This window comes from Vreelandella neptunia (assembly GCF_022489065.1).
GTDB classification, from domain to species: domain Bacteria; phylum Pseudomonadota; class Gammaproteobacteria; order Pseudomonadales; family Halomonadaceae; genus Vreelandella; species Vreelandella neptunia_A.
On record NZ_JAKVTW010000021.1, the window covers coordinates 1 to 57,671 of the forward strand.

The following is a 57,671-nucleotide window of genomic DNA, read 5'->3' on the forward strand; positions in this document are numbered from 1 at the left end:
CACAAACCTTATCAAACTTTGCATGCTGGCAGCGTAAACATCCTCATTTATTTCTGTCGCTTAATCTGTCTGCCCAAGACATTCAGGAACCCATCTTTTTAGACCATTTAGAATCATTATTGGCATATCACTGCTTAAACCCAAACAATATTGTGCTAGAAATAACAGAATCCGAACTGCTTTTTGACTGGCAGCAGGCCCGTAACTTACTTCGCCAACTAAAAGACTTAGGTGTTCGTCTAGCAATAGATGACTTTGGCACCGGCTATAGCTCACTAAGTTATTTACAGCGCATTGATGCCGACAAGTTAAAAATAGACCGGAGCTTCATACATCATTGGTCCCAGACCGGCGACGCTCGCTTACTTCAAACCATGGTGCAGTTAGGAAAGACGATGAACATGAGAGTCATCGCAGAAGGTGTAGAGAAAACAGAAGAGCTAGAATTTTTACAGCAACTGGACTGTGATCAGTACCAAGGCTTTTTAGCCGCCAAGCCCATGCTGGCAGAAGAAATAGAACGCACACAGTGCATTTAATATCTTCTTATTAAAATAATCATGGCCAAATCACATATATACTCATGCTGATAAACGGCCTAGTACGTATTTTAAGCGAAAGGCCGTTTCATTATGGCTAACCAATGAAGCTGATGATAGCTCACCTCAATAATCGAGATGAGCGAATACGTGAACTGATAACCTCTACTAACCTATCCGTCGATAGCCGAGACTTAAGTAAAACAGCTTCTACCTGACCGTGCTGTTGGTTAGTCATATCGGCTCCGGATAGAATGACTACTTTTGCTTCAGGTTGACACGCGCGGATATCAGGAACAAGCTCCCACCCAGACCCATCCGGAAGCTCTATATCGAGCAATACGACGTCAAACGCTTGCTGTTTCAGACATATGCGAGCATTTCCCAGTGTATGAGCCACCTCAAACTCAAAGCGCTCACCTGCCATGGCAGAGACTACTTCGTGCAAGTCCAGGTCGTCTTCAACATGGAGTATCCGAGGATGGTCTTGGCGGCTAGCTGACAACTGCCGATTAACTATATCGATTAACTTATACTTATCGATAGGTTTCGCTAACCAATCAATATTGTCAGAATCACCTTTAATCGCTAAGCGCCCCTGCTCTACCTTGGCTGAGATCACGACGATTGGTATGTCAGCCGTGCTGGGTTGCTCACGTAATATGCGAATAATATCCAGCCCAGAGGTATCTGGGAGCAATAAATCTAGACTAACAAGATCATAATGTGTCTTGTGCAGGCTGTTCAGGGCATCTTTACCATTTAAGGCAACATCAACTTGATACCCTGCTTGATTAAGCATAATGCTTAACAGATAGGCAACATCTTCATCATCTTCAACAACCAAGATACGGGGAGATTGACTATATTCAGTAGCATTCGCCTTTAGTAAAGAGGTTTCCAACGCCGTTTGAACTAAAGGTAACTCAAAGAAGAAGCGTGAGCCTTTACCTTCGTCAGACTCAAAATTAATCCGCCCGCCCATATGCTCGACCAACTCTCGCGTAATGGCCAAACCAAGCCCAGTACCATCTTTAGCGCGAGTATCTGAAGAATCTGCTTGAGCAAAGCGCTGGAAAATTTTCTCGCGAAATGCATCTGTGATGCCGGGACCATTATCTATCACGCTGACGATTATCGTTTTATCTGACACTTCAACAGCAAGTGTTACCTCGTCGCCATCCGGTGAAAACTTGATCGCATTGGATAAAAGATTGGCGAGAACTTGCGATAACCGCTGAGGATCAACAATGACAAGTGCCTCTAATGCGTCGTCGCCACATGCCAATGAAAGCGTCACGCTCCTATCGCTTCCATAGCTGCGATTAGACTCCAGCGCCTGTTCAATCAACGGCATCAAAGGCTGCACTTGCATGTCAAAATGCAGTTTGCCTGCCGCAATCTTTTCGATGTCCAGTAAATCATTGATCAAGTGAGCTAAACGCTTGCTATTACGATGGGCAGTCGTCAGTAGCTTTTGTACTTTTTCAGGCAGCTCACCCAACGCTCCTCCCATTATCAAGCCTAGAGCACCCGAAATAGAGGTTAATGGAGTACGAAGTTCATGGCTTACGGTAGAAATAAACTCATTTTTCATCTTATCCGCTTGTTTTTGCTCGGTAATGTCTTCAGCAATATTCAGATAGCCACTGATTTCACCGGTACTATCACGCATGGGAGTCACGACAAGAGATACTGGCAAATAGTGGCTATCCTTGTGGACATACGTCCACTCGCGCGTTTCTGAGCCGACTTGTTCGGCTTTTTCCACAAACACTCTAAAGCCCTCAATGGGTTTGCCTAGCTCAGCACTTAGCTGTGCAGACCGCACTTCCAGCTCATCTTTCAGGTGCAATATCGCCGGGGTCTGCTTGCCCAACACATCTGTTTTGCTATAGCCCAGCATATTCTCGGCACCTTTATTAAAGGCGGTGATAATGCCGACAGTATCAGTAGCAATAATGGCGACTTCAGATGCAGCTTCAAGTATATTAGATAAAAAACGTTCAGCTTCGCGAATCGCATCATCTGCCACTTTTCGCTCATTCGCTAAACGGTTCATAGCACGAGCGAGCGCACGTACTTCAGGGCCGCCTTGTTCGCGGAAATCGCTATCAAACCGAGCATCATCGGCCATGTGATCAATGCGATGTGTGATTCGCTCGATGGGGCGCGTCAAACTTTGCGCAATCCATGCCCCCGGCAGTCCAACGAGCGCCATGGCAATCAGTGCGATTAGCAGAAACTGTCGGAACGCTGCTTTGGCAGGCGCGATGGCGTCACTGTAAGGCAGAGCTCGTAGCACAATCCACCCTATAGAATCCAATTGTTGGCTGGCCACCAGGTATTGCTGTTGCTGATACTCAACAAATGTACCGGCAGGGCTGAGCGACAGTGCAGCGTCTACTAGAGCGTCCTCACCATTCTCAGGTAGCGGCTCGGGTGTGTCGAACCGCTCCCGCATGGAGACAAACAGGCGGTGTCGCGGGTCAAGAATCAAGGTGATAGTACTAGATTCGTCCTCAGCCCAGTTTCCCGAGTCGATAAGCGGGGTGTTTGCGAGATCCACTATTCCGGCTGCATATCCAATAACATCATCATTGGAAGACAGAATGGGTTGCACATATGAGATCAGTGGCAACCCTGTGGTACGCCCCATTATTGGCTCTGAAACTACCGCTTCTTTGGTTTGCTGGGCGCGCTGGATATGAGGACGGTCGGCATAGTTAGTACCTATACGCCCTGGCACATGACGGTTTTCTGCGATAGCAGTGCCATCACCATCAAAAATCAACAAACCATCCGAAAACAGTTCACTGGCCACAGAAGGCTGCTGCAGTAGCGATTGCAGTGCTTGCTGACTACGTAGCTGCCCACTATCGGTCAGTAGGCGTGTTGCAAACGCTTCTAGGGCAAGCGTCCGCTGCTGCTGTGATAATTCAAGCTCAAACGCTAGTCGGTTTATTTCGGCTGTTTCACGCTCTGCCATGATGGTTTCATAATTGGCCACCATCAGTTGGTGAACCGTCACCAATATTCCGCCGACTAAAATACCACTCATGACTATCACAAGTAGAACAATACGAACGCTCAATGGTAGTTTCACGATGGGTATTCCCTAGGCAACAAAATAAAAAAGTTAGCTCCCCCGCCCACCGCATTGCGGTAGCCAACTTCTCCGCCCATCTGCTGGCAGATTTCTTGGCTGATTGCTAAACCCAGACCGGTACCCGGTAGTTTTCGAGTATCGCTGCCATCCGCTTGAGCAAAACGCTGAAAGAGCCGATCGCGAAACGCCGGATCAATGCCTGGCCCGTAATCACGCACAGAAATCTCGATGGAGCTCTCAGTCGATGAAATATCTAGCTCAACCGACTTTCCTTGCGGTGAAAACTTGATCGCGTTGGACAGCAAGTTCGTGAGAGCTTGTATCAAGCGAGGGCCATCCACATTACCCCATATGGGAGGCCAAGCACTGGAGACCTGAATCATCACTTGATGCTGCTCGCTATAGCCTTGCAAAACGTCAACGGTTTCATTTAACAAAGGGGCTAGCCGTTGAACATTTAAGTGCATCGGCATTTTACCAGCCACCAGTTTTTCCATATCCAGCAAGTCGTTAATCAACGCCGTTAAGCGCTGGGCGTTGCGTTCTGCGGTATTAATAAGCGACTGAGCTTTATCAGGTAGGATACCCGCAGCACCGCCCCTCACAAGGCCGAGCGAGCCCTTGATCGATGTCAAGGGCGTACGAAGTTCATGACTGACGGTAGAAATAAACTGATCTTTCATTTGATCCAGCTTGTGGCGTTCAGTGATGTCCTCAACTAATGACCAAATCACTTGCCGGCCATCTTGCTCTTGGCTCAGCATACCCTGTAAACGCACCGGATAACGACTGCCATCTTTGCGGATATATTCCTTCTCGAAAGGGCCGTAGCGGCCTGTGGCTATTAAGCTAGCAAGTGCCTTTTCTTCTTCAGGCTTATATTCTTTTGGTGTGACATCCCAATAGCTAAGCGATACAAACTCATCGCGGGTATAACCCGTTGGGGCAATTAATGCATCGTTTAAATCAATAAAGCGCCCAGTTGCAAAATCATTCAGTGCGATGCCTATGGGGGAAAACTCAAAGAGCCCCCTTAACCGTGTTTCGTTGTTTTCCAAGGCCAGACGTGCCTGCTCCCACTCATGAATATCATGCAGGTAGCCATGCCATAAGATACTCCCGTCCATAAGGCGCTCAGGCTTGGCATGGCCCATTATCCAGCGATAGCCATTACCTTGACACTGCACACGATACGTCGCCTTCCAATAGGCCAGCGTGCTAGCTGAGTGTTCTATCGATGCACTGACGGCTTCCAAATCTTCAGGGTGAATCCGCTCATAGGCTGGGGCGGCATCTTCAGCAGCCTGTGTTGGAGTAAGGCCGTAAAAATCCTCAATTTGAGGAGAACTAAAGGGGAATGTAGTGCGGCCGTCCGCGAAACGTCGAAATTGATAGGTCACACCGGGCAGTTGCGCCGTTAACTTGATGAGACGCTCGTTATGGATATTGTTGGCTAGCAGGTCGGACAACCAGCGCGCCAGTAAGCGTATAAAAAACTTTTCGCTATCATCATAATTTTCAACGCGTGCTTTGCTGGCCGAAAAATTCAGCGTGCCAAAGGCTTGGCCTTCTACCTCAATGACAATGCCTGTATATGCGCCTAACGGATTTGCCTGATAGCAGGGATGGCGTTTGAATTCACTGAGTTCAACATTCGCAATGAACAGTTCACGCTCCTCAGCAGAGTCGGCAGAAAAAATAAAGTGGCACCATGTGTGCTCCAACATAAATTGCTGACCTGGGATTAATGCAGCACTTGCTGCGGCCTCCATCCAGCGCACCGTATAGACGTCACCCTCGATCTGACTAAGAATTGCCAGGTCCACTTGCAGGTATTGCCTTGCCGTCGCAAGGGCGTGGTTGATTTTCCCATCCAGCGTATCTTGCGAGGAAAACACGATGTCGTTAAGCAGCACCAATGCATCGTGGTGTTTTTTAAGTTGGCTTACCGTGTTCTGTTCGCGGGTAATGTCGACAATGAAACCTTCTCGAACCATCGGATGTTGAACATCGCCTAGAACGCTCTGGCCCCGCTCTTCCACCCAGCGCCATGTGCCATCTCGATGCTGGATACGATACTCAAGATGCCAACCGACCTCGTTGGCAATCGCTGTCTGTACCACCTCCTCCACCGCTGGCGCATCGTCGGGGTGGATTAAGTCTGCGTAACAGACGCTTTTATTACCGACCAGCTCGTCTGCCTCATAACCACTGACCCGGTCGACCTGCCCACTAATGTAAAGCATGGTCCAGTGCTCATCGTGTAAGCAGCGGTAGGTCACCCCAGGCATGTTATTAATCAGAGAGGCCATGTGATCGCGGCTAGCAATCAGTTCAGATTCTAGTGCTGAATATGATGTTTGGCTGATTTCGTCAGCTTGTATCAGCTCCTCCACCGTCGCCGCCAGGTCACCAAGCATATCAACTTGCTCAGCAGATAAGGTCCTTGGCTGTGTATCAATCAGACAAAGAGTGCCAATCCGATAACCGTCGACGGTGTGCAAAGGAGCACCGGCGTAGAAACGAATATTAGGAGCGCCAGACACTAAGGGGTTGTCGGCAAAACGCGCATCGTCTAGGGCATTTTCCACAATTAATGTTGAATCGGACAGAATAGCGTGTCCACAGAAAGAAATGTTGCGCGGTGTTTCTTTCGCCTCAAGCCCTTGGCATGATTTAAACCACTGCCGGTTCTGGTCAATTAACGATACCAGGGCAATGGGCACTGAAAACATATGGCGAGCGATGCGTGTAATGCGGTCGAAACGTGCTTCATGATCACTATTAAGCAACCCTGTTTTGTTCAGTGCACACTGGCGCTCAGTTTCATTTTCCGGGATCAGTGGTGCCTTCATGTTCAACCTCAGCTGTCACATCGCTCTCGGTGCTAATCTACCGCTAAACAGACGCGGTTACGGCCGCTGTTCTTGGCTTGATATAGCGCTTGGTCGGCCCGGTTAAGCAGCGACTCGGCGGTATCGTCAGGAAAACGCTGGTTGTCTACCACTCCAGCGGACAAGGTGCAGGCGAACTGATTGCTGCCTCCCGTAAACTGGATAGCGGCAAAATCTTCGCGAAGGCTGTTCACCATGTTGGCGGCATTGTCAGCAGCACAATCAATCAGTACCAGCGTAAACTCCTCTCCACCATATCGGCCTAATTTATCGGTACTCCGGAAACGCTGGCGTAGCAAGGTGCCCAAAGCAGCAATCACTAAATCACCGACTGCATGGCCATGCGTGTCATTAACCGACTTGAAATGATCAATATCGAGCATCACCACACAAAAGGTCTGAGGTTTTCGCTGCGCCAGTTGCCACTGGTCCTGCAGAGCCTCCTTGATACTGGCGTGCTTAAGGAGCCCGGTTAAAGCATCTTTATTTTTGGTGTGCTCTAGTTTGCGTAGCCGCATAACGCGGGCGCGGCACAAGTTGACGAGCAAGTCCTTGTCGATGGGCTTTTCCAGAAAGGCATCGCCCCCCCTTAATAACGCTTGCCCGCGCAGTTCGGCATCGGGTTCGGCCGAGAGATATACTATCGGTAGCTGTGACCAGCGCTCTAGCTGGCCCAGCAAGGCAGCAATTTCTGCGCCGGTAATGCCGGGTAGCCATAGATCCATAAGGATCAGCTCAGGATTGAAATCATTGATAGCCTCGAACAGAGCGTCGGGACGATTGAACGCTCTGACCTGCATACCCGCGTTTTCCAGTACGTACTCAAGATGCCGTGCTAATTCGACATCATCTTCGACAATCATGACCCGCTCTGGCTGGCTATCCTTTGTCTTGATCAGCTGCGCTATGTGAGAAGCAAGCTTAATCATGTCTAGCGGTTTGACGAAATAATTTTGCCCACCGCTACGCAAAGCATGAAGTCGCGCCGTAAAGCTCTCCTCACTACCCGTAAAGAGAATTGGGCAGGTGTAATCTTTGAGCTGCATACGCCAAAAGGCCACCGGATCTACGCTGATTACCTGGCGTTGAGTAGCGCGATGGTCAATCAATAGTAAGTCAGGGGGTGAATGTTTCTCTTGCTGGAGCTCCTGGGCATCACTGAAATGCCTTACTTGAAAGCCAAAGCTGTGTAGTTGTTGAACCATATATTCTGCCAGCATGGCATCACGCTCTACCAGCCAGATGGAAGGTTCACCATCAACATTTTCCAAGCGAGTCGTTTCCATACCCACAACCGCTTTCTTTTTTCTGTCCGCTGCAAGCGTGCTTTGTAATTGCAATACCCAACCCGAGATAGGGAGTGGCTGCTTAGCGTCTTGCTTCAGAGCCTTTGACACCTGCAACTCGTACTCTCGAGCCTTACGCCCAAGACTTTCAAAGCCAAAAGTCCCAGCAGAGCCTGCCAACGAGTGTAAGACTGAATGTAATTGCTGAAGTGACTCAGTACACGAGGGATCTGATGCAAGCCGGTCAGCAAGCACGGTAAGTCGCTCGAACTCAGCTGTAAGACGTTTTGAGTAAGCATCCGAAAGCGTTTTTAAGCGCTTGGCGTAAGCCTGGGAAGAGGTTGAATCAAGCATGAAACGCTTTCCAGATAGCGCGAACGTCGTCGGCGAGGGTCATGGGGTCAAAAGGTTTTGCAATAACGTCTATGGCTCCGATTTCTTTATAGCGCGCCACTTCTTCGGGATGCACTTTTGCGGTCATGAAGGCGACGGCTATAGAGTCACTAATGTGCCCTTTTCGCTTCAATTCCAGTAGGGTGCGGGGGCCGTCCATGCCGGGCATCATAACGTCCAGCAGAAACATTTGTGGCGCGAAATTTCCCGCTTCACTTAATGCTTGTTCGCCAGACTCGCATACTTTCACAGTTAAGCCACCTACGTCCTCCAGAGCCATGGCGGCAATATCGCGAATATCAGGATCGTCTTCGACGTACAAGACTCTTTCAAGTGCGTCCATAACACGTCTCCTTAAAATTCTTTAATAAGAATACCTATATTAGGTCACTGTATAAGCGATATATCAGAAGTGCTATGCTTTTTGCATAATAAGGCCGATTGGCTTTTCTCAACAAATAGAGCAGGTGGTACTCGATCCTACCCCTGGCCGAGTGAACACCGGACGCTGCGCGTCATACGGCTACCGCGGACCACCAAGTACTTGATCGCTCGCCATTCAAGGCCTTATTCATAAGGCCTGCGAGTAATACTGCGGATCTACCTCGCGGTTACCAGTATCCTGCTGATACGACGTGATGAGAGAGTAAGCACTGCCAACCGCCCGCGTTCGGACGAGGAGCTACGCTTGTAAGTGCCACGACATTGCATTGCAAATTACTGGGAAGATGAAACAGCGTCTATGCGCAGGGCTTCCAAGGACAACGCCATGTCCTCGGCAAGATCATGTACAACAGCGCTGTCTACGTCGCGCTGGGCAAAAGCTCTTAGTCCTATTACCTCGGCCTGCAATCGCCGTCCTAGCCTGCTGGGATCGAGTCGGGAGTCCAACTCGCCAACCTGCTGAGCAGCAGCAAAGCGATCAATGAAACGCTTTTCCATACCTGCCAGCAACTCCTCTGCTTTGCGCCAAGCCGCCTGCTCTCGTTCGCCCAATTCCAACAGGCTCTTCACTAACATGCAGGCGCTGTTTGGCAGCTCTTGGTCACAAAGTCCGCCGAGCCGTCGTACATAGGCAGCCAGGCCTGTCAGCGGTGAGTCGTGAGCGTTTAAAGTACGCTCAAGCTCGGCCAGAGCCAAACGTGCGTAGCGCTCTAGAGCTTCCTGAAACAGCCGGTCCTTACTACCGAAGGTGGCATAGATACTGCCCGGGCGCATATCTAGGGCTCGCTCCAAGTCTTTCAGCGAAGTGGCATGAAAGCCCTTCCGCCAGAAAAGCTGTAGAGCCCGCTCTAAGGAGTCATGGCGTTGGTGGAGAGTTGCACGAGGCATGATCGAATCCGATTTCACAAGGCCGCTAGAGAAAAGCGGCGTCAACAATTTGAATGATCGCTCAATTTTATCTTGAACGATCACTCAAGTACAGCTACAGTCGTGTTCGATAAAAGCTATACCTATCACGCCTTTTTTTGAGTGATCACTCAAAATCATACTCTTGCCTGTAGCAAGACATATTTTTTGTCGAAAAAGTAAAGGAGCCGTTACATGATCGATTTTACGCTTCACGATAAGCAAAGCGCCCCTCAACCCAGCCAAAAGCTATTGGATACATCTATCCAAGCATTCGGCATGATTCCTGGCTTACACGCCGTCATGGCTGAAGCACCGGGGCTATTGGAGGGGTATCAAAAGCTTCATCAGCTAGCGCTGGATAGCAGTTTTGATAAGGAAGAGCTTACCGTGGTTTGGCAAACCATCAATGTCGAACATGCCTGCCACTACTGCGTTCCTGCACATACGGGCATTGCTAAATCCATGAATGTGGACGATGCCATCACTGAGGCTCTGCGAAACGAGACTCCACTTCCCACAGAACGTTTGGAAGCGCTGCGTAATTTTACGCTTTCCGTTGTGCGTGGTCGTGGCCACGTAGATGAAAATGACGTGCAGGCCTTCCTCGCTGCTGGCTTTACAAGACGCCAGATTCTAGAGGTCGTGCTCGTCACAGCGCAGAAGGTCATGAGCAACTATACCAATCATCTAGCAGACACGCCGGTTGATGCCCCTTTCAAAAAATTTGAGTGGCATAAGGCTAATTAATAAATGTATCGCGAGAAGCGGCGCCCCAGCGTCGCTTCTTGCTTTTGGAATGAGGCTTCTTTAACAGTGATGGCACTTTTAAAATATTGGATACAAGAAAAAAGGCGCCTGCTGGAGCCAATAAAAAGGAACAGATCAGAAGGAATTAGGCCTTCCATGGGGGGGGGGGTGACATCCTTGTCTAGAGGCTTCATGCCATAACATAAATCAATTTAGAAGGTATTTTGCGCCGCATCAAATTAGACATCCATGGTTTAGCTTGTGCTGTCGTTTCTTCTCTACAGGGTCGTCTGACCTACCACGCTCTCTAGTTATCCTTTTGCCGTCATATCCCAGTGCTACGCCAAACACGTAGCGCCGTACCCGCCGGCGAGTGACGGATCTAGCCTTCCTTGAGCATTTGTTGGTACGTTAGCTAATTCAGCACTTTTTTCAACTGTTATGATGACTAGACACCTTTATACGTGATAGGCGATACGCGATCGCGTTGAACCTTCGCCTGCTAGGTACCGTTCATGACATCGATATCGAATGAAAACATCGCTCCAAGACGGCGCGTGCAGCACTCACTCCTGCGCATGATCACATTCCCCTTTGCGACGCTACGCGGGCGCTTGGTTATGGGGGCTGTGGTGCTATGGAGTTTGCTTTGCCTAATCGTGCTCATGTTTGGCTGGCAGGCGGGCAAGTTCCTGGTGAATGAGACCAACCACCAGCATCTTCGCTACGAGGCAGAACTCATTAGCCACTCAATCACTCGTCAGGTGAATGAGCGTTTCAGCGAACTGGAGCGCTTGGCAGAGAGAATGTCGTTTCCCAGGCAAGGAGCTCTACTCGAACAGCACGCGTACACGATGGAACCTCTCTTTGAAGCGCTGCTGGTATTTGATTTAAGTAGCGATGTCGTTGATGAGTGGCCTGCTGAAGGAGGCCGCAGCGGTAACAATTTTGCTGATCGTGAATATACCCGGTTTATGCATGCGTTCAAAGCGCCTTACGTCAGCGCTCCCCTGGTTGGACGCATTACTAACACGCCGTTGGTACTGATGCTGGTCCCCCTCCACGACGACGCGGGTCGCTACACAGGCTTTTTAGGTGGATTGGTCGATCTTAGGAAAAGCCAACTGTTCAACAACTTTGATAAGCTCCGCTTAGGCGATCGCGGCTATGTCACGATCACAACGGCAACCGGTCAGCGTATTTACGCTCCCAATCAACAAGAAGCCATTGTGACGCTACCTGACACCATTTCGCCCGTCTTGGAGCAAGCGTTGGATGGCTGGGAAGGCGAGAGTTTAGGTCAGTCTATCGCTGGCGAACCTCAACTGGTCGCCTATCGACAAATTTGGCCTGCGAACTGGATCGTTGGCGTGCATTTGCCGCAAGCACAAGCCGAAGCCCCCCTTGTTGTGGGCATGAAGCAAATTACTGTCTACGTCTGGGGCATCCTCGCACTGATTTTACCCTTGGTGTGGGGAGTGATTTGGTTGGCTTTACGCCCCTTGGCGCATCTTGCTCGACAGATTCAAGAGCTTCAAGACGGGCGCCGCTCTGTATTGAATATCCCCACTACGATGAAAGAGCTGCGCCGCGTTATTGATGTGATCAACATGACTGAAGCTGCACGCCAAGCAAGCTTGCATGACTTAGCGGAGCGGGAAGCCTTGCTGAGGGGAACGTTATCCGCTTCGCCTCAAGGCACGTTTGTGACGAACCCTCGCGGTCAACTGACCTTTATTAACGACGCTCTGAACGCGATTTTGGGTGATGAGGCACTTCGCAGCCTTCAAGATTGGAGCGATCAAATTCATCACGATGACCTCCCTGAGGTCAGAACCGCTTGGTTACGCAGTCTCGTTAAACAAACGGATTTTAAACGTCAGTTCCGCTTCTTTAGTGCCGATGGAGAGATGTACTGGTTAGATGTGCAAACAGCGGCTGTGCATGTCGATGATCAGTTTATCGGCACCGTGGGTACGGTACGCGATATCACCCAGCACCACCACGACTATGCTCAAAAGCTCTGGGAAGCGGAGCATGATCCTCTCACCCGTTTACTGAATCGTCGCGGGCTAACGAGGCATCTTGAAGAGTTGCTGATGCAATGGCAGTCAAAAGACAAACCTACCGCCGTACTGCTGTTTGATTTAGATCGCTTCAAGCCCGTTAACGATCAAGGAGGCCATGCGCTAGGCGATCAGATGCTTCAACAGATTGCGCATATCGTACAGAGCGGGATTCGCAGCAGTGATTATGCCGCTCGCCAAGGTGGAGATGAATTTGCTGTCTTACTGCCAGGCTGTACGCCAGCGCGGGCGCTCACCATCGCCGAATCTCTGCGTGCCAGTATTGCCGCTAGCTTTATCGAAGCAGAGGGTCGTCAATGGCAAGTCACCGCCAGTATTGGGGTCAGTCATTTCCGCCAAGAGGATACAACGATCGACGATGTACTCAATCGAGCTGACGCTGCGAGCTATCGCGCAAAGCAACGTGGACGTAACAAGGTCGAGGGTGATGTCGATGTCTAGCAGACAATTACAATCATTATTTCCAAGCCGATCGAGCAGGCAATTTAACTAACAATAAAGTCACCTTTCCTCTCATAGGCCGGGCCGCAGGTCGCTTATTTCAACGACGTGTTGCCCGCCCACCCACGTTATGAGATCAGGCCATGTTGACGACCACTCTTCCCCTGACCTTACCTGCAAGCAGGTCTTCTGCGACACCAATGGCTTGCGTTAGATCGATGGGCCGAGTAATCGCTTCCAATTGATGAGGGCTCAGTAGCTCTCCTAAGCGACGCCAAGCCTCGACACGGTGAGCCAACGGTCTCATGACGCTATCGATACCCGCGAGCGTGACACCGCGTAAAATGAAGGGGGCAACGCTGGTGGGTAAATCCATCCCCTGCGCGAGTCCACAGCACGCCACGGTGCCGCCATACTTGGTGGAAGCCAACACATTGGCAAGGGTATGGCTGCCCACAGAGTCAATGGCCCCCGCCCACCGCTCTTTGGCCAATGGGCGTCCGGGTTCGGAGAGTTCACGACGGTCTATCACATTCTCAGCCCCCAGCTCGACAAGATAGGGTGCTTCCTCTTGACGCCCCGTAGAGGCAACGACGCGATAGCCTAAGCGAGCCAGCAGCGTAATCGCGTAGCTGCCCACGCCACCGCTCGCGCCGGTGACCAAAATTTCTCCTTGGTCAGGCGTAACGCCGCGCTCTTCCAGTGCCATGACCGCTAGCATTGCTGTATAGCCTGCCGTGCCAATGGCCATCGACTGATAAGGCGTAAACGCTGACGGCTGTGGAATGAGCCAGCGGCTGTCTAAGCGCGCCTTCTCGGCCAATCCCCCCCAATGCTTTTCGCCTACGCCCCAGCCGTTAAGCAGCACCGTATCCCCTGGCTTGAAGTCAGGCGAGGCGGAGTGCTCGACGACCCCTGATAGATCAATGCCGGGCACCATAGGAAACTGCTTCACCACAGGCCCTTTGCCTGTAATGGCCAAAGCGTCTTTGTAGTTAAGCGTACTGCAATGCACACTGACAGAAACATCGCCTTCAGGTAACGATGCTTCGTCTAGCGAGGTAATGGCTACCTGCTGCTTACCTTCTGTCTTATCGATCAGCACTGCTTTGAACATGTTGCACCTCTTTTGTAGACGGTCGTCTATTAAATGATAAAAAAATTACGGAGATATTCCGTCTAAAAACGTATCCAGAAAGGTATCGAGTGGGCGCGTTTGCGCTTCAAGACGCGCACGCATGACAGCACCTTCCCAACCAATCCAAAAAGCCTCAGCGAGTCGATCGCAATCTGCTGAAGAAATGATGTCACCCAGTCGTAGGGCTTCACGTAAACATACCGCTAGTCGTTGTTGCCAGTCGGTCAATATCGCTTGCAGGCATGTACGATAGCCCTCGGGAAGACCATTCACTTCTTGCCCCAAGTTGCCGACCAAACAGCCGCGCTGAAAATCGTGACGCTGCATGCCTTCCTTAGCATCTGCTACGAAAGCTTTGATACGCACCAACGGCGGTAGCGTGTCGTTGAGCAAATGACGATCCAATTTTTTGGCAAAGTAGGCGCCGTAATGCTCTAAAACGGCGTAACCAAATGCCTCTTTACTGGAGAAGTAGTAATAGAAAGACCCTTTAGGAACGCCGACGCGCTTGAGGATGCCATCGATGCCCGCATTGGCAAACCCCTGCTCCGTCAGCACTTCGGTCCCGCTTCTAATCAACGCAGCACGCGTATCCACGTGATGATGTGGATGCTTAGGAGGGCGGCCACGCCGCTTGATGGGGGATGATTGGTTCATGCTGAACAATATAGACTGGCCGTCTACAAAATACTAGGATCGAGTTTGTTTCCTCATCCCCTGAGTTCAGCTCATTTCGTTTAGCTCGTCCGATACGCCATGCCGTAATGCTAACCCCCACCGCAGTATAGCCGCTTCATCTAACATGCCTAATATACAGAACCACTTACTTTTCACAGTTTGGTAGGTGGCCCTCTCTTTGAATAAAAACAACAAGAGGTAGTCATATAGGGTTGGGGTTATCTATCCTTTGAGATTCGTTGAATTAATATCACTGCCTCTTGATCTCACTTAGCAACAGTGTCCTCATCCCAACACTCGACTTGTGAAAGCCGTAAATTGTTTCAATACAGAGACATTGACAGCTATGGCTGTCAATGTGACACGTGTCACAGCCAATTTATCATTCTGCACTACCAGGATAGCGAAAGGAGCCTACCCGAATGTGGATAAAAAGCAGCATTTGAACTGATGCTCAATAGCACCATCAGAAGGGGTATGACAAATGAGTGGGCTTTCGCCGACAAGCTATTACTTCTCACCTTTGCAAGGTGAAGAATTTACGGAGCACTTTATGGACTTCAAGCATGCGATAGTGAAAGTAGAAGATGGCACGGGCACTTTGCTCTGCAACAACTGTGGCATTGTCATTGCTAAAGGTACGAAACATGAAGATAGAAAACACTACTGTGCAATGTGTATGAGCGGTAATTGCAAAGCAAAGCTTAAGAAAGATTAGAATAATCAATTGCTTATTCTTAGCCTGACTCCACCTCAAAAATAAATTACTCAAAATTAGAATTTTCAGTAAGCTAAACGCTGTGAGGAGTAAGAAAAAGCTGTCTGACTCAGATATACCTGTCTCCGGTATAACCAGGGCGGTTCATTCCTGCGATATCGATACTGAAGGTCATCGCTACCCACTACCAGGTGGTTTATGGGCAATGATCGTATTGGCAATGCGTCCCTAAGCAGCAAATTCACTGACGAGATGCCCCGATTCAGGAAGTATCACAGCCGTTGCTCAGCAAGTGGGGACGCTTTATTTGACTATTCACACATTCAAAGCGCTAAGGTTTTATGCGCGGATATAGGCCCAGCCTTTTGCTTGGAGTTCAGCAAGTGTAACCACTGCCGCATCTACCTCAGTGAGGGTACGGGTATTGTCGAGCCCTTGGGCCACAAGGGAATTACGGCATAACCGCAGCATTGAGTCGGTTTCGTCAGGAGTGGTCAGGGCGGCGATCACGGCGCTGGCATTAGCGACAATCAGTACCTCGGCATCTGGCCGGGCCTTTTGCAAGTTGACGGCATTACGGCGGGCACGAATCAAGGCCTCTGGCGTGGGCGCGTGAAGCAGGACATGAAGGGGTGGCATGGTTTTCTCCAAGAAAAACGCGTGATCAGTAGCTGCCGATGATCGTCTCGACACGCTGAACAAGAGGTGCGAATTCGGGATAGTCACGGCGATCATCTAGAGGCATGTCGACCTCAAGGATCTCAACCACCCGTGCTGGCTGATCCATCCCACCATTACCTAGTACCATCACTCGGTCGGCAAGCAGGACGGCTTCCTCTATATCGTGAGTGATAAAGACAATGGCGGCTTCGGTACGCCGACGCAGCTCGACCAGCTCCTGTTGGAGTCGGCGCCGAGTGATAGCGTCAAGCGCAGAGAAGGGCTCGTCCATGAACAGCACCCTGGGCTGAACAGCAAGCGCCCGGGCAATGCCGACCCGCTGCTGCTGACCACCCGAGAGCGTATGGGGCCAGCGTTCAGCGAATTCATCAAGCCCCACTAGCGCCAGAGGCTCCAAAGCGCGGCGGCGGCGCTCGGCTTTAGAAAGCGAAAGGCCCTCCAAGCCTAACTCCACGTTACCCTGTACTCTGCGCCAAGGAAAAAGCCTTGGCGCCTGAAAAACCATTGACCAGGCGCGACTGTCTCGTGTGATGGCGGCGGGTATCTCTACTCGTCCCGATTGTGGGGCAAGCAAGCCAGCCAATGCTCGTAGTAGGGTCGACTTTCCAACCCCTGAAGCACCCACGACGGCCACGAACTCCTGAGGGTGAAGTGTCAGATCAACACCGGCCAAGATGGTGGTGTCGTCAAAACCTAGGCTGACGTTTCGCGCGCTGAGCACCGGGGGCATCGTCATGCTGGAGTCGGTCATGATTGCCACCTTAATAATCTGCGCTGCACTACCATGAACAGGAAGTCGAAGGTTGCGTAGAGGGCGGCGATGGTCAGCATGTAAACCACCACGATATCAGTCGCCAGCAGGCTAGAAGCCTCCATCATGCGCTGGCCAATACCAGGGATGCCGAACAGCTCAGCGGCCACCACGGTCATCCAACCCTGACCGAGTCCGGCACGCATACCGCTGAGAATACCCGGGGCCGCCGCAGGCAAGCTGACCTTGGTCAGCCGAGCCAGAAAACGCTGCTGACCAAAGGCGCGTGCCACTTCGTCATAGCCAGGATCAATCGAGTGCACAGCGCTGTAGCTGGCGAAGTAATTGATCCAGAAAACGCCAATGCTGATGATGAAGGCGGCCGCAGAAGGATTTATGCCGAACCAAATGATGGCGAAAGGAATCCATGCCAGCGGCGGAATGGGTCGTAGCAATCTAGCAAGCCAGGCATGCGCAGCATTAAACCTGGGCAGCAGCGCAGCCGATATGCCCACGGCAATGCCTAAAGTCGAACCAAGCAACACGCCCACACTGTAGTGGCTAAGGCTTGAGCGCACTACGTCAAACCAGATGCCATCGAGCAGTTCAAGCCACAGTACGCCGGGAATAGATGACGGCAAGGGCACCAAGCTGCCGGGCAACAGTCCACTGCGCAGCGAAAGCTCCCAGAAAAGCAGAAATCCGGTGAGCCCCAGTACACTATAGAGAGTGCGTTGGGCGCGCGTCATGCCTACCATCATTTGCTGTCACGTTCCGCGATGACGGCGTCATACAAGGACGTATCAAACAGGGCGTCGAGATCCACAGATTCATTTAAAGAGCCTTGTTCGATCTGAAAGTCGTGCATCAGCCGAGTGCCCTCGCGAATGGCGTGAGGATCACTACCGTAATTGGATGAGGGAGAGGCGAGCGCTATTTCTACAGTTTCTAGAGGAATCAATCGCTTGCCGACAAATTCGCGGACATGGGGTGCCGCACTGTTGGGATTTTCAACGAGCATCTCCGTGGCTCGTACATGCAGTGCCATTAACGCCTGCATAGCCTCAGGATGGTCCGCCAGCGCGGCTTCACGAGCAGCCAATACCGCCCCCGGCTGGCCTGGAAGCATGGCATCAGCGCGGGCCACCACGCGGGCCTGATTGTCACGCTGCTGCACGGTGGTGAGAATTGGCTCCAAAATAGAGGCGGCATCCACGGCACCCGCGAGCAGTGCCTGTTGGACGCGATCGGCACCCATAGCGACGATCTCAACGGCTTCCAAACCCACACCCAACTGTTCGATCAACCAATAGCGCAGCACGGTATCCGGCACCGAGCCTTGAGGGAACGTGGCGATCTTGGGCTTGCGGCCCTCTGCGGCGGTGAAGCTGGCAATAGCCTGCGCACCATCATCGCCAGCGCGTTCGAAATGGCCCGCCAGTTCGCCACGCGCCACCAGACCGATCTGCTCCTGAATGCTAGAGGCGAGAACCTTGATGGGTACGCCGTTAGCCCGGGCTACCATCGCCGGACCGATACCGAAATACATAACGTCAAGCTCGCCAGAGGCCAACGCTTGAACCATGGCTGGGCCACTCGAAAAGCGTGTTAGCTCCAATTCCAGTCCCGCTTCCTCGGTCCAACCCTCTCCTTCCATCACAAACAATTGGGCGACCGGTAATATCGGCATGTAGCCAACTTCCAGGGTAGTGAGGTGATCATCAGCCTGGCTGGTGGTGCTAACAAATACCGCCGTTAGCATTGCCAAGGAACTAAGGAAACGGGGCATGGCGAACTCTCCATTGGAAAATGAATGGTCATCTATCCTATCCGATTGCTGCATATAACCAAAATAGTTATTTGCGACGAATTCATATGCTCATATGTTCTTGAAACCCAAGCGCGGCTTAGCCTCTTTAGGGCGATAATCCTGCTGCCACTTAGAAAATTCCTGCTAGCACTCATGTTCCAGCGAGGTCATAGAGTGACACCGACGTGGCCTTAAGCGGACAAGGTATCAGCCGGATAGTGGACTCTTAGAAAACGTCGTTGCTTACAGTGATGGCGTCCGTTTATTAGTGGTACTAGCTGACTGCTCTTGACCGTTTACCGAATAGGAGCGTACATATTGCATTGCTTGGACGATCACTAAACGGCCAGCGCTACTGTCACCATAGGCCTTGGTGAACGTCGCAGCACCTTGCTGACTGGCCAGAATGAAATGGGAAATTGCCTCCAGGTCAGCCTCCTCGCTAAGCTCACCCTGTTGCTGACTCCGACGCAGGACGTTATGCAAATGGGATTCAAGTGCCCGGAAACACTGGCCAACAGCAGCACGGGTGGTCTTATCAGTATCATGCAGGCCAGCCGCCAAGGTGCCTATCGGACAACCGCGATAACTGTGTCCGACTTCTAGCTGATCGATTGCCGCCAAAAGCCACCGCTCTAGAGTATCTAAGCTGTTTGGTCTTTATCTTCCATCGACGCACAGAGGCGGTGCTCCCACCAAACGGCGACCTCGCAAACGAGCGCATCTTTGGTGGAAAAATGTTGGTAGAACTGGCTCTTGCCAGCACCGGCCTGACGCAGGATCTGCTCCACACCGGTACCATCAACGCCCTGAGCGTGGAAGAACTCAACTGCCGACTCGACAATGCGTTGTCGAGTGGCTTTACCCTTAGCGTTGCGGCTGAGGCCTTCCTGATTATCGACCGACATCAAGAGTTGCCGAGACATTATGCTGCTCCCGCCAAGCGTCCTCATTAGACAAGTTCGCACGTGGCATCAACATATCGAAGTCTAACGCTGCCAGCGAACGGTTGTTGCGTACCCTATGGGGCCAGTCGTGATTAGCCAAGGTATAGAGCAGTCGAAAACACCTTTAGTCCTGATAAACTGCTTAAATGACCTCAACTAAAAAAGGTATGCAGCACTACGGCTAATAAAACTGAGTAATAGCCCAGCAGATACCGTGGTACTTGGAAATGGCCGGCTTCGGAGCTCTACTACGCTGTATTAAAAGAGGCGGCAGGTAACTCGCAAGACATGCATCTAGCTTTGGTAATGAAATTGCCCGGGCCATTACTTATTTGTCTTCCTACCTGGACAAAGCGGCTACCGAAGTAGGCTATGTAAGTTCCTTACAATTCAGTCGTGAGTGCCCGCGTCTTTACAGGCAATCCCCACGGCAATGGAGCAAATCAGATCGACTATTCGTGAGAAGCTCATGAAATCCTAGTAAATTTCTAATTTATCATTTCAATCAATCAGCTCTTCCATAACTGCTAGCACTGCAGCGCACTTTTGATCGTTCAGAGCGTCCGGATGAGGCTGACCGAATTGACCTTTATCGTTGTCAAAATAATCGCCTGACGCATTGGCAAACTCGTATGAAAGCGCTGCTCGGGTGAGAACATCGGCACCTATCGATAGGCTTTTTCCGGCGATTCCAAAACCCTCTTTGACCATCTTTGATGCCAATAACGAGCCAGGATTAACTGCAACAAATACGGGTCCTTGGCTGCCAAGTGACGCAGCCAGTGCATTGTTCCACATCGTCAAAGCCAGCTTGCTTTGGGCGTAGGCCGACATGTCATCCAGAAGGCACTTTTCCCCGCGCAGGGCGGCAAGTTCTACCGGAGCCTGTGCCGCAGATGACAGATTAACCACCCGTGAAGTTGGCCTCATGAGTGGCAAAAGGCGTTTGGTCAGCAAATAGGGAGCGACCGTATTGACCGCAAACCGCACATCCAGTCTGTCCCCGGTGATGTTTTCAGGAGCACGCAGGACACCCGCGTTGTTGATGATCACGTCCAACTGGTCATGTTCTCGGGTGATCGTGTCTGCCAATGGACCTACTTCAGCCAGACGCGACAGATCGGCGATATAGGTGTAGATCCGTCCGGCGCCCGTACCGTTTGCCAACATTTGCTCTGTCGCCGCCAGCTTCTCTGCGCTCCTTCCATGCAACAGCAATGTGTGGCCCTCGGAATAGAGACGCTTCGCGGTTTCGAGCCCTATGCCATCAGTGGCGCCGGTGATCAGAATTTTCTTGGCCATATTTTGTGTCCTTTTGCCGGAAATTCAGGGAGGAGGTCTTCTGCGAGGTACAAGAGGGTTTCTTCAATATTCGCCTGATTGAATCGTAGGTTCAGCGCTACATGGTTTACGCCGATTTCTTCCAGTGATTGCAGGTAAGCCTTCAGGAACTTTATGCCCGATCTGAAGCCCAGATGAATCGGCTGCGGCGGTGCATTGGGCTCTGTCAGAAGGTCAATATAGAGGGATTGCATCACGGGCTTTGAATACCCTGTTTCACCAGGAATACCGTTACGCCAGGATCTGACAGCGTTTGCCTGATCGTCGATGTTCCTCGGGTAAGTAATCAACCCGTCACTATGGCGAGCGCCCCATTGCGGCGTCTGTTGGCTACCTCCGGTAATCAGCATCGGAATCTTTCCTGCCATTGGCTTTGGCAGCAGGTCCATCTCACCGTTGGTCTGGCCATAACGGTTTTCGAACGCTGGCGCGCTATCGGCCATCCTGCGGATGTAGTCGAAACTGTCCCGAAACCGCTCACCCCGGTTTTCGTAGTTTTCGTTAAGGGCGGGGTATTCATCAGGCCGGTCGCCGGATGCGATTCCGAGTATCAAACGACCACCCGCCAGTTGATCGACACTGGCTGCGGCCTTCGCAACGTGAGCAGGGTGCCGAAGCGGTAAGATCAGACTCGAGACACCCAGGGCGATCCGTTCGGTTTGCCCGGCCAGAAAACCGAGGTAAACGAACGGATCGAACACTTGGCCGGCATCACCAAACGAGGGCACATTAAACGGGACATCTCGTAACCATACCGCAGAAAAACCGGCCTTCTCCGCCAATCGTACGCGTTCAAGGTAGCGCTCCATCGTCGGCACAGGGCCCCTGGTATAACTCTCCAGCGGAGCAACCAGACCAATACTCAACCGGTTTGGCTGGAACACCTGATTGTAGCCACGATTGATCCGGGCAAATGTCTTTGTGCTCTCGTTCAGTGCTGGCATTACTTATACCTCCACGACAACCTTACCGATGGCCTGGCCACTGGTCAGACGATCATGGGCTTTGCCCGCTTCGGAAAGGCTGAATGTCTGCTCATCCAGAAGCGGCGTGACGCCACCCTGGTCCACAATCTGCGCCAGTTGCCCCAGAATGTCGCCGTGCGCTTCCCGATGATGGTTGTGCAGCATGGGAATTAACATGAACACCACATGCATCGAAAGCCCTTTGAAGTGAGCGGTGGACAGATCCAGTTCAACCATGGCTACAGTGGTCGTCACATGGCCATTTAGGGCAGCTGCTTCAAAGCTTTTGGTCATATTTTCGCCGCCAACCGTGTCGAAAACCACATCGAACCCGGCACCTCCAGTATGGGCCTCAACATAGTCCGCGACGATTTCAGTCTTGTAGTCAATCGGTGTAGCGCCGTAGCCTTTGAGGATGTCGAATGCCTGTTCACCGGTGGCTGTTGAATACACAGTGGCACCAAAGTGCTTGGCCAGCTGAACCGCAACATGGCCCACACCACCGGTACCACCGTGCACCAGCACTTTCTGTCCGGCTTTCACGTCAGCTCTTTGCAGGCCCTCAAGCGCAGTAATACCAACCAGAGGCAATGCGGCGGCTTCACGCATCGTCAGACTCTTCGGTTTGTGCGCAATCAGCCGTGCGTCGGCGGGCATCAACTCTGCGAGCGCTCCCTGCAGATCGGCTAGGCCACCAGCACATCCGTATACTTCGTCACCGGGCGCGAAACCGGTTACGTTTTCACCAACGGTTTCAATGGTGCCAGCGAAGTCCATGCCAAGCACGGCCGGCAAGTCCGGGGACAACGGGAGATCCTTGCCCATCTGGCGAATCATGGTGTCGACGGTGTTGATGCTCGTTGCCGCAACGCGGACGATGACTTGGCCTGACTGTGCCGAAGGTGCAGCCATGTCGACCTGCTCAAACGCTGCCTCAGGGCCGTACTGATTAAGGACCATTGCTTTCATTGTGTAACTCCAATCTTGCAGTTGATTTGTACAAGCGACTAAGTACAGATTAAAGGGTCGAGAAAACGGAATAAATGACCAATAATGGTATTCAGAATTCGTAAAATGGATATAAATTCATGGACACCGAGGGAATAAAACTGTTTGTGCTGGCTGCTGAAAAACTCAACATTAGCGCCGCCGGACGGGAACTGGGGCTGCCGCCAGCCGTTGCCAGTGCGAGGTTGGCCAAGCTTGAAAAAGCTGTTGGAGCAGACTTGTTGCGCCGTTCAACCCGTAAAGTGGCGCTTTCTACTGAGGGTTCGGAATTCCTGCCTTTTGCCAAGGAAATTCTGGCCCAAGAGAACGCGGCGTTGGCCGCGATGGGGTTTGGCAATGAGCATGTGTCTGGCACTCTGAGATTTACCGCATCCAGCACCTTTGCCCAACAATATATCGTGCCTTTGGTACCAGAGTTTCTGGAGATGTATCCAGGTATCAATCTGGACTTGCGATTGTCCGATATGGAGCTGGACCTCATTCAGGGCAGTTTTGACCTAGCTCTGAGAGATGCGGTGTTGCCGGACAGCAATCTGAAAGCACGGAAACTCGCCGATGATCGACGTATATTCTGTGCCTCCCCCGGGTACCTCGCGAAATGGGGAACGCCAAAACACCCGGACGATTTGTATTCTCATCAGTTGGTCGCCTTCAAATCCCAGGCCACGATTGCGTTGGCCGGTCCCAAGGGAGAAAAGGAGCAGTTAAACCTTCGCAGTTCGCAAAACAGACTGATCATTGATGACGGCTTGAGTTACAAGATTGCGACCATGGAGGGAGCGGGGATCGCTCTACATGCCCTATGGAGCGTCCACCGAGAACTTTCAGCAGAGACTCTGGTGCAGGTTCTTCAAGACTACCGGATGGACGCTGAGCCAGCGCTTTGGCTGGTGTACCCGAAATCCAATGTATTGACCGCAAAGGTCCGGGTGTTCATTGATTTTCTGGTGGATCGGATTGGCGCTAACCCGTTGTGGCAACCCACCAATGTCGCGTAGGTTTTCTGAAATAGGCTTTCAGATAGGTATCAGCGGACGATCCCACGAGGGTGGAGTACCAATTGCTGGAGCAAATAATTAATAAACACCCGCACTCGTGGAGCAAGTAAATGTGAATTGGGATAGAGCGCCCAGATTGAGCTGTCAGTAGCTATGGGGTGGTCCTCCAGAATTCTCACGAGGCTGCCATTATATAGTGCCTCAAAGGAACACCAGGTACTCGTTAAAGCCACCCCCATTCCCTCGATGCAGGCGTCTCTCACTGCCTCACCGTTGTCTAACTTGAGATACCCACGAGTTTTGACTCTCACAAGCCCGATTTAACTCTTGAAAACCCATGTATCCAATCCCCCCAGATTGATGCACGTATGCCATTCGACCTCCAAAAAAATAAAGATGCCGGGGTGGTGGCCCCGGCATCTATGCCGTTGTGGTTCCGCCGATAAGTCACGCCGCCATCACTTGGCTGATGCGCCGCTCCATCTCTTCATGGAACGCGTCAACTCGCTCGACAATCGTGCTTATCAGAGTTCGGCACCGCCGTAGAGTTTGGTGCCTTCTGTGCCTTTATGTGCAGCGAGCGTGCGGGTTACTTGACCGGTCAGAACATTCTGCTCGACGGAGGTGCCTATCCAGGAACCTTCTGATTGATTAAGTTTACGGTTAGTGGCCTGAACTTTTGCTGAGTCATGTATAAGGTCCTATGCTCAGGCTTTGGCTTACGCCAAGCATACAGGGAGGCATCGGAAATACCTTCTTGCCGTGCCACTTCAGCAACGGATAGGTTGTACGGAGGTAACAGCTTCTTCAGCAGTGCGTCTTTGCGCTCTGGGGAATAACGTGGCATCGAAGGGTCTTGGTTAGGGTAAATCAATCAGGCGACAGCTATCCTGGCACCCGGGGACTATGCCATGTCTATATTCTCTTCAAATTCGACATAAAGGTATGTTTTGCTAAATCTATGTTTACGCAATAAACATGGCAAGGAACGATGTTTAAAAAAATGAAAAAAATCGACATAGATCAATCCAGCGCCGATACCTAAAAACATAGTTTGCGAGCATAACCAACCATGGGATACAGACTACACTTCAACCATAAACAGTCGCTCCATACTGTTATCCAACTCCGTTTCATATGAAGCTTCATAACCACCACTTGACAAAAAAGTGAGGTGATGGGCTATCAGACAACCAATACTGATGTGACAGCTACCCGAAGCTACATTGCCAACCTGGTAGGCGTGAGTTCAAAGACAGATGGTTAAGACTACTTAAAGAATGCCATAGCGGAGTGTGGAAACTAGACTTTGAAGATGGAACTTCTATTGGCTCAGGCAAAAGACTAACGTCACACTTTCTTCAGTATTAGCCGGGTTTAGAGTCAAAAGTTACTTCATTGTTTTTACAGCTAGTTGATCGGTATACGCTAATTTGAGTAACCCATAATGACCCTTCCTAAGCCTTTACTCGAGCGCCGCAAAGCTCTATCTGCCAACGAGCAGCGTTTTATTCTTGCTGGCTGGAAATACCTCCTAAATGTCCGGCGTGAGCCCGTATGGTTTCCAACATAGCGGTTGCTGCAGCAGAGGGCGAACCGCGGGAAGGTGTAATGATACCCAGCGAGCGAGGAACATAAGGAGCGATTAAAGGACGCCAACCTATTCCTTCCGCAGAAATCTGGCGGAAGCTAAGTGAGGGAAGCGCAGCAACGCCGAGGCCTGCGGCCACCATTCGTCCGGCGGTACCAATCTGGCTTACTTCACACATCAAATCCATTTCCAAACCTTGGTCTTTTAACACAGTTTCAATCGCCTCGCGCGTACTTGAAAGACGGCTCAACCCAATAATGGGATAGTGCAGTAGCGTCTCCCAAGGAACGGTGTCTAACGCCAATAAGGGATGCCCATGAGGACATACCGCTACAAAGTAGTCTTCCACGAGAGGTTCAAAATGGGTTGCTTCTGTGCGGAGTGGCTGAACCGATAGACCTATATCCGCGCGATGATCACTCACAAGGTCATCCACCTGGGAGGCCAACACATCGTGAACATTCATCGCAATATTGGGGAATCGGCGACGGTAATCTGCTAGTACTGTCGGCAAAAAACCTGCCGCTAGTGTAGGCAGCGCTGCCAGAGTTATTTTCCCTCTCTGCTTATTGAACAGTTCACCAATGTCGCTCAGAGCCTCATCCCAATCGCTAATCAGTCGTCTAGCGGTGTGCAGAAAAAACTTTCCTTCCGGGGTAAGTTGCACGCCGCGAGGAGAACGATTGAACAGTACACCACCCACACACTCTTCTAATTTACGGATGGCGATACTTAGTGCTGGCTGAGACATGTGTAGGCGCTCGGACGCCTCCACGAAGCTGCCAAACTCAGCGATAGCAACAAAGGCTTTTAGTTGTCGGATTGAAGGTTGCATAAATAAAGTAAAAGTCTCATTCGTATAAATATATTAGACAAATGCTAGCAGGTTCTTCCATTCTTAATAAGTCAAATGAAACGCACCTTCTGGAACCAAAAACCCACAATACCCAGAGAGAGCAATTGCTATGTACTCACTAAAAACGCCGCTCATAACTGCCATCCTCAGTGCTGGCTTGATCGCTGGCACTTCGGCCCAAGCAGAAGAACAGCTCTTAATCGGCTCTACCTCCACATCGTCTAGCCAATACGGCTACTTTGTCGCCGTTGGGCAAATTATTAATCAGCATGTGGATGATGTGCGCACCTCGGTAGTAGAAACCGGTGCCACAGTGGACAACTTGCGCCGCATTTTAAGAAACCAAGTGGATATGGGACTCGTCACCACGAACGTCGGCTATCACGCCTATGCGGGTGAAGGTGAGTTTGAGGGCCGCCCCGTGGATAACCGCCTTCTTTGGGTCTACTCCCAGGCACCACAAAATGTTGTGATGCGCGAAGATGCTGGCGTTACGAGCATGGCGGAATTGGACGGTGCTCGTCTCAACCCAGGCATTACCGGTTCTGCTACCGAGGCAACCACTATCGAAGTCATGGAGACATTGGGTCTAGCTCCGGAATATGTACGTGGTTCCACCACTGATGTAGTTGCCGGTGTAAAAGACAACCGCATGGCAGGATACGTCAAATCCGGCGTGGGCGAAAAGCTGGATGGCTCCTCCATGGACATTGCAACCTTTACGCCCATCCAAGTGCTTTCCCTAAGCGATGAACAAACTGAAATCCTGAGTGAACAGATGCCGGACATTTCAGTCGTTAACATTCCTGAGGGAGCAGCTGATGGAGTGCCAGCTTACTCCACTTGGAGCTTTGGTTTAGCGATGCATTCAAGCCCTGAGCTCAGTGAAGAAACGGCCTACCAAATTGTTAAAGCCGTTATGGAGAATCCTGAACCGCAAGTAAGTGCGCTCGCTAATCTCGCCGATGTCGATATCGCAGAACTCACCCTAAGCAGTGGAACGGTGCCCTTTCATCCAGGAGCCGCGCGCTATTTTGAAGAGCAGGGATACGAGATTCCTGAACACCTGATGCCGACAGAATAAGGCGAGGAGCTCGGTTCCATGCGCAATAAACTGCTAATGCTGGTCGCCCTTCTTTTGGGCGGCTTCATCTTCTACACCTCAGCGACCGGGCCTTTTGAAAGCTTGGTTCACCGCAGTCTCTTTCTTGCGCTGGTCATCGGGCTGGGATTACTCACCTATCCACTGGGCGCTGATAAGGCTTGGCGCCCCTTAGGGATAGTTATTGATTGCATATTAGCTTTGGGAGCAATAACCGCCTGCCTGTTTATTACTTTCAACGCTAACAGCATTCTGACTACCTTACCCTGGGCAACGACGCAGGATATGGCGCTCACTGCCATTTTAGTGGTGTCCATTTTGGAAGTTGCCCGACGGGCTATTGGATGGGTATTCCCACTACTAGTGACACTGGGTATCGCCTATGCGCTGCTGGGTGACCGATTGTCAGGGCCGCTCAGCCATCGAGGTTTTGATGCTAGTTTCGTAACGGAAACGCTGTTTCTCGGTGATTTAGGCGTATGGGGGATGCTACTCGGCGTAGCCGCCACCACCATTGCCGCGTTTGTACTCTTTGGAAGCCTGCTGCTCCACACAGGTGGCGGCCAAACCTTTATTGATCTTTCAATGCGCATCGGCGGGCGTAGCCAAGGGGGGGCCGCCAAAATTGCGACGGTGGCTTCCAGCCTGTTCGCTATGGTCAGCGGAAGCGCGGTAGCCAACGTAGCCACCACGGGCAACTTCACCATACCTATGATGAAACGGCTCAAATACCCACCGGCCTTTGCTGGCGGGGTGGAGGCCGTTGCATCTACCGGGGGCCAGATCGCGCCACCGATTTTAGGCGCGGCGGCCTTTATCATGGCCGAGATATTAGGTGTCAGCTACGTCACGATTGCCCTAGCTGCCGTATTACCCGCGTTCCTTTTCTATGTGGCCGTTTTTTTTACGCTGCACTTAGTGGCTGTGAGAAACGCATTTCCTTTAGTGCCTGAAAGCGAGCTTCCCGCTTGGCCAGACGTACTTCAATTTAAGCGTCTAATTCCTATTGTTGCCGCTCTGGGAGGTTTGTTTGGTGGCGTTCTCAATGGCTACTCCATCCAATTCGCGGCTTTTCTGGGTATTACCTTCCTGTTGATCAGTTACCTTTTCTTTGCTTTCTTGGATCGAACGCCGCCCCGACAAATCGTACGTGCACTACTGACAGGCCTGGAGGATGCCGGTAAAGGCATGGTCATCATTGGCGTTTTGCTAGCAGGGGCACAGATTCTGGTGGCAATGCTCAACCTAACGGGTATTGGCGTCACGCTTTCGACGCTAGTCGTCAGTGTCGCTGGTGAGCAGGTTATCTTGGTGGCGTTAATTGTCGCAGTCATCTGCCTCATTATGGGCATGGGTATTCCTACCACCGCTGCCTATGTGCTGGTCGCTGCCGTACTGGCACCTGCGCTGACCCGCATCGGTATCGAACCCTTAGTCGCCCATCTGTTCGTGTTCTATTTTGCGACCATATCGGTCATCACCCCGCCCGTGTGTATCGCGGTTTTTGTTGCCGCAGGGATCGCTAAGGCGGGCTGGTTACAGGTCGCGGGTCACGCGATCCGCTTGGGGGCCACCACCTACATTATACCGTTCCTGATCCTGGCATACCCCGCGCTTATCGGTTTAGGCGACGCCTGGGACATTACTCTTGCGGCTGCTCGTGCCATGGCCTTTGTATTGGCTTTCGCCGGCATATTGGGAGGCGCTCGCCTTTTCGGCAATCGAGGGCTGGATAATGCGCTGCTGGCAATCACAGGACTATTGGCGCTGGTGCCGAATATGGCACTTGGCTTAGTGGGCATTGCGGGCCTGACGGGGCTCTATTTATGGGCGTGGCAATCCTCTCGGCGTATTGCACTTCAAGGAGCGGAGCTATGAGTCACCAAGGACTGAGCATGACGAATATTGCGATGATTGGCTGTGGCACTATCGGCATTAGTTGGACCGCCTACTTTCTTTCTCGCGGTTTACATGTCACGGCTTTCGACCCTGATGCCACCGCCCGCGCCAGCTTTGCTCAGCGCGTGGCTGAGGATATGCGAGCCCTTGGTGCCGATATCCGCACGCCCGTGGTTGCGCCCACATTGGCAGAGGCCTTACAGGGCGCAGAGCTGGTCGTCGAAAATGCGCCTGAATCCGTAGCACTCAAGCAACAGTTATTAGCAGATATTCAACAGGCAGCGCCATCGCAAGTGTTGGTGGTGAGCAGCACTTCCTCTTTAAAGCACTCTGATATCACAAAGGGTGCGCCTGCGCCTGAGCGCATTATTATCGCTCATCCCTTCAATCCGCCCCACCTAGTCCCTCTAGTCGAACTCTACGGGCCGGATACTGAGCTGGTGCAACGATTGCTCGACTTTTATCGAAGCATCGGTAAGCAACCGGTGATGCTACGTAAAGAGATGATTGGCCATATTGCGAATCGTCTCTCTTCGGCATTGTGGCGGGAAGCGCTTTATCTATTACAGGAAGGCGTAGCAAGCGTGGAAGATATCGACCTTGCTGTGACAGCGGGGCCGGGGTTGCGTTGGGCCATTCAAGGGCCGTTTCTGACCTATCATCTGGGCGGCGGCCAAGGTGGCATTCGCCACTACTTGGAACACCTCGGTCCTAGCCAGGAGTATCGTTGGGCAAGCCTAGGACAACCGACCATGAACGACGAACTTTATGCTCAAGTGATCCATGGGGTTGAATCCGCGACGCAAGGGCAATCACTGCCTGACCTTTTCTCTGAACGAGACCGACAGTTGACGGCTATTCAGCAAGCGCTGGCAATTAACGTAAAACAGGAGGAGACCCTATGAGCCTCTCACCTTGTTTGCTAATGGTAGCCCCCAATGGGGCTCGGCGCGTCTATCAAGACCATCCCGCTATTCCTCTCACCCCTGAGGAACTTGCAAGAGATGCACAAGAGTGCCTGGCAGCAGGCGCCTCCGCCATGCATGTGCATGTACGTGAAGCCAGCGGGCGTCATTTACTGGATGCTGGTGCCTACCAAGATGCCATTAACGCCATTAAGGAAACCGTAGGAGATCAATTACTCCTTCAGGTCACCAGCGAAGCCGGAGGGCGGTATTCTCCATCAGAACAACGTGATGTGATGGAGGCGTTTCAGCCAGACTATGTTTCTATCGCGGTGCGTGAATGGTTCGGTGATGCTCATGAAGTTCAAGCCAGTGGCGAGCTGTGCCGTTACCTGGCCAGCCGCGGAACACACATTCAATACATCGTTTACTCGCCTGAAGACCTCACCCACTTCAATCGCTTAAGAGAGCAAGGTGATGTGCCTAATGGGCCTGCTTTTTTACTCTTCGTACTTGGGCGCTACGCGGACCCACCCATTGCCGACCCAAGCCGCCTACCGGGCTTTCTACAAGCATTAGTGGCTGGCGACCATTGGGCGGTCTGCGCGTTTGGGCCGACTGAAGGAGATTGCTTAGCGCTAGCGGCCCAGCAAGGTGGTCATACCAGAGCTGGCTTTGAAAATAATCTATGGCGAGCGGATGGCCAACTCGCCACTAACAATGCCGAGCTAGTCGCCACGACCAAAGCCCGTATCGAAGCGACTGGACGCCGGGTAATGAGCGCATCCGAAGCACGTCGTTTTCTCGTAATTAACAACTCTGCTAATACAGGGGTGACCTTATGACGGTAGTGGTGGGTTGCGGCGCAGGCTTCTCCGGTGATCGTACCGATGCGGCTAGGCCGCTAGTTGATGCCCTCATGTCTTATGATGCCCCTCGTGCGCTGATGTTTGAAACACTCGGGGAACGCACTCTGGCGGCTGCCCAGTTACGCCGGATCAAAGATCCTGACAGCGGCGATGAGCCGCTGCTGGAAGAGTTCTTATCGCCAGTTCTGAGTGACTGTCTGGCTAACCACATTACGATTCTGGGTAACTTTGGCGCGGCTAACCCAGATGCTGCGTGTCGTCGCATTCAGCAGTTGGCTAAGCGCTTAGGTCACTCTCAAGCGTGCTTGGCTACTATTCAAGGCGATGATGTTAGAGACCGCCTGCATGCACTTGACTGGCAGGCCTGGGAGGGCGAAAAGCGGTCTATTTCAGCACTTGAGCAAGTGGTAGCAGCCAATGTCTATCTCGGTGCAGATGCCTTAATAGAGGCAATGACCCAAGGGGCTCAAGTCGTGATTACAGGACGGGTGGCCGACCCCTCACTGGCGCTTGCCCCGCTCTGCTATTACCACAACTGGGCAAGAGATGACTGGCACAGCCTCGCCGCCGGAGCATTAGCAGGCCATTTGATTGAGTGCGGCACGCAAGTGACCGGCGGTTACTTTGCTGATCCGGGAGTTAAAGAGGTCCCTGGCATGGCCTCCTTAGGCTATCCCCTCGTTGAGGTTGAGCGTAACGGACGACTGATAGTGACCAAGCCAGCCGGTACGGGCGGTTTAGTCACCGAGCAAACGGTCAAAGAGCAGCTGCTGTATGAAATACATAACCCCAGCGCTTATATCACTCCCGATGTCGTGATCAACCTTGAGCACGTCAGGATCAAGCAACTTGCCAAAGATCGTGTTGAAGTCACCGGTGTACGCGGCAAGCCAGCGCCTGATCGTTTAAAAACCACTGTTAGCTTTCTGGATGGTTACCAAGGCGAAGCCGAGATTTCCTATGCGGGCCCTAATGCTTTCGCTAGAGCAAGCCTAGCCAGAGAAACTCTACGCCAACGTTTGGCATTACGCTGCCCCGCCAATCTGCGCACACGATTTGACTTAATTGGTATTTCCAGCGTTTTCGATGGCGACTCACAACTCGCTGCTAGAACTATAGAAGAAGCCGCTAGCGACATTCGGCTTCGTCTTGCAGTAGAGCACGCAGATAAAAGCGTGGTGGAGCTGGCAACGCAGGAGTTATTAGCACTCTATTGCTGCGGGCCAGCGGGAGGAGGCGGCGTACGACGCCACCATACACAACGCTTAAAAACAGCCTCGTATTTGGTGCCCAGGCAACAAGTTGCCCCCACCGTTACACTGCATGGAGGAGAGGGTAATGAGTGAACTATTGCACCGCTACGCCCATGCCCGGGCAGGCGATAAAGGCGACCGACTCAGCTTAGGGGTGTTTGTGTATCAGGATGCTCACTATTCCTGGCTGGTTGAGCAGTTGTCGGAATCAAGCGTTGCTGCTCTATTTGAGCATAGAGGTGTTAGTCACGTGACCCGTTACTTACTTCCTCATCTTAATGGAATGAATTTAGTTCTGGACAATGCACTACAAGGTGGCGTCAATGGCGCTCTAAACTTGGATGGGCACGGTAAAACTCTGTCGGCCCTATTGTTATCCATGAAGGTGACACCGCCACAGATCTAGCAGCCTGCGGTCGGCTAAAGTTGTTGCCAAACATCTGACCAAGCCAATTAAGTGCTTTTCCGCTACCAGTGCTACTTTGCGCCCCCGCAGGAGGGGCTGAGCTATTCTTCCTAAGCTCCTATCCAGCTGAGGTAGAAGTGCTCAACGATGTTAACGGTGGCTTGGTAAACCTATACCGCTAAGTGCAGAACCACCTTGAGGCGTTCGTCAGGCAGTCCAAGTGGGCGCTTTCCAGCCGCCAGGTGTTTGAGTGGTTGAAGATGACGCGGCCTGAGACGCTCACTGATATACAGCGGGCCGACCGCTTCTATTACTTCCAGCAGCATGCCTTTGGTGCCCTCATTGAAGGCCAAACGTTTGGCACTGCCACTACCACACCACCAGGCTTGAACCTACTGCTCTTAGAGGTGACGCTATCAGCGGCTCACTTGCGCCTACCAAGCACCTTTATAGAGCATCTATGACAGAACTGCATTGAGCGCTATGACCGCCCACACTCTCTCTTTTATATGAACCCGCCCTACTGGCAGACAGAAGGATATGGAGTACCCTTTGGCATAGAACAGTACGAGGAAATGGCGAGCATTTTGGCCAAGGGCAAGGGCATCATCAGCCTTGGACTGCCCTATGTTCTCCGGACACTTCTAGTCTATTATGCTTGGTAGCGCTAACTCGTAGTTCACTGGACTCATATAGCATTGCTGGAGTGTAGCCGCACCAAGTTATAAAACACTTCGATATACTCGAAGATCACATGCTTCGCTTCAGCCCGCGTTTTGAAGTCTTCATGGTGAACCAGTTCCGTCTTCAGAGTATGGAATAAGCTTTCTGATGGGGCATTATCCCCGCAATTTCCCTGTCGACTCATGTTGCACCGATAACCATGTTGCGTTAGCAGCTTCTGGAAGGTGTCCGACGCATACTGGCTTCTTTCCATGCATGTAGGTGGCTAGTGGCGCCTCCAGATCAGTGTCGGACAGAGGTAGTTCAAACCGAAACAGATCCGCCCCTCGAGGGGCGGATCTGGTGGCAAAGGGTGTATTTAGAGCCCAGCTGGCTCGTCTTTTTCTGACTCATGTGCAAGTAATCGGACGTGATCCGCGACCTAACGGAACCTTACCCGTCTAATTGGCCAGTACCCCCTGACTCAGCCACCGAAGCGGGGCTCTGGGATACCTGTAACACCCAGTCCAGTGATGGCGAAGAGACTGCCGCGCTGCACTCCGTCGCTCGGAAAGCGAGGTAGCGGCGGCTTAGCCATAGAGGTAACGTAGAGCACGTCTAGATCGGGTCCGCCGAACTGCACACTCGTCACTTTTTTTACCGGCATCTTGATTTCTCGATCTAGTGTGCCGTCGGGCGCAAACCGACAGATCCGCCCGTCATAGACCAATGCCATCCAGTAGTAACCTTCGGAGTCCACCGTTGCTCCGTCCGCAGCTCCGCCATTTAATGTATCAACCTTGGCGAAGGTTCGCCGATTAGAAATCTCGCCCGTGGTGATGTCGTAGTCATAAGCCCAGACTTCGCCAGTCCAGGTATCGGTGAAGTAAAAGGTCTTGTCGTCGGGACTGAAGCAGGGTCCATTGGAACAAATGATTCCATCCTCGAGCTTGGTCACGGTCATGTCCGGGTCAACGCGGTAGAGTGCCCCCTTCGGACCCTCTTCCATCATATCCATCGACCCGGCAAAGAAGCGGCCCATCCGGTCACATTTTCCATCGTTGATGCGGGTATCTACCAGATTGGACTCAGGATCATGCAACAGCTCGCAGTGGCCGCTTTTGAAATCCAGGAGCCAGAATCCTTTATCGAGTGAAAGTATAGCCCCCTCACCATTCTTGCGAAGCGCCATCGAGCCGATCTTGCCCGGTACGTCCCAAGCTCTCAGATCTGTTCCGTCAGCGGCACAGCGAAATACCCGACCGTCCATTGAGTCGATAAAATAGAGTCGCTGTTGCTCCACATCCCACACCGGACCCTCGCCCAGCGTAGTCTTGACGTCCAGTAATATGTCAATTTGCATATTTCCTCCTCCTCAAAAATTCACCGCATTGCCACCCTTGAGCGAGAGCATCTCTCGTGCTTCATCGGGCGTCGCAATTTCCAGGCCTAGCCCCTCAACGATGTTTCGCGCCTTGACTACCTGCTGGGCATTAGACTCCGCGAGTTTGCCGCGGGAAATCCAGATCGAATCCTCTAATCCCACGCGGATATTTCCACCCATCGCAACTGCCTGCGTGGCGATACGGAACTGATCTTTACCCGCTCCAAGTACGGACCAGCGGTAATCACTGCCAAACAGACGATCGGCGGTGCGCTTCATGTGCATCACATCCTCGGGATGTGTGCCGATTCCTCCCAGAAGACCGAACACCGACTGCACGAAAAAAGGTGGCTTCACCAAGCCTCGGTCAGCGAAATGCGCGAGGTTATAGAGATGCGAAATGTCGTAGCATTCGAATTCAAACCGTGTGCCATTGCCATAGCAGGTTTCGAGCACGTATTCGATATCCTTGAACGAGTTTCGAAAGACCAAGTCTCGCGAACCTTCAAGGTGATCTCGCTCCCATTCGTACTTAAATTCCTTATACTTTGCGAGCAGTGGGAAGAAACCAAAATTCATTGACCCCATGTTCAACGAGGCAACCTCAGGCTGCCATTGCGCGGCTGGCTGCACTCGTTCCTGCACGGTCATATAGGGTGAGCCGCCCGTGGTGATGTTCACAATCGCATTGGTAGATTGTTTGATCCGCCCAAGAAATGGCCTGAATGCTTCAGCGGACTGATCGGGTTTGCCCGTTTTAGGGTCACGGGCGTGGAGGTGAAGTATCGACGCGCCCGCCTCTGCTGCAGAGATTGCTGCCTCAGCGATCTCATCAGGTGTAATGGGTAAATGTTCCGACATGGTCGGGGTATGGATTGCGCCCGTCACGGCGCAAGTAATAATAACCTTGTTGGGCATGAGTTAGTCTCCAATCTCGTTCGCGGCACGCCGCTTGTGGTCGGCCAGCGCCATCAGCCGGCGGTCACGCCAAGCTTGGCGCTCGGAAAGTTTCTCCTGGGGCAGCGCCACACGGCGATCCGCCTCGATCTGGTCCAACACTTTACCCTGCCAGTCGGCTGCGGGCTGGCCAGCTAAGTTTTCATAGACACCGGCATAACGGCCGACGTAGTCGCGCACACCGCCGGGGGCGTTGAGATCGATAGTCTCGAAGGGCCCCATGAAGGACCAACGCAGCGCAAGACCTTCCCGGATTCCAATATCGACGTCTTCAGCACTTGCGTAGCCGCCTGCGACAAGTCGGAACGCCTCATGCAAAAGCGCGCCTTGCATCCTATTCATAACGAAACCATCAATCTCTTTAGTCATGACTATGGGTTGCATACCGGCGGCCCGCAGCATTTCCGCCGTGCGGTTTATTAGCGATTTGTCGGTCCAAGGCGCTGGTACCAGCTCGGCCGCCGGCACGAGGTAGGACGGGTTGATTGGATGATTCACCATGACACGGGCGCGGCCCTTTAGCCCCTCGGAAATGGCCGAGGGAAGCAGCGCCGAGGAGGAGGAGGCTAGCACAGTCTCCGGTGCAGCCACCGCATCAAGCCGCGCAAAGATTTCCCGTTTTATCACAAGATTCTCGAAGGTGCTTTCCTGTACGTGAATGGCACCATCAAGCGCTTCTTCTAACGTGCTGGCTGTGTGGATGCGCGCCAAAGCATCGGTGGCGGTGCAGTCGATGAGGCCGAGTTGTTCCAACTCAGGTAGTACCTCGGCACAAAAGGCGCGGGCGGCTTCGGATGCCTCGGGCTTGGCGTCCCATAAACGAACCTCGTGGCCCGCTCGGGCGAAGACTATCGCCCAGGACCGTCCAATCAGTCCTGAGCCGATACAAGCGACAGGAGCTAACATCACAGTGCCTCCACGTTGCCATCAACGGGAAAACTCTGGCCCGAAAGGTTTCTCCCAGCCTCTGAGATCAAATAGGCTGCCATGTCCGCCACATCCTCTGGAGGGGTCATTCGGCGCAGCGAAATGCGTCCAAGGTACTCCGCTTTCATATGCTCGTAGCTAACGCCAGTTTGCTCAGCACGGGCAGTAATCACGTTCTCCATACGCGGCCCTTCGATGATCCCTGGCAGGATTGCGTTGGCCCGGATGTTCGACGGTCCCAGCTCTTTGGCCAAGGATTGGGTGAAGCCGATGACACCCCATTTGGCTGAGGAATAGGGAGTGCGGTAAGCATATCCGAACTTCCCCGCTGACGAGGAGATGTTGACGATGGCGCCGCCACCGGCGGCTTTAAGCATGGGCACTGCGTGTTGCGAGCACAGGAACTGACCGGTCAGACAGATATCGATGCAGCGCTTCCAGTCGGCAAGCGGTATCTCCTCGACACCGCCAGTTGGCCCGGAGATTCCAGCGTTATTCACTAGGGCGTCGAGACCGCCGAGCTTTGTCTTTATTGCAGCGAAGAAATCTGCGACCTGAGCTTCGTCGGAAACATCGGCAACGGTGGCGACCTCGACACCCAGCTCTTCTGCCGCGGCGTCGAGCGACATCTTATCCACGTCACAGATAGCGACTCGGGCTCCTTGCTGTATCAGCCCCCGTGCGATGCAGAAGCCGATTCCCCCGGCCCCAGCGGTAACGGCCACACGCAAACCGCTTAGGCCTGGCAATTTCATACTAGTCATTGTCTCTTCTCCTTCATTCCTTGATTGCGACCACTGCCGCCAGGATTAATACTCCGAAGAACACCGCTCGGAAAGCGCTTGGCAGTGACGTACCCGCCAACAACATCTGCATTGCAGTCAGCAGCAGTGCCCCACCCAACATCCCTACGTAATGGCCCCGGCCACCGGTGATGAGGGCGCCGCCAACCACCACAACGGCAATCGAGGGCAGCAGATAATCATCACCCATGCCAAGGCTTGCTTGACCCGAGAATCCAGCAAGTAGAATCCCCACCAGCGCCGCACAAAGCGCTGAGAGCACGTAGACCGAAACAATTACTCGTCCGACGGGCACGCCCGACAAGCGTGCAGCAAGCTCACTGTTGCCCACGGCATAGACCTGACGACCGAATTTGGTACGGTTAAGCAGCAGAATGGCGAAAGCGACAAAGACCACCATAAACAGGGTCACTGGTGTGAAGCCCATTACCTTACTGGTCATAAGCCAGCGCAGGGAGGGAGGTGCGAAGCCGGCAGGCGAGCCATCCGACCAGATCAGTGCTGCACCTTGCAGGAAGCCGTTCATTGCAAGCGTCACGACGATGGGGGAAAGGCCTAGGGCGACCACACCTAGCCCGTTGAGCACACCGATGGTGGTGGCTACGAGAAGTACGATCGGAATCGCGATCCAGAGGCCAATATCCTGCCCGCCGACGAGCCCGGTGAGCATCACACCTGAGAGTGCGATACACCAAGGTAGTGACAGGTCGAGTCCACCAGTGAGGATCACCGCCCCCTGACCCAGAGCGAGGATGGCCAGGAAGCTCGACAGCACAAGCAGGGAGTCCCAATAGCGTTGATTGCCGAAGACATTGCTCAGAACTACTTGCGAGACGATTATCACGAATAGCAAACAGATGTAGCTCGGCAGTACATGGCGTAGCGTAGGCCCATGTCGCTGCAGAAAACTTGAAGGTGGCACATCTTCGCCGGGCGCGGTGAAGGTCAACCGTCTATCCTCTCGCGCGCGTTGCCCAGCTAGCTGCCCGGCGCGCCGCGCGCCAAGCCCTGCCTTCAAATCACGCAGTCGCTTCGACAGCACGCTATCACGCGACAGCGACCCCATCAGAACGGCGATCATAAGTACCGCACTTTCAGCGATGGTTGAGTAATAGGCTGAGACGTTCAGCGACAATAGCAGATTGACAACGATCATTAGCACGTAGGCACCAAAGAGCGGGCCTACTATGCCGCCCTTCCCGCCGCCCAATCGAGTACCACCTATCACCACTGCTGCGAAAGTCGGCAGTAACAAAGAATTACCCACCAGTGGGTCGCCCGCCCCGGTTTGCGCGCTCACGAATACACCAGCAAGACCATAGAGACCACCCGCGAGAACATAGGTCGCGAAAGTCACCGCCTTGGTATGTAGCCCAGTGGTGCCCGCAGCCTCTGAGTCGCTTCCCACGGCATACAGCGTCACACCGAAGGAAGTGCGCTTCAGCCAGAGCCACAACACGGCCACTACCAACAACAGCACCACCGGTGCAGGTAGCAGACCCGGGATCACATCCCCCAGGTAGGCCATGCCCAGCGAGGGCGACACGAAACCGCCCGGGCTAGCCATTACCAGAAGTGTAATGCCCTGCACGATGAACATTACCGCAAGCGTCACCACGATGGGCTGCAGTCGCATTACCGCTACAAAGAACCCATTCACTGCACCGACACAGGCTCCGATGCCGATGCCTATGAGGGTCCAGAGAAGAACTGAGGCCTCCTCCTGTGCAGGATCCATTGAGGTCGCCAGCACGGCGTTGACCAGCGAAACAACTGCCCCGGCCGATAGGTCGAAACCGCCAGAAAGGATCACTAACGACTGCCCTGCAGCGGCGATAGCAGTGGTTGCGCCGCCGCTCGCCAAAAAGGAAATGTCGAAGTAGTTCAGAGGGTAAGGGGATAGCCCCGCATTCAGCCACATCAGTGCCAAAAAGACAAAGACGGTAACGATGACTGCCTGTCCACGGCGCGCAGCGAGCATCATCCCATTTAAGCTCCCACCAAGCATTCCGAACCGATAGCGAAATCTCTGTTTTCTCGCCTGATCCATCATGTGCTCGCCTCCCGTGCAGCGGCCTTAGCCAATGGGTCTACCCCACCCAGAGTCTCCTGCATAATTGCGTTTTCTGTCAGCGTCTCGCCCTCCAGCCAGGAGGACAGCCGACCCTCGTAGAGCACACCCACTCGGTCACAAAGATGCACAAGCTCGGGAATCTCGGTGGAGTGGAACAGTACCGACCCACCAGCATCGGTAAATGCGCGGAATAGCGCGTAGAGTTGTTCCTTAGTGCCCACGTCGATGCCGCGTGTCGGGTCGAAGAGCAAAAGGATCCGACTCTGCGCCACCAGCCACTTGGCTATTACGATCTTCTGTTGATTGCCGCCGGAGAACGCTCCAGCTGGCATATAATGTGCACGCTCATCTACCTCGACCGCCGCAAAAGCCCCTGCGGCCGCACGCGCCTCTGCACCTTCATTTAGCAGTAAGCCACGATTGAAGCGCCCCAGCGCTGGCAGCGTGGCGTTTTGACGACCTGACAGTTTTAGGAACAACCCTCCTGTCTTGCGCTCTTCAGGCACCATACCGATTGCGACGGAGGGATCCAGTGCATCGGCTGCCGACCGCAGGTGTAGTGTCTTACCATCCAGTTCAATGCGCCCTGCAGTTACTATCTCTTCACCGAAGAGCGCGGGAAATAGTGACTCCTGCCCCATGCCCTGAAGCCCAGCGATGCCCAAGATTTCCCCCTTATGCAGTGACAAATCAAGCTCCCGCAACTTCGGTCCTGCGGATAGCCCCCGCGTAGCGAGCACCGGCGTCTCGCCGCTGCGATCACACACCGGACGGCGCGGCGGGAAAGCGTTTTCGACCGACCGACCGATAATCAACTCAACCACTTCGTCGTCTGTCACCGCATCCACACGGGATGAATAGACCGATTTGCCGTTGCGCAGGATCGTCATCGTGTCACAGAATGCGCGTACCTCAGGCAACCGGTGGGAAATAAACAACACAGTGATGCCACGCGCTTTCGCGCCAGCTATGATCCGGCCAAGCCATTCAACATCCTCTCCTGAGAGCGCAGAAGTTGGTTCGTCGAGCAGTAACACCGAAGGGTTGCGACTAAGCGCGCGTGCAATCTCAATCTTCTGCCGAGTAGCGAGGTTCAACTCCGATGCCAACGCGTCGGGATCGATATCTAGCTCAAGTGCATCGAAATGTTGCAGCACCTCATGCCGAACGCGGGTTCGGTTCAGTGTGCCGAACAGCGTCCAAGGCGCTCGAGGCAGCAGCATGTTGTCTAGCACCGTCAGATCGGGGATCAACGTTAATTCTTGAAAAGCGGTTTGGATGCCTCTTGCGTGAGCGTCGCGCGCGCTTTTAAGGGCAACAAGTTGGCCGTGAATACGAATTTCACCGCTGTCGGGCCTAATCAGTCCCGAAAGCAATTTCATTGTGGTGGATTTGCCAGCACCGTTCTCCCCCAGTAACGCATGGGCAGAGCCGGGAGCTACCTTAAATGTAACGTCGCTGTTTGCCAGGGTCGGGCCATAGGCCTTGGTTAGGCCCTGTACCTCGATCCCAGGCACTGTTTCATGGTCTGCGGACATAGTGTTTCCTTGGAGTCCCGGAATTTCGATAGCTCCGGCGGCATAGACCGCCGGAGCTCAGAAGGGCTCAGTTTTCCGGCTGCCCTTCAAGGGCTGCGTCCAAGCCCAACTGCGGTAGCTCTTCGGAAAAGATCGAGGCGAACCATCCGGGGTTCGATACCAAGCTGGGGTTGAAGACATTGCAGCCCGCTTTCTGCTCATCCCAGCTACCTGTCTCACACAGTTGAACCGTTTCATTCGTAATGAGTGGTAGTGGCAGTTCGGTCCGCTTGTCGACCTCCTTTCCTTCAAGGATATCTACGGCAAGCTTAAATGCCATCGCTCCGGAATAAGGAGGCGCAGCGTAAGAAATGCGAGGGGCCCCGAATGGGGCGTAGGGTAACTCTGCCCCATCGACCTCCGTCCCCAACGGAAGCATCTGAATGCGCCCACCATTTGATCCTTCGCCAGCACAGGGGGCCACATCCTCGGGGGCGATCCCGGACTCGAGTTGCATAGCGTTGGCGGTATAGCAGCCAACCTGCATCCACAAACCATCCACATCAGACCAATCGCGGGTCGACATAAGCTTGTTAAGCTCCGTGCGCGCAACAGCTTGGCTCCACATACCATCGGCCTCGCCAATGACATTAATACCATCATGCTGCGCAAAAACCTCCTTGGCAGCCTGCGTTCGGGCGGTGTCGACCGACGTGCCAGGCACCCCGTTGACGAGAATAATGTCACCCTCTCCATCAAGCTGATCGACCAGCCATTCCGCCGTCTTTCGGCCCGCCTCGGACTGGTTGATGGTAACGTTGTAGGCACAGGGCTCAGTAATCTCGCCATCATAGGCAATGATTTCCACACCACGAGCACAGGCACTTCTGACGACATTATTCAACGCTGTGGGTGATATCGGATAAACCACAATGGCATCGGCACCCGCTTGCACCATTGCGTTTATTTGCTGAATCTGGCGTTGAGTGTTGGGGCCAGCCACTTGCACCTCCAGATTAGCTTTGTCGGCATAGTCGCTGCTAGCGGCCAGCGCCTTGATCATGTTTGAGGCTTCGGCCTGCCAGTCATTCCCGCTGTAGCTCATCGAGAGGTAAATGTCATAGGGCTCCTCTTGTGCATGGCCTGGCGTTGGCACCGCCGAGTAAAGTGCAACGGCTGCGGCGCAGACAGCACCCTTGTAACTCAAATTCAGCATGTGACCTCCTATTGTTTAAGCGGCTTCTTACGAGCCGTTTTTTTAAGATAGGTAGTTTTTGATTTTTGATCAATTATTGAAAGGTATACTTTAGGGGCAGCAGGCGTATAATTGGAGCAAAGAAACAAGGATTGAAATCGATGTTTGAAGGAGTGATGCCGCTGAAGCATGAGACCTTGCAGTCACAAGTGCATCAGCAATTATGCGAGCTGATTCTCCAAGGTGCCTTTGTGCCTGGAGAGTCAGTGACGGTGGCGCGTATCGCTAAGGCTCTAGATGTGAGTCCCATGCCAGTCCGCGAGGCGATCTCGCAGTTAATGGCGCTCGGAGCATTGACCGTGGTCTCCGGGCGATCCGTCGGCGTGCCCCGGCTAGGTCCTGCAGAGCTTGCCGATCTACGTAAGGTTCGTATCGAGGTCGAGACAACCGCATTACGTTGGGCGGTCGCGGCTGCGGACGAGGACTTTATCGATCAGCTGGCCGGAATCCTTGCCGAGATGGAAAAAGCCGAGAAGGCCGGGCGGGTTAAGGAATTCATCCATGAAAACTACAAGTTCCATTTCGCCATCTACCAGCATGCGGGATCGCCGTTACTTCTCGATATCATCGCGACGCTATGGTTGAGAATAACGCCGCAGTTCCACCTTTTGCAGTCATCGGGGCACTATCGCGTGTCAAATAGCCAGCATCGCGACCTTTTGGTAGCAATCTCTTCCCGTGATACCGAGGCTGCCGTAGTAGCGCTGAAGGCGGATATCGACAGCGCGTATGCTGTGATAAGTATGGCGATCGGCGAGAGGCAGTGAGACCGCCTCCCGTCATGTTGGGGCCGTGGTCAGACTAAAGCGGGAATGTGCATTCTCCACTACGTTGCGCCCGAAGGTGTCCGATTACAGTCGTTTCCTACGCCCCCCTGCCCCAGAAGGCCCGAATTGGTCGAGTCGCAAAACGGAAATAGAAGGTCACTTGTTCACGGTTCTCACTATGCACTAACGGTAATGATTAACGACTCAAGAACTCGGCAAACTGCATCAGCTCTTTTCAATGCTGCTGAAAGAAACCGCGCCTGACACGCCGAACCGCCGCAATATTCTGGCAACATTCGAAAATATCGAGCGCACCATGGGCTGTGGCGCAAGGCCGTCATGCCAATACTAAGCCGTTCTATAGCCCTTTTCGGCAGGTAAGGTTTTGGGCCCTCCGAGCTCCACCACCCCGATGGTTTCGCGCTTGATCGTGGTCGCTTCTTATTGCGCTATCGGGAGGCTCTTTATATAAGCCTCGATAGCCTCACGAACTTGCTTTGTTATTGGGAGATGGTGCTTCTCGGCCTGCCAGTGCTGGTGGAAGCGTACGACAGTTTCGTGAGCCGTATCCATAACAAGCTTTTCGGCAATGGCGACTTTGGCTGCCAAATGCTCAAACTCGTCGTTGGTCAGTTCGGCGAAGGGACGAGTCCGGCTGATCTTGAGTCCCATAACGTCGTTGGGGATATAGGGGATGGTCGAAAGTACCATAAGGCTACATCATCCACTCATTGACGGTGTTGCGTTCAGAAACTGCACCCGTCAACTGGCTACCAATCGTTCGAATACTGCTGTCGCAAGTCGATACTGACTGCCATCGGGTTCAACGCGCCCGTACAGCATCCTTTTGAATGATACGGGCTAAATACTCCGGAATTTTGACTTCCGGGTTGTCTCGAAATTGCTCCAAACGATGTTGCACCTTCGACTCAGACGCCGTGAGGTGCCTGAATAGGGATTTGCGTGCCTGTTCTGACTTTCGTAAAAGCATCAAGCTGAAAACTTCCCGGTGTTCATCAAAGAAGGGATCACTTTGGGGAAAGTCGATCTTGCCCCCCAGCAGGTGCTTGCTAATCAGCAGTATGGGACGTGTACGTTGCAGCATGGTCACGACCTCATCGTTTCCACCAGCCACCATGGCATGCTGATGAAGATCATTTTCCAGTTCGTCGAGAAGCCTGCCCTGGATATTGGGGTATTGGTTTTCGGCACTGTCTAGACGCTCAATGTACCGTTTGATATCGGAATCAGGGAGGCGACCAGTGGCTTGAGCGATCATGAAAGGTTCAAGCTGCTGTCGAGCCGCATACAGTTGGTGAAGACGGTCGTCATCCAGTGGTACCACCGTCCAACTGCTGTATTTATTGTTTTCAACCAAACCCAGGGACTGTAGATAAAGCAGAATCTTCTGCGTGGTGGTCCGGCTGACGTCAAGTGACTTAGCGAGCTTCAGTTCGTTTAGTTCCATGCGGCCCAGCATCGAGCAATAAACGATGTCACGCTCAATCTCTTCGGCAAACTTCCTCCAGGAGTCGATGCGCCGTACAGACACCTCTCCACCGGCTAGTGAGAAATCCTTCTCGGTAATCTGTCGTCTGATTACCTCTTTCGGTTGGTTCCCGACCAAATATCCTCTTCCGTCGAAACGACTGATTTTCTCTTCGTCGTGAAGCCTTGCGAGCGTTTGGCGAACTGGAGAGCGACTTAACTTGAAAATCTCAGAAATGTTGCTTTCCAGCAGCACAAGACCAGTTTCAAGGTGGCCACACTCCATGCTCTCGACCAATATGTGGTAGAGCTGATCTTTTAGAGTACCCATTTCGACTCTCCGATACCGTGTCGCTTGCTGTTTCTGCTTGTAGCGTCCTACTTGCAGGGCAGGCGCCTGGCCAAGGGGACATGGCGAAAACGAAAGTACCTGCAGCGAGGCCGTGCCTTCGGTTGTCACTGCTCACTAGCGTGTCTATTCATGTTACCGGGTCACCGTAAAGGTCGGTAGTAGGCTTCGCCAACACAGTCAGAGGCCATCGAACCTTCATATTAGCGTGCACTTCTCGGCCTGAAAGACAGCCCCTGACCGATTCAGCACTTCACCCTGCCTGTCGCTAGACAATGCTGGGTGGGCAGCACAACCTACGCTAGGCGTTGGCAAGACGGCGCGTCGACGAGCGACCTCAAGCGGCGTCTTCCCAGGTCCGGCCGACGATGGTTTGTCGTCATTACTAGCTTGTCGGGTAGTTGACCTGACATCCTGCAAACGACCGGCCGGATCGATAGGCTGGTAAGCTGCCATCGCCACTGCTGCGGGGCATCATCTAGGTAACGGCGCCGACCATCCACGGGACGAATTCATTGTTGCCATATCCCAGGGTTTCGCTCACGCTCAATTCTCCTGACGCAACTGCTATGATCTTCTCAAAGATCATTTCGCCGACTTCCTCGACACTTGCCGTGCCATCAGCGATAACCCCGCAGTTGATGTCCATGTCTTCGGCCATGCGCTCATACATGATGGTATTAGTCGCGAGCTTGATGGACGGAGCTGGCTTGTAACCGGATACGGAGCCTCGACCGGTGGTGAAGCAGACCATGTTGGATCCAGAAGCAATTTGCCCCGTGACAGATACCGGATCGTAGCCAGGGCTATCCATGAAATTGAAACCGGATCGAGTACGAGGCTGGGCATACTCGAGGACATCATTGAGGCTGGTGGACCCACCTTTGGCAACCGCCCCCAGCGACTTTTCCAATATAGTGGACAGGCCTCCGGCCTTGTTTCCCGGAGAAGGGTTGTTATTGAGCTCTGCACCATTGATCTCTGTGTAGTGCTTCCACCAGGCGATACGGTCTAGGAGCTTGCCTGCCACTTCCTTGCTCACGGCACGATCCAGGAGAAGGTGCTCGGCTCCATATATTTCAGGAGTCTCGCTGAGAATCACACTTCCACCGTGCTTGACGATGAGATCCGCGGCGTGCCCGAGCGCCGGGTTTGCGGTTATCCCGGAGTAGCCATCCGATCCACCACACTGGAGGGCTACGGTGAGGTTACTCAAAGGACTGGGTTGACGTACTGGCCTTGGTTGGCTGTGCGCCATGTCGAGGATCTTGTTGCGTGCCAGTTCAATGCTTGCCCTAGTGCCGCCAATGTCCTGGATATTGAAATAGTAGAGACGAGATGTATCGGACAATCCCGATTTTTCGACCAGTTGCTTGACCTGGTTTGTCTCGCAGCCCAGACCGATGATCAGAACAAAGGCGAAGTTCGGATGTCTTGCATAGCCTGCGATTACCCTCTCCAGAAAGGCAAAACCTTCCGTTTCGGTATTCATGGCACAGCCTGAGCCATGTGTCACCGGGACGACACCATCATAGCCAAGCGCTTCGACTTCACCAGACGCGTTTAGTTGTTCAGCGGCCATTTTCGCGACCGTAGCTGAGCAATTTACCGTGGAAAGGATACCAATATAGTTCCGTGTACCGGTCTGACCATCCGAACGAAGGTAACCATTGAAGTGGCTGGTGCTGGATTCAGCGCTGGTCGTCAGCGCTGGAGAAAACCCTTCCAGGGATGTGGTGCGCTCGAGCATCGATACATTATGTGTATGTACATGCTCACCCTGGGCTATGTCACAGCTGGCATTGCCGATGACCTGCCCATATTTGGTGATGCTGTCGCCAGCAGCTATCGCCTTCAAGGCAACCTTGTGGCCCGCATCAATATTCTGCAAGGACAGGTTGGAGTCATCGTCAATCGGCATGCCTTGCGGCAGGGCACGAGCGGCGACCCCAACATTGTCCTGGGGATTCAAACGAATGACAGCGCACGTGTTGTTGATTAACTGCATGGACGGCCTCTGGAGGAGAAATCGCAAACTGGCAAAAAGCCTATCAGCTTTGGAAAGCATGACGATTAGACTATAGTATCACAAAACGTTCATTGCGCACAATGAACGTTTGCTTTAGCTTTGGCCTCGCATGCTGCCCGGTTGCCCTCACCAGGGCAGATCAAAAAAAGCTACAACAGGTGACTCATGAAAAAAGCAAAATCATTTTTGACGGCTGCGACCCTTACGCTTTCAAGTGGTGCCATGATGGTTGCCGCGGCCAACGCCCAGGCAGCGACCTCGCTGCGCCTCGCACACACCTTCAACCCTGGCGAAGCTAGTTACGAACTGCTGAATACTTTAGGCGATCGGGTAGAAGAACGAACCAATGGTGAGCTCAAGATTCAGGTATTCCCGAGTGAACAGCTTGGATCAGAAGTACAGCTGCTCCAACAGTCAAAGAATGGTTCCGTCGATATCGTTGTACCGGGCTATTCCGGCGCCAGCACGCTTCTCCCGGCCATGGAAATTTCAAACGCGCCTTTCATTTTCCAAAGCTGGGATGAAGCACGTCATATTCTGGAAGGGGAAGCCTATCAGCCGATCTTCGATGAGCTGAAGGAGCAACACAATCTGGTTCCTCTGGCAAAGACCTGGTACTGGGGTTGGCGCAACCTCACCTTCAATGGTGATGAAGTCCATAGCGTCGAAGACATGAAGGGGCTCAAGGTTCGCGTGCCTGAGTCGCCGGCCTGGGTAGAAATGGTGAAGGCGTTCGATGCCTCCCCGACCCCGATCCCTTTCAGTGAGGTCTACTTGGCGCTGCAGCAGGGTACTGTCGATGGTCAGGAAAATCCGATTCCCACCATCTATTCTCGCAAGTTCTATGAAGTTCAGGATCAACTGGTCATGAGCAAGCACATGCTGCAAAGCCAGGTTGTGCTGATGAACTCTCAGAAGTTCGAGTCCCTATCGGACAGCAACCAAGAGATTCTCCGGGAAGTAGTTCAAGAGCTGGCCCAGGAGAACTATGAGCTGCAGACCGAGCGTGAAGCCTCCATGCTTGAAGAGCTTCGTGCTGGCGGCCAGATCAATGTTATCGAAGACATTGATCGTGCGTCCTTCGAGCAAGCCTCCGAGCAAGCCAGGGAAAACCTGGTCGATCGCTGGGGTGAAGAAGACTATCGCCGTGTAATGACAGCGATTGAAGACTACCGCAACTAAATACTGCCATCTTTCCGCCTTGTCTCGCTGGCTTGTCGCCAAGGGCAAGGCGGCGATTGGTTAATGGTGAAACATGACTAGTTTTCTTGTGAAAGTGAACAGTGGTTTGCTTACAACAGAGAAGGTGACCATCGGTGTAATTCTGGGTGTGATGGCGCTGCTTCTCACGTTGGGAGTGGCGTTTCGATACCTCCTTGGCGCTCCTTTCGTATGGAGCGAAAGTGTGTCGAAACTGCTGATCGTCTGGTTGACATTTGTGGGCACTAGTGTGGCTTTCGCTGAGAAACAGCATATTACCGTGGATTCAGTGGTATCTGCCATGCCGAGCAGCGTGAGAAGCGTCGTTCATACACTGGTTCTGCTCATCTCCATTGCCATCCTTGGCACCATGGCGTTTCTTGGATACGAGTACTGCCAAACGGTGGTCAGCAGTACATCTCCGATATTAGGTATATCCCTTGCCTGGTTCGCTTATGCAATGCCGCTGTTCTTTATATTCAGCGCTTTTCACTTAATTGCGAACGCTATCGTGGAACGCTCTTTCAATGCGTTCGAAACAGATATGGAAAATGTATAGGTGTGAAATGCTGATTATTATACTCGCCGTACTGTTTTCCTTGATTCTTCTTGGTATGCCAATTGCTCTGGCGATGCTAGGCGCCTCCGTGATATCCATCATCTCTCTGGATATTCCGCTGAATGTACTGGCGCAACGGGTGTCTTCCGGGGTCGAGTCCTTTCCGTTGCTGGCCATACCTCTTTTCATGCTCGCCGGCGGCATCATGAACAAGAGTGGTATCAGCGAAAGGCTTTTCGATTTCACCAGATCCCTGGTCGGCCACCTGAGAGGCGGACTTGCCCACGTCAACGTCCTGTCCAGCGTTCTGATGGCCGGCATCTCCGGTTCTTCTCTTGCCGACTGCGCCGCGACGACACGGGTCATGGTTCCTCAAATGGAACGCAATGGCTATGATCGTGGATTTTCAGTTGCTCTCACGGCCTCTTCTGCCACGCTGTCTCCTATCATTCCCCCTTCGATACTGATGGTCGTTTATGGCTGGCAGGCCAATATTTCCATTGGCGATCTTTTCATTGCAGGCATCCTTCCTGGGCTGCTGATCGCCTTCCTGCTGACCCTTCTCATCACCGGCATCAGCATCGTCAAGCAATACCCGAAGGATGAAGGTTTCCAACGTTCTCGCGTGGTCAGCTACTTCAAGAAGTCGGTATGGGCGTTGCTCATGCCCGTATTGATTATCGTCGGGTTCCGCATGGGCATCTTCACCGTCACCGAAGTTGCCGCGGTCGCCGTTGCGTACTCCTTCTTCGTAGGGAAGTTTGTTTACAGAACATTGAGCTGGAAGGACATGGGAGAGCTGCTCGTCTCCACGTCACGTGAGGCGGCTTCCATCTTGATCATTATCGCTGCTTCGGCTCCTCTGGCCTGGTCGCTGAGCATATTGCAAGCGCCTCAGGAAGTGGTCACATGGATCACCGGGCTGACGGATGACCCCCTGATGGTTCTGCTGCTGCTGAACCTGGCGTTGCTGGTCATTGGCATGTTCATGGAAACCATCGCCGTAATCATCGTCCTCGTGCCGATACTAATTCCTCTGCTGAATGCTCTGGATATCAGTCTTGTCCATTTCGGCATCATCATGCTGTTCAACCTGCTGATTGGACAGATTACCCCGCCGCTAGGCGTCCTGATGTTCGTAAGCTGCAACATTGCCAAGTTGAGCACGCTGCAATTCCTGCGCTCTTCTCTGCCGTTCTTCCTGGTGCTGCTGCTGGCCCTTCTGGTGATCACTTACGTTCCCGGCTTGTCCCTGGCATTCATTAACTAACAAGGTCGACATCCATGCATATTGTACAAGTGGAAAATAATGGTAATGAGGTCGTGGCTGCTGTCGTCAACGGCGATGAACTCGAACTGCTATCGCAGCCTCTCTACACCATTGCACTTCAGGCCGCGAACAGCGGCAACAAGCTCGTCGAGTCGTTGGCGGATTTTCGCACGAGTGACATCATGTCCTACGACACTGCCATCCGCGATGGACGCCTTCGCGCGCCGATCACCCACCCCGAGCCTGCCAATTTGCTGCTGACCGGTACCGGCCTGACCCACCTTGGCAGCGCAGCGCCCCGTAGCCAGATGCACGCAGCAGAGAAAGCCGAGCCCAAGACGGCTCAGCCGACCGATACACAGCGCATGTTCGACCTTGGCGTTGCTGGCGGAAAGCCCACATCCGATGAGGTGGGTGCACAACCAGAATGGTTCTACAAAGGCACTGGGCATACCCTGCGTGCTCCCTTCGCCGAGATCACCATGCCGGACTTTGCCCTGGATGGTGGCGAAGAGGCCGAGCTTGCAGGCATCTATATTGTCAATGACGAGGGACGCATCTACAGAGTTGGCTTCTCCCTGGCCAACGAATTTTCCGATCATGTGACAGAAAAGCAGAACTATCTGTACTTGGCTCATTCCAAGTTGCGTGACTGCAGCATCGGTCCTGAAATCTTCGTTGGTGATCTACCGGAAGAGGTCGAGGGAAGTGTCTCCTTGCATCGCAATGGCGATCAGCTGTGGCAGCGCGCTTTCATGAGCGGTGAAAAGCACATGTGCCACTCGGTGAGCAACCTTGAATATCACCATTTCAAATACGCAACGTTCTGTCAGCCCAATCAGCTACATATCCACTTCTTTGGTGCTGCGGTATTGAGCTTTGGTGACGGAATCGCACTCGAAGATGGTGATGAGATGCGCATCGAATGCGACATCATGACTCGCCCACTGAGCAACGTGCTGAAGCGTACCCCCGCGGCGAAGCCGACCATCGAGACGCTGTAAAACGAGAATTGAAGGAGATTGTTGATGTACGCATTGGAAGGCAAGCAACTGATCGGCAGCCAGGCCATCGCGGCCAAGGGAGAGCCCATCCACGCTATCAACCCGGCCACCGGCGAAACCCTGGTGCCCGGCTACCCGGCGGGCTCTAGGGCTGAGGTCGAGCGCGCCTGTGAACTGGCCTGGGCCGCCTTCGACCGTTACCGCGAGACCGGTCTCGAGGCGCGGGCGACGTTCCTCGAGACCATCGCCGACGAGATTGAGGCCCTGGGCGACGCCCTGATTGAGCGCGCCATGGCAGAATCCGGGCTGCCCCAGGCACGGATCGCCGGCGAGCGCAGCCGCACCTGCGGTCAGCTCAGACTGTTCGCCACGGTGGTTCGTGCCGGTGAATGGCTCGACGTGCGCCACGACCCGGCCTTGACGGAACGCGAGCCGATGCCTCGCGTCGATCTGCGCCAGCGCCACATCGCCCTGGGACCGGTGGCGGTGTTCGGTGCTTCCAACTTCCCGCTGGCGTTCTCGGTGGCCGGTGGCGACACCGCCTCGGCGCTGGCCGCCGGCTGCCCGGTGGTGGTCAAGGCCCACTCCGCCCACCCCGGCACCTCCGAGCTGGTCGGTCGCGCGGTGCAGAAAGCGGTGGCGCGCTGCGAGCTGCCTGAAGGCGTGTTCTCGCTGCTCTTCGGCTCCGGCCGCGAGATCGGTCAGGGCCTGGTCAGCGATCCACGGATCAAGGCGGTGGGCTTCACCGGCTCTCGCAGTGGAGGCACCGCGCTTATACAGACCGCCCAGGCGCGTCCCGAGCCAATCCCGGTGTACGCCGAGATGAGCTCGATCAACCCGGTGTTCCTGATGCCCGAGGCGCTCAAGGCCCGCGGCAAGGCACTAGGCGAGGCCTTCGTCGGCTCCCTGACCATGGGCGCAGGCCAGTTTTGCACCAACCCGGGGCTGGTGATCGCCATCGAGGGCGAGGAGCTGGACGGATTCATCGCTGCCGCCGCCGAGGCGGTCAAGGGCGCGGGCGCCCAGACAATGCTGACGCCGGGAATCTTTGATGCCTACTGCAAGGGCGTGGCCACCCTCGCCGACAGCGACAAGGCCCGTGAAGTGGCCCGCGGCCTCGCTGGCGACGGCCCGAACCAGTGTCAGGCTGGACTGTTCGTGGCCAAAGCGAGCGACTTCCTCAATGACGAGGCGCTCCAGGCCGAGGTATTCGGCTCTACCTCCCTGGTGGTCAAGTGCGCCGATCTCGACGAGGTCAAGGCGCTGGCCGAAGGACTGGAAGGTCAGCTGACCGCCACCCTTCAGATGGACGATGGCGACATCGACACTGCCCGCATCCTGCTGCCGGTGCTCGAACGTCGCGCTGGCCGGGTGATGGCCAACGGTTGGCCCACCGGGGTCGAGGTCTGCCACGCCATGGTTCACGGTGGCCCTTACCCTGCCACCTCGGACTCGCGTACCACCTCGGTGGGCAGCGCCGCGATGCATCGCTTTCTGCGTCCGGTGTGCTACCAGAACCTGCCCCAAGGTCTGCTGCCCGAGGCCATCAGGGACGGCAACCCGGCTGGCGTCAGCCGCTTGGTCGACGGTCAGCGCGAAGCCTAAAGCGAGATGCAGCGTTAGAGTAGAGGCTTGATCAAAGCACTTTGTTTGCCAGCGTTCAACGCAGGAAAATGGAGTAGTGTAAGTCAGTTAAGCCTATTCTCAATAAGCTGACCATTAGACCTTCCCGTGGCAGTCTGCCTGACGCGGGAAGGTCTAGTCATTTCAGCGATGCCGTTAATGGCATTTCCAAGCTTGAATCGCACCGGATATTCTAGACACCCGTTAGGCTAGAAGTGTCCGGAGAACACAGGGCAGTCTAAAAGAGCCTAACAAGTGCCTAGAATACTCGGGGCGATTTAGTGAGATATACTCAATCCAATCGCTTCTAGAAACAATGAGAGAAGTCTAATGACGCTACCTTATGAACGGACACGTGCAATTATCCAGACTGAAGCCTTTCTGATTGAACTGAGCAAGGATAAATACCTTCCTGATGAGAAGCGACAAGAGGCCCGACGCTTGCTGCGCCATTACCCAAGCCGTAGAGAAGTGCTTATGGCTGGCGAGTTAGAAGAAAAACTTACGTCAGGGACTATTTTTCATCCTATGCTGTCTAGCAAAGAAGAATAAGTGAATACAAAACCTATACTGCCGTGACTCATCTAAAATTTGATTCCTCAAGAATTTACTAGAGGTGAAGAGATATGCTTAGTACTGATGACTCAAAACAGGAAAGTACAATCGTCATCTGGAGGGCGGCTATAGCGCTGTTTGGTGGGGATCGAACAGCAGCGGACAAGTGGTTACACAGTGAAGCTATAGGGCTTAGTTGGCAGCGTCCCATTGATGTCATGCAGGTAGACGGTCAGCAGGTGCTGGATCTGATTAAGAGGATAGACAGAGGCGTTTACACATAACCTCGCCATTCTGCGGTGACTTGATCGTGGTTTTTAGCCCCTTCTATTAATTCTGCTCAAGAAGTTGAATAATTGTTCAGGCTCGCTATTGATGTCTGTACGCCATTACTCGAAAGATGCCTATTCGATTTTCAGAGTGTTACCACCCAATGTTGCACCACCTTTTCTAATTCTGGCCAACCGACCAATTACTAAATCATTAAATACCTTAATATCATAAGCTTATTGAATTACCTTCAATTATCTTTGAAAGGATAATTGCGTACGAGGTCTGAGCAATCTGATTCGTTTTCCAGTACCGATAATCGATCTTTCAACATTTCACGAATTACCTTCCCTATTGCAAACCGCTCTTCCTGCGTCAGGCATATGTTGACGTTAGCAGTGGCCACACTCAACTGTGAGGGTTGCCATTGCTGGTCAAGTGCGTCGCGGGTGTCCTTTATAGCCTCATCTAATCCCATGCCGCCCAAGCCTGCGAGGATGTTCTCGTGTCGCATCATGGCTACTCTCCATACGTAGGCTCGGGCTCTAAAGTGTAGCGCTATTCAATCAAGGGGTGACGTCGAAAGTACACGTTTTTTTGATGCAGGCAAAGAAAAGCCCGCCCCCTAAGGGGCGGGCAATTTCAATCATCGCTATCCTAGCAAGCTCTCATAAGCATCCTGCTTATGCATCCATGGCGTCATAGAGCGTTCCGTGCCTAGTTTCCTTTTTGGTGAGCATCCATTGCCCAGCTATTTTCACCGAGTCACGTTTCAAATAAATTGCAAATATCATAGGTTATGACATTTATTCTCCATAAAAACGTGAAATAGTCCCGCTTACAACCCTGAATTCAAGATTAGTCGCTTTACTGAAGGCAGAACAATATCGAAAGCGGTAGCATCTCCTGCTTTTCTTTTCCCACCTGGTTGCCGTCATGCCCTCTCGCTCTACCATCGTGCCGTTATCTAGCTTACTACTTGCCGTTGCCGCCGCCGTGGGCATGGCGACCATCGGGGTGATTTCGCGCATTACCCAGCTCGGCGCGGAAAGCATCACGTTCTACCGACTAGGTCTGGGCGCGGGCTTTTTGCTGCTTTACCTGATCATTACCCGCCGCGGCCAACATCTACGCCACGCTCCTGGCTGGGGAGTAGTAATCACCGGCGGTTTGCTAGCGTCATTTATCCTGTTTTACGTGCAGGCGATGAACTACACACAGATGGCCAACGCCATTATGGTGGTGTATTTAGCGCCGGTGTTTTCCGCGGTAATAGCGCATTTTGTCTTTCATGAGCGCCTGAGGCGCGCGCAACTCGGCTGCATAGCCACAGCACTATTTGGCTTTGCAATGATGCAGGAGTTTCAGCTAAAGCTAGACAACGGCAGTGACGCCACAGGACTAGGATTTGCACTGCTGGCGATGCTTGCCTACAGCGGCTTTATTTTGACCAATCGCGGCTTGCCGCCGCGTCATAACGGCCATACCGGTGCCTTCTGGCAGCTACTGTTCGGCGCGCTGGCAATTTTACCCTTCGCCCTGATTAAACCCGAGGGGTTAAGCGCCGCGCCTTGGCAGTGGCCGTGGCTGCTGGGGGCGGGCCTGGTGCCGGGCTTTGTCGCGCTGCTGTTTGCCGTGTTGGCGATACACCGTCTTCCCACCGCACTTTACGGCACCCTGGCCTACTGCGAGCCGCTGGCAGTGGTACTTTTCGGCTGGAGCCTATTCGGCGAAGCCTTGTCGCCGTTGCAGCTGAGCGGCGGCGCTTTGATACTGGCTAGCGGTATCATCCAAGCACGCCTAAGCCAGCGGAACGAGTAACGGCTATTTTTGGGCCTGTGGTTCACTGGCATGAGCGGCTGGCATCACCTGTTGACAAGGGAGATCTAGCGCTCAACTGGCCTACTCGGTAACAACGTGGGCCATCGCGCACACCTCCCATACTCAGAAGGCGCTCTGCTGACAGCGACAGAGGGCCGTAGACATATGAGATACACGAAAAGTATTTTTCAGGCGAAAATAACGTCATTTATTCACGCCTATTGACCAAGACTCAAGATTATTTCCCCATTATCTTGAATTTTTAACCAGCGTCCTGAGGCAGAGTGCTTAGCCAAGCAGCCTTGAGGGTAATCGGACTAACTGTCATACCAAACCAATCCCTAACCGATAAAACAGATGAATTTTCATGTGACTAGGGCGTTTGCTTTCCGGGCTGAGCCCATACACGTATGACTACTTTGCCAGTGAGCTTTGACACGGTGATGATGCGCTATTTGTTGAGGTACGCGCTCAGCGAAAATTAGCGTCGCCGCTTTGTGGCAATTTAGAAGATCTTCGCTAGTGTAATGAAAATTATGGATATAACCGTTGGCAGGTCTGTTCAAAAACAGCAACTTTAAATAATTCGATAAAAACGAATATAAACAGTACTTTTAATCAATTTTTTTATTTATTTTGCGCAGTTAATATTAGCGCACTTACTGATGCAGCACGCCATAACGATCTGATCATTGGATCCGTAAATTAAAGAGAGTATCAACCATGAAAAAAGTTACGCTTATTTCTGCAATTGCCATCACATTAACGTCTACTGCTGCTCTAGCGGAAAAGGGTGCGGGTGAGCTTAATGAAATCGTTCATGCAAGCACTTCTGCAAACTACAGTACCGAAAATTTGCGCATTGCCCCAGCTGATTTGACGCTTGTGAACGGCGACGCTGCCAAAAACGCTGTTATCGAGCCTAGCTCTGAATTGCATTACTCAACTAGCAACGATGACCAGTTTGCAGCATCTGAACTGCCGGATCGTAATGCCTCTTGAAAGCAGATGAGCGCTGCTGTTTGAAACACAGCGGAGCTCAGCTTCATACGTGCCATTAATCCCACCGCGAGGTGGGTTTTTTTGGCACGTATGAAGCTGATATAAAAATATTTCAAAATCAAATGATTATAAGTAAAACCCTATTTTATAGACCCCGTTTCGCAAGGGGCCTATTCGCATTTAGCATCCCCTCATAACCCATATTATTTTAAATAATTCGTACGCACTAATTTGCTACCTAAATATTCAAAGAGAATTCGCTTTTTTCCAGAACAGCTGCTGGGCTCGTTCCAGAGAGTCTTGCCGATTTTTAATTGTCGCGTGGGCCATGGTCAGTTCCAGTTTGTTCGGTACCACGGTACAACACCGCGGCGCACTTAAATAAACATTTAATTTTTTCTTGAGCGGTCACTCGCTTACAGGCTTAGCCTAGCGCCACGGGAAATGCAAAGCGATGCTCAACAGTATCCGCTTGCCACGTTCTATGCGGCTGACGCTATGATCGTAGAGGTCGGGCCGGAAAAGTACCATACGGTTGAAGAGAGAAAAGATGACACGATCGGTTTCGAAAACGCCACCTTGCTGTGGCTCCTTCAGGACAAGATTTAGTTTGTAGTAGCTGCCGCTGCTCACCGGGTCGTTATGACGCATAACACTGTGGCCTTAGGGGTAGGTCACGAGATTGATTGTCAGGCGGTTTAAATCGAGCAAAGTGCGGTTAATAATACGGGCCATGGGCGTTTTCCTGCAATTGATTGGCACTATTAGAGCGCATTTTTAGTGATCACTCATTAATGCGTAAAGTGCCCTCACTTTCACAGCGCTAGTGTTATGTCAGGAAAGATGACCTTGCAGTGACTCACTGCTATTTTTGATAGAAGAGGTCAATATGAGCAACGACATCAATACAATGGAAGCTCTACAAACACGCTATGCGATGATCGAAGGACATCGCATAGCTTACAAGGAAATGGGTGAAGGCCAGCCGCTATAGTTGATTCATGGTATCCCGACTAACAAGCTGATGTGGCGCAATGTCATGCCGGAACTGGCCAAGCACTACCGTGTCATTGCTCCTGACATGTTGAACTATGGTGAGTCGGATATGCCGGTGGATGCTGATGTCTCTATCAATGCCCAAACCGGTATTTTCATCAAGTTGATGGAGGCGCTCGGTGTCGCACGAGCAGACATTGTGTCGCATGATATCGGTGGTGGCATCGGTCAGCTGATGGCCGTTAAACACCCTGAGCGTGTGCGTCGTCAGGTACTGATCGATAGCGTATGCTTCGATTCCTGGTCAATCCCAGAGTTTAAGCAGTTGCTGGAACCGGGTGTCGAGGAAACTACCAGTGTCGAGGAATTTATCACCACCATGCGCGGCTTCAT

At 52.9% G+C, this 57,671-nt stretch carries 52 protein-coding genes and 4 pseudogenes (1 of these 56 running past the window's edge); 24 read left to right on the forward strand and 32 right to left on the reverse strand.

The window, feature by feature from the left end:
• Positions 1-539: EAL domain-containing protein (locus MLE19_RS19895; RefSeq protein WP_240719886.1), on the forward strand; the 539-nt coding region annotated here is incomplete at its 5' end.
• A gap of 121 nt (positions 540-660) precedes the next feature.
• Here MLE19_RS19895 and MLE19_RS19900 read toward each other — a convergent pair.
• From MLE19_RS19900 to MLE19_RS19920, 5 genes are all read right to left on the reverse strand, one after another.
• Entirely contained in the window at positions 661-3,363 is a 2,703-nt protein-coding gene (locus MLE19_RS19900) for an ATP-binding protein (protein WP_240719888.1), read from the reverse strand.
• 278 nt (positions 3,364-3,641) lie between these two features.
• Positions 3,642-6,503 (reverse strand): PAS domain-containing protein, encoded by a 2,862-nt coding sequence (locus MLE19_RS19905; protein ID WP_240719890.1) that lies wholly within the window; start codon positions 6,501-6,503, stop codon positions 3,642-3,644.
• Positions 6,504-6,535: 32 nt separating this feature from the next.
• The gene (locus MLE19_RS19910; protein WP_240719892.1) at positions 6,536-8,182 is read right to left on the reverse strand and encodes a GGDEF domain-containing protein; all 1,647 of its coding nucleotides are present in this window, start codon (positions 8,180-8,182) and stop codon (positions 6,536-6,538) included.
• Positions 8,175-8,564, reverse strand: a complete 390-nt coding sequence (locus MLE19_RS19915) for a response regulator (protein WP_088698694.1) — start codon at positions 8,562-8,564, stop codon at positions 8,175-8,177. The genes MLE19_RS19910 and MLE19_RS19915 overlap by 8 nt, the downstream gene beginning before the upstream one ends.
• Positions 8,565-8,938: 374 nt before the next feature.
• Complete coding sequence (locus MLE19_RS19920; protein ID WP_240719894.1) at positions 8,939-9,553, reverse strand: TetR/AcrR family transcriptional regulator; 615 nt, start codon at positions 9,551-9,553, stop codon at positions 8,939-8,941.
• 213 nt (positions 9,554-9,766) lie between these two features.
• Between MLE19_RS19920 and MLE19_RS19925 the strand changes: the two genes are divergently transcribed.
• Together MLE19_RS19925 and MLE19_RS19930 are read left to right on the forward strand one after the other, a co-directional pair.
• Entirely contained in the window at positions 9,767-10,321 is a 555-nt protein-coding gene (locus MLE19_RS19925; protein ID WP_240719896.1) for a carboxymuconolactone decarboxylase family protein, read from the forward strand.
• A 515-nt stretch (positions 10,322-10,836) separates the two neighbouring features.
• Positions 10,837-12,849, forward strand: a complete 2,013-nt coding sequence (locus MLE19_RS19930; RefSeq protein WP_240719898.1) for a sensor domain-containing diguanylate cyclase — start codon at positions 10,837-10,839, stop codon at positions 12,847-12,849.
• Positions 12,850-12,985: 136 nt separating this feature from the next.
• Here MLE19_RS19930 and MLE19_RS19935 read toward each other — a convergent pair whose 3' ends face one another.
• Both MLE19_RS19935 and MLE19_RS19940 read right to left on the reverse strand, forming a co-directional pair.
• Positions 12,986-13,966, reverse strand: a complete 981-nt coding sequence (locus tag MLE19_RS19935) for an MDR family oxidoreductase (RefSeq protein WP_240719900.1) — start codon at positions 13,964-13,966, stop codon at positions 12,986-12,988.
• A 45-nt stretch (positions 13,967-14,011) separates the two neighbouring features.
• Positions 14,012-14,644 (reverse strand): TetR/AcrR family transcriptional regulator, encoded by a 633-nt coding sequence (locus tag MLE19_RS19940; RefSeq protein WP_240719902.1) that lies wholly within the window; start codon positions 14,642-14,644, stop codon positions 14,012-14,014.
• Between the two features lie 505 nt (positions 14,645-15,149).
• Between MLE19_RS19940 and MLE19_RS19945 the strand changes: the two genes are divergently transcribed.
• Positions 15,150-15,383 carry a hypothetical protein gene (locus tag MLE19_RS19945; RefSeq protein WP_240719904.1) on the forward strand — a complete coding sequence of 78 codons (234 nt, stop codon included), beginning with the start codon at positions 15,150-15,152 and terminating at the stop codon, positions 15,381-15,383.
• 339 nt (positions 15,384-15,722) lie between these two features.
• Here the strand turns inward: MLE19_RS19945 and MLE19_RS19950 are convergent, their stop codons facing one another.
• The 9 genes and pseudogenes from MLE19_RS19950 to MLE19_RS19990 form a co-directional block, all read right to left on the reverse strand.
• Positions 15,723-16,022: a hypothetical protein gene (locus MLE19_RS19950; protein WP_240719906.1), complete on the reverse strand. Its 300-nt coding sequence runs from the start codon at positions 16,020-16,022 to the stop codon at positions 15,723-15,725.
• Positions 16,023-16,047: 25 nt separating this feature from the next.
• Entirely contained in the window at positions 16,048-16,815 is a 768-nt protein-coding gene (locus MLE19_RS19955) for an ABC transporter ATP-binding protein (RefSeq protein WP_240719908.1), read from the reverse strand.
• Entirely contained in the window at positions 16,812-17,564 is a 753-nt protein-coding gene (locus tag MLE19_RS19960) for an ABC transporter permease (RefSeq protein WP_240719910.1), read from the reverse strand. The genes MLE19_RS19955 and MLE19_RS19960 overlap by 4 nt, the downstream gene beginning before the upstream one ends.
• A gap of 8 nt (positions 17,565-17,572) precedes the next feature.
• Positions 17,573-18,604, reverse strand: coding sequence for an ABC transporter substrate-binding protein (locus tag MLE19_RS19965; protein ID WP_240719912.1), 1,032 nt, complete (start codon positions 18,602-18,604; stop codon positions 17,573-17,575).
• 264 nt (positions 18,605-18,868) lie between these two features.
• Positions 18,869-19,258, reverse strand: a pseudogene (locus MLE19_RS19970) (TetR family transcriptional regulator C-terminal domain-containing protein); the annotation flags it as partial.
• An 11-nt stretch (positions 19,259-19,269) separates the two neighbouring features.
• The gene (locus MLE19_RS19975) at positions 19,270-19,551 is read right to left on the reverse strand and encodes a TetR/AcrR family transcriptional regulator (protein WP_240719916.1); all 282 of its coding nucleotides are present in this window, start codon (positions 19,549-19,551) and stop codon (positions 19,270-19,272) included.
• Positions 19,552-20,073: 522 nt separating this feature from the next.
• A complete protein-coding gene (locus tag MLE19_RS19980; RefSeq protein WP_240719918.1) occupies positions 20,074-20,874 on the reverse strand; it encodes an SDR family NAD(P)-dependent oxidoreductase in 801 nt (266 codons plus the stop codon).
• Positions 20,856-21,857 (reverse strand): LLM class oxidoreductase, encoded by a 1,002-nt coding sequence (locus MLE19_RS19985; RefSeq protein ID WP_240719920.1) that lies wholly within the window; start codon positions 21,855-21,857, stop codon positions 20,856-20,858. Before MLE19_RS19985 ends, MLE19_RS19980 begins: the two co-directional genes overlap by 19 nt.
• A 3-nt stretch (positions 21,858-21,860) precedes the next feature.
• Positions 21,861-22,847 (reverse strand): zinc-dependent alcohol dehydrogenase family protein, encoded by a 987-nt coding sequence (locus tag MLE19_RS19990; protein ID WP_240719922.1) that lies wholly within the window; start codon positions 22,845-22,847, stop codon positions 21,861-21,863.
• Between the two features lie 119 nt (positions 22,848-22,966).
• On the opposite strand from MLE19_RS19990, the gene MLE19_RS19995 reads away from it, so the two are divergent.
• Positions 22,967-23,884 (forward strand): LysR family transcriptional regulator, encoded by a 918-nt coding sequence (locus MLE19_RS19995; protein WP_240719924.1) that lies wholly within the window; start codon positions 22,967-22,969, stop codon positions 23,882-23,884.
• 29 nt (positions 23,885-23,913) lie between these two features.
• On the opposite strand, the gene MLE19_RS23245 is transcribed toward MLE19_RS19995, so the two are convergent.
• Positions 23,914-24,195, reverse strand: coding sequence for a LysR substrate-binding domain-containing protein (locus tag MLE19_RS23245; RefSeq protein WP_425356824.1), 282 nt, complete (start codon positions 24,193-24,195; stop codon positions 23,914-23,916).
• 246 nt (positions 24,196-24,441) lie between these two features.
• On the opposite strand from MLE19_RS23245, the pseudogene MLE19_RS20000 reads away from it, so the two are divergent.
• Positions 24,442-24,531 (forward strand): annotated as a pseudogene (locus MLE19_RS20000) (SDR family oxidoreductase); the annotation flags it as partial.
• 71 nt (positions 24,532-24,602) lie between these two features.
• On the opposite strand, the pseudogene MLE19_RS20005 reads toward MLE19_RS20000, so the two are convergent.
• A pseudogene (locus tag MLE19_RS20005) lies at positions 24,603-24,731 on the reverse strand (transposase); the annotation flags it as partial.
• A gap of 661 nt (positions 24,732-25,392) precedes the next feature.
• Entirely contained in the window at positions 25,393-26,310 is a 918-nt protein-coding gene (locus MLE19_RS20010) for a LysR family transcriptional regulator (protein ID WP_240719926.1), read from the reverse strand.
• Positions 26,311-26,440: 130 nt separating this feature from the next.
• Between MLE19_RS20010 and MLE19_RS20015 the strand changes: the two genes are divergently transcribed.
• From MLE19_RS20015 to MLE19_RS20045, 7 genes are all read left to right on the forward strand, one after another.
• The gene (locus MLE19_RS20015) at positions 26,441-27,415 is read left to right on the forward strand and encodes a TAXI family TRAP transporter solute-binding subunit (protein ID WP_240719928.1); all 975 of its coding nucleotides are present in this window, start codon (positions 26,441-26,443) and stop codon (positions 27,413-27,415) included.
• Between the two features lie 18 nt (positions 27,416-27,433).
• Positions 27,434-29,311, forward strand: coding sequence for a TRAP transporter permease (locus MLE19_RS20020; protein ID WP_240719930.1), 1,878 nt, complete (start codon positions 27,434-27,436; stop codon positions 29,309-29,311).
• A complete protein-coding gene (locus MLE19_RS20025; protein WP_240719931.1) occupies positions 29,308-30,237 on the forward strand; it encodes a 3-hydroxyacyl-CoA dehydrogenase NAD-binding domain-containing protein in 930 nt (309 codons plus the stop codon). The genes MLE19_RS20020 and MLE19_RS20025 overlap by 4 nt, the downstream gene beginning before the upstream one ends.
• A complete protein-coding gene (locus tag MLE19_RS20030) occupies positions 30,234-31,082 on the forward strand; it encodes a 3-keto-5-aminohexanoate cleavage protein (protein WP_240719932.1) in 849 nt (282 codons plus the stop codon). The genes MLE19_RS20025 and MLE19_RS20030 overlap by 4 nt, the downstream gene beginning before the upstream one ends.
• Entirely contained in the window at positions 31,079-32,452 is a 1,374-nt protein-coding gene (locus MLE19_RS20035; RefSeq protein WP_240719933.1) for an acyclic terpene utilization AtuA family protein, read from the forward strand. Before MLE19_RS20030 ends, MLE19_RS20035 begins: the two co-directional genes overlap by 4 nt.
• Complete coding sequence (locus tag MLE19_RS20040; RefSeq protein WP_240719934.1) at positions 32,445-32,765, forward strand: AtuA-related protein; 321 nt, start codon at positions 32,445-32,447, stop codon at positions 32,763-32,765. Before MLE19_RS20035 ends, MLE19_RS20040 begins: the two co-directional genes overlap by 8 nt.
• 260 nt (positions 32,766-33,025) lie before the next feature.
• Positions 33,026-33,229: a hypothetical protein gene (locus tag MLE19_RS20045; RefSeq protein ID WP_240719936.1), complete on the forward strand. Its 204-nt coding sequence runs from the start codon at positions 33,026-33,028 to the stop codon at positions 33,227-33,229.
• 180 nt (positions 33,230-33,409) lie between these two features.
• On the opposite strand, the pseudogene MLE19_RS20050 reads toward MLE19_RS20045, so the two are convergent.
• The 8 genes and pseudogenes from MLE19_RS20050 to MLE19_RS20085 all read right to left on the reverse strand — a co-directional run.
• A pseudogene (locus MLE19_RS20050) lies at positions 33,410-33,693 on the reverse strand (IS3 family transposase); the annotation flags it as partial.
• Between the two features lie 219 nt (positions 33,694-33,912).
• Positions 33,913-34,791 (reverse strand): SMP-30/gluconolactonase/LRE family protein, encoded by an 879-nt coding sequence (locus MLE19_RS20055; protein ID WP_240719938.1) that lies wholly within the window; start codon positions 34,789-34,791, stop codon positions 33,913-33,915.
• Positions 34,792-34,803: 12 nt separating this feature from the next.
• A complete protein-coding gene (locus MLE19_RS20060; RefSeq protein ID WP_240719940.1) occupies positions 34,804-35,730 on the reverse strand; it encodes a 3-keto-5-aminohexanoate cleavage protein in 927 nt (308 codons plus the stop codon).
• Between the two features lie 3 nt (positions 35,731-35,733).
• Complete coding sequence (locus MLE19_RS20065) at positions 35,734-36,675, reverse strand: 3-hydroxyacyl-CoA dehydrogenase (RefSeq protein ID WP_240719942.1); 942 nt, start codon at positions 36,673-36,675, stop codon at positions 35,734-35,736.
• The gene (locus MLE19_RS20070) at positions 36,675-37,460 is read right to left on the reverse strand and encodes an SDR family oxidoreductase (RefSeq protein ID WP_240719943.1); all 786 of its coding nucleotides are present in this window, start codon (positions 37,458-37,460) and stop codon (positions 36,675-36,677) included. The genes MLE19_RS20065 and MLE19_RS20070 overlap by 1 nt, the downstream gene beginning before the upstream one ends.
• Before the next feature lie 13 nt (positions 37,461-37,473).
• Positions 37,474-39,483, reverse strand: a complete 2,010-nt coding sequence (locus MLE19_RS20075) for an ABC transporter permease (protein WP_240719945.1) — start codon at positions 39,481-39,483, stop codon at positions 37,474-37,476.
• Between the two features lie 65 nt (positions 39,484-39,548).
• Positions 39,549-41,111, reverse strand: coding sequence for a sugar ABC transporter ATP-binding protein (locus MLE19_RS20080; protein ID WP_240719947.1), 1,563 nt, complete (start codon positions 41,109-41,111; stop codon positions 39,549-39,551).
• Positions 41,112-41,178: 67 nt separating this feature from the next.
• Positions 41,179-42,306 carry a sugar ABC transporter substrate-binding protein gene (locus MLE19_RS20085; RefSeq protein ID WP_240719949.1) on the reverse strand — a complete coding sequence of 376 codons (1,128 nt, stop codon included), beginning with the start codon at positions 42,304-42,306 and terminating at the stop codon, positions 41,179-41,181.
• A gap of 140 nt (positions 42,307-42,446) precedes the next feature.
• Here MLE19_RS20085 and MLE19_RS20090 point away from each other — a divergent pair, with 140 nt between their 5' ends.
• The gene (locus tag MLE19_RS20090) at positions 42,447-43,112 is read left to right on the forward strand and encodes a GntR family transcriptional regulator (RefSeq protein WP_240719951.1); all 666 of its coding nucleotides are present in this window, start codon (positions 42,447-42,449) and stop codon (positions 43,110-43,112) included.
• Positions 43,113-43,553: 441 nt separating this feature from the next.
• Here MLE19_RS20090 and MLE19_RS20095 read toward each other — a convergent pair whose 3' ends face one another.
• The 3 genes from MLE19_RS20095 to MLE19_RS20105 all read right to left on the reverse strand — a co-directional run bounded on the left by MLE19_RS20095 (position 43,554) and on the right by MLE19_RS20105 (position 46,957).
• The gene (locus tag MLE19_RS20095) at positions 43,554-43,823 is read right to left on the reverse strand and encodes a hypothetical protein (RefSeq protein WP_240719953.1); all 270 of its coding nucleotides are present in this window, start codon (positions 43,821-43,823) and stop codon (positions 43,554-43,556) included.
• Between the two features lie 112 nt (positions 43,824-43,935).
• Positions 43,936-44,931 carry a GntR family transcriptional regulator gene (locus MLE19_RS20100; RefSeq protein ID WP_240719955.1) on the reverse strand — a complete coding sequence of 332 codons (996 nt, stop codon included), beginning with the start codon at positions 44,929-44,931 and terminating at the stop codon, positions 43,936-43,938.
• Positions 44,932-45,427: 496 nt separating this feature from the next.
• Positions 45,428-46,957 carry a UxaA family hydrolase gene (locus MLE19_RS20105; RefSeq protein ID WP_240719957.1) on the reverse strand — a complete coding sequence of 510 codons (1,530 nt, stop codon included), beginning with the start codon at positions 46,955-46,957 and terminating at the stop codon, positions 45,428-45,430.
• Positions 46,958-47,143: 186 nt separating this feature from the next.
• On the opposite strand from MLE19_RS20105, the gene MLE19_RS20110 reads away from it, so the two are divergent.
• From MLE19_RS20110 to MLE19_RS23250, 7 genes are all read left to right on the forward strand, one after another.
• Positions 47,144-48,160, forward strand: coding sequence for a TRAP transporter substrate-binding protein (locus tag MLE19_RS20110; protein WP_240719959.1), 1,017 nt, complete (start codon positions 47,144-47,146; stop codon positions 48,158-48,160).
• 73 nt (positions 48,161-48,233) lie between these two features.
• Positions 48,234-48,737: a TRAP transporter small permease gene (locus MLE19_RS20115; RefSeq protein ID WP_240719961.1), complete on the forward strand. Its 504-nt coding sequence runs from the start codon at positions 48,234-48,236 to the stop codon at positions 48,735-48,737.
• 7 nt (positions 48,738-48,744) lie between these two features.
• Complete coding sequence (locus MLE19_RS20120) at positions 48,745-50,007, forward strand: TRAP transporter large permease (RefSeq protein WP_035581708.1); 1,263 nt, start codon at positions 48,745-48,747, stop codon at positions 50,005-50,007.
• A 14-nt stretch (positions 50,008-50,021) separates the two neighbouring features.
• Positions 50,022-51,011 carry an AraD1 family protein gene (gene araD1 / locus MLE19_RS20125; RefSeq protein ID WP_240719963.1) on the forward strand — a complete coding sequence of 330 codons (990 nt, stop codon included), beginning with the start codon at positions 50,022-50,024 and terminating at the stop codon, positions 51,009-51,011.
• Between the two features lie 24 nt (positions 51,012-51,035).
• Positions 51,036-52,616, forward strand: coding sequence for an aldehyde dehydrogenase (NADP(+)) (locus MLE19_RS20130; RefSeq protein WP_240719965.1), 1,581 nt, complete (start codon positions 51,036-51,038; stop codon positions 52,614-52,616).
• Positions 52,617-52,964: 348 nt separating this feature from the next.
• Positions 52,965-53,186 carry a BPSL0761 family protein gene (locus tag MLE19_RS20135; protein ID WP_035581716.1) on the forward strand — a complete coding sequence of 74 codons (222 nt, stop codon included), beginning with the start codon at positions 52,965-52,967 and terminating at the stop codon, positions 53,184-53,186.
• Positions 53,187-53,260: 74 nt separating this feature from the next.
• Entirely contained in the window at positions 53,261-53,473 is a 213-nt protein-coding gene (locus MLE19_RS23250) for an antitoxin Xre/MbcA/ParS toxin-binding domain-containing protein (protein ID WP_035581718.1), read from the forward strand.
• 236 nt (positions 53,474-53,709) lie between these two features.
• Here the strand turns inward: MLE19_RS23250 and MLE19_RS20140 are convergent, their stop codons facing one another.
• A complete protein-coding gene (locus MLE19_RS20140) occupies positions 53,710-53,976 on the reverse strand; it encodes a hypothetical protein (RefSeq protein ID WP_240719967.1) in 267 nt (88 codons plus the stop codon).
• Positions 53,977-54,395: 419 nt separating this feature from the next.
• On the opposite strand from MLE19_RS20140, the gene MLE19_RS20145 reads away from it, so the two are divergent.
• Both MLE19_RS20145 and MLE19_RS20150 read left to right on the forward strand, forming a co-directional pair.
• On the forward strand, positions 54,396-55,280 hold the full coding sequence (locus tag MLE19_RS20145) for a DMT family transporter (protein ID WP_240719969.1): 885 nt from the start codon (positions 54,396-54,398) through the stop codon (positions 55,278-55,280).
• Positions 55,281-56,003: 723 nt separating this feature from the next.
• On the forward strand, positions 56,004-56,282 hold the full coding sequence (locus MLE19_RS20150; protein WP_240719971.1) for a hypothetical protein: 279 nt from the start codon (positions 56,004-56,006) through the stop codon (positions 56,280-56,282).
• Between the two features lie 429 nt (positions 56,283-56,711).
• Here MLE19_RS20150 and MLE19_RS20155 read toward each other — a convergent pair whose 3' ends face one another.
• Positions 56,712-56,933 carry a hypothetical protein gene (locus MLE19_RS20155; RefSeq protein ID WP_240719973.1) on the reverse strand — a complete coding sequence of 74 codons (222 nt, stop codon included), beginning with the start codon at positions 56,931-56,933 and terminating at the stop codon, positions 56,712-56,714.
• 343 nt (positions 56,934-57,276) lie between these two features.
• Between MLE19_RS20155 and MLE19_RS20160 the strand changes: the two genes are divergently transcribed.
• A protein-coding gene (locus MLE19_RS20160) for an alpha/beta fold hydrolase (protein ID WP_276322516.1) crosses the window boundary here: on the forward strand, positions 57,277-57,671 show its 5' portion. It continues 343 nt past the right edge of the window; 395 of the gene's 738 nt are visible here — the first part of the coding sequence; its start codon is at positions 57,277-57,279; its stop codon lies off the right edge, out of view.

Excerpts from the sequence above, each read along its gene's own strand:
- MLE19_RS19905 (WP_240719890.1), bottom strand. The coding sequence starts at position 6,503 with ATGAAGGCACCACTGATCCCGGAAAATGAAACTGAGCGCCAGTGTGCA.
- MLE19_RS19910 (WP_240719892.1), bottom strand. The coding sequence starts at position 8,182 with ATGCTTGATTCAACCTCTTCCCAGGCTTACGCCAAGCGCTTAAAAACG.
- MLE19_RS19915 (WP_088698694.1), bottom strand. The coding sequence starts at position 8,564 with ATGGACGCACTTGAAAGAGTCTTGTACGTCGAAGACGATCCTGATATT.
- MLE19_RS19920 (WP_240719894.1), bottom strand. The coding sequence starts at position 9,553 with ATGCCTCGTGCAACTCTCCACCAACGCCATGACTCCTTAGAGCGGGCT.
- MLE19_RS19925 (WP_240719896.1), top strand. The coding sequence starts at position 9,767 with ATGATCGATTTTACGCTTCACGATAAGCAAAGCGCCCCTCAACCCAGC.
- MLE19_RS19930 (WP_240719898.1), top strand. The coding sequence starts at position 10,837 with ATGACATCGATATCGAATGAAAACATCGCTCCAAGACGGCGCGTGCAG.
- MLE19_RS19935 (WP_240719900.1), bottom strand. The coding sequence starts at position 13,966 with ATGTTCAAAGCAGTGCTGATCGATAAGACAGAAGGTAAGCAGCAGGTA.
- MLE19_RS19940 (WP_240719902.1), bottom strand. The coding sequence starts at position 14,644 with ATGAACCAATCATCCCCCATCAAGCGGCGTGGCCGCCCTCCTAAGCAT.
- MLE19_RS19945 (WP_240719904.1), top strand. The coding sequence starts at position 15,150 with ATGAGTGGGCTTTCGCCGACAAGCTATTACTTCTCACCTTTGCAAGGT.
- MLE19_RS19950 (WP_240719906.1), bottom strand. The coding sequence starts at position 16,022 with ATGCCACCCCTTCATGTCCTGCTTCACGCGCCCACGCCAGAGGCCTTG.
- MLE19_RS19955 (WP_240719908.1), bottom strand. The coding sequence starts at position 16,815 with ATGACCGACTCCAGCATGACGATGCCCCCGGTGCTCAGCGCGCGAAAC.
- MLE19_RS19960 (WP_240719910.1), bottom strand. The coding sequence starts at position 17,564 with ATGACGCGCGCCCAACGCACTCTCTATAGTGTACTGGGGCTCACCGGA.
- MLE19_RS19965 (WP_240719912.1), bottom strand. The coding sequence starts at position 18,604 with ATGCCCCGTTTCCTTAGTTCCTTGGCAATGCTAACGGCGGTATTTGTT.
- MLE19_RS19975 (WP_240719916.1), bottom strand. The coding sequence starts at position 19,551 with ATGTCTCGGCAACTCTTGATGTCGGTCGATAATCAGGAAGGCCTCAGC.
- MLE19_RS19980 (WP_240719918.1), bottom strand. The coding sequence starts at position 20,874 with ATGGCCAAGAAAATTCTGATCACCGGCGCCACTGATGGCATAGGGCTC.
- MLE19_RS19985 (WP_240719920.1), bottom strand. The coding sequence starts at position 21,857 with ATGCCAGCACTGAACGAGAGCACAAAGACATTTGCCCGGATCAATCGT.
- MLE19_RS19990 (WP_240719922.1), bottom strand. The coding sequence starts at position 22,847 with ATGAAAGCAATGGTCCTTAATCAGTACGGCCCTGAGGCAGCGTTTGAG.
- MLE19_RS19995 (WP_240719924.1), top strand. The coding sequence starts at position 22,967 with ATGGACACCGAGGGAATAAAACTGTTTGTGCTGGCTGCTGAAAAACTC.
- MLE19_RS20010 (WP_240719926.1), bottom strand. The coding sequence starts at position 26,310 with ATGCAACCTTCAATCCGACAACTAAAAGCCTTTGTTGCTATCGCTGAG.
- MLE19_RS20015 (WP_240719928.1), top strand. The coding sequence starts at position 26,441 with ATGTACTCACTAAAAACGCCGCTCATAACTGCCATCCTCAGTGCTGGC.
- MLE19_RS20020 (WP_240719930.1), top strand. The coding sequence starts at position 27,434 with ATGCGCAATAAACTGCTAATGCTGGTCGCCCTTCTTTTGGGCGGCTTC.
- MLE19_RS20025 (WP_240719931.1), top strand. The coding sequence starts at position 29,308 with ATGAGTCACCAAGGACTGAGCATGACGAATATTGCGATGATTGGCTGT.
- MLE19_RS20030 (WP_240719932.1), top strand. The coding sequence starts at position 30,234 with ATGAGCCTCTCACCTTGTTTGCTAATGGTAGCCCCCAATGGGGCTCGG.
- MLE19_RS20035 (WP_240719933.1), top strand. The coding sequence starts at position 31,079 with ATGACGGTAGTGGTGGGTTGCGGCGCAGGCTTCTCCGGTGATCGTACC.
- MLE19_RS20040 (WP_240719934.1), top strand. The coding sequence starts at position 32,445 with ATGAGTGAACTATTGCACCGCTACGCCCATGCCCGGGCAGGCGATAAA.
- MLE19_RS20045 (WP_240719936.1), top strand. The coding sequence starts at position 33,026 with ATGACGCGGCCTGAGACGCTCACTGATATACAGCGGGCCGACCGCTTC.
- MLE19_RS20055 (WP_240719938.1), bottom strand. The coding sequence starts at position 34,791 with ATGCAAATTGACATATTACTGGACGTCAAGACTACGCTGGGCGAGGGT.
- MLE19_RS20060 (WP_240719940.1), bottom strand. The coding sequence starts at position 35,730 with ATGCCCAACAAGGTTATTATTACTTGCGCCGTGACGGGCGCAATCCAT.
- MLE19_RS20065 (WP_240719942.1), bottom strand. The coding sequence starts at position 36,675 with ATGTTAGCTCCTGTCGCTTGTATCGGCTCAGGACTGATTGGACGGTCC.
- MLE19_RS20070 (WP_240719943.1), bottom strand. The coding sequence starts at position 37,460 with ATGACTAGTATGAAATTGCCAGGCCTAAGCGGTTTGCGTGTGGCCGTT.
- MLE19_RS20075 (WP_240719945.1), bottom strand. The coding sequence starts at position 39,483 with ATGATGCTCGCTGCGCGCCGTGGACAGGCAGTCATCGTTACCGTCTTT.
- MLE19_RS20080 (WP_240719947.1), bottom strand. The coding sequence starts at position 41,111 with ATGTCCGCAGACCATGAAACAGTGCCTGGGATCGAGGTACAGGGCCTA.
- MLE19_RS20085 (WP_240719949.1), bottom strand. The coding sequence starts at position 42,306 with ATGCTGAATTTGAGTTACAAGGGTGCTGTCTGCGCCGCAGCCGTTGCA.
- MLE19_RS20090 (WP_240719951.1), top strand. The coding sequence starts at position 42,447 with ATGTTTGAAGGAGTGATGCCGCTGAAGCATGAGACCTTGCAGTCACAA.
- MLE19_RS20095 (WP_240719953.1), bottom strand. The coding sequence starts at position 43,823 with ATGGTACTTTCGACCATCCCCTATATCCCCAACGACGTTATGGGACTC.
- MLE19_RS20100 (WP_240719955.1), bottom strand. The coding sequence starts at position 44,931 with ATGGGTACTCTAAAAGATCAGCTCTACCACATATTGGTCGAGAGCATG.
- MLE19_RS20105 (WP_240719957.1), bottom strand. The coding sequence starts at position 46,957 with ATGCAGTTAATCAACAACACGTGCGCTGTCATTCGTTTGAATCCCCAG.
- MLE19_RS20110 (WP_240719959.1), top strand. The coding sequence starts at position 47,144 with ATGAAAAAAGCAAAATCATTTTTGACGGCTGCGACCCTTACGCTTTCA.
- MLE19_RS20115 (WP_240719961.1), top strand. The coding sequence starts at position 48,234 with ATGACTAGTTTTCTTGTGAAAGTGAACAGTGGTTTGCTTACAACAGAG.
- MLE19_RS20120 (WP_035581708.1), top strand. The coding sequence starts at position 48,745 with ATGCTGATTATTATACTCGCCGTACTGTTTTCCTTGATTCTTCTTGGT.
- araD1 (WP_240719963.1), top strand. The coding sequence starts at position 50,022 with ATGCATATTGTACAAGTGGAAAATAATGGTAATGAGGTCGTGGCTGCT.
- MLE19_RS20130 (WP_240719965.1), top strand. The coding sequence starts at position 51,036 with ATGTACGCATTGGAAGGCAAGCAACTGATCGGCAGCCAGGCCATCGCG.
- MLE19_RS20135 (WP_035581716.1), top strand. The coding sequence starts at position 52,965 with ATGACGCTACCTTATGAACGGACACGTGCAATTATCCAGACTGAAGCC.
- MLE19_RS23250 (WP_035581718.1), top strand. The coding sequence starts at position 53,261 with ATGCTTAGTACTGATGACTCAAAACAGGAAAGTACAATCGTCATCTGG.
- MLE19_RS20140 (WP_240719967.1), bottom strand. The coding sequence starts at position 53,976 with ATGATGCGACACGAGAACATCCTCGCAGGCTTGGGCGGCATGGGATTA.
- MLE19_RS20145 (WP_240719969.1), top strand. The coding sequence starts at position 54,396 with ATGCCCTCTCGCTCTACCATCGTGCCGTTATCTAGCTTACTACTTGCC.
- MLE19_RS20150 (WP_240719971.1), top strand. The coding sequence starts at position 56,004 with ATGAAAAAAGTTACGCTTATTTCTGCAATTGCCATCACATTAACGTCT.
- MLE19_RS20155 (WP_240719973.1), bottom strand. The coding sequence starts at position 56,933 with ATGCGTCATAACGACCCGGTGAGCAGCGGCAGCTACTACAAACTAAAT.